The sequence below is a fragment of the Leucobacter chironomi DSM 19883 genome, from assembly GCF_000421845.1.
Classification (GTDB): Bacteria; Actinomycetota; Actinomycetes; order Actinomycetales; family Microbacteriaceae; genus Leucobacter; species Leucobacter chironomi.
In genome coordinates this window covers 346,030-402,758 of sequence record NZ_ATXU01000001.1, presented here as the reverse complement: position 1 = coordinate 402,758, position 56,729 = coordinate 346,030, and the positions used below count along the sequence as shown (strand labels likewise).

Sequence of the window (56,729 nt, the reverse complement as noted above, 5' to 3'; positions counted from 1 at the left end):
CGGCGGCGACGCCGCCCGAAGTGGCGAGCAGGGTGAGGCGCCCGCTGAGGTCCGCGCGCCCCGCCAGCAGCACGCGCAGGGCGCTCGACCCCGTGCCCGTGGCTGCCGCGATCGCGAGGCCCTGCACCGCCCGAGCGGCGCAGAACCACGCCAGCGAGGGGGCGAATGCCAGGGCGAGGGTGGCCGCCGCAGTCGCCGTGACCGCGCAGACCAGCACGGTGCGGCGGTTGAGCACGTCGCTCAGGCGGCGGAACAGGAGGAGCCCCGCGAGCAGACTCAGCACGTAGCTGGAGAATGCGACCGTCACACCGAAGCTGTCGATGCCGAGCCTGCGCTCGATGTGCGGGTAGAGAGGGGTCGCCAGGTTCGCCGCGGCGAGCAGGCTGAAGAGGGTGAGGGCGGTCAGCGTCGCACGCAGCCTCGGCCGGTGCAGTGCGACGCGGGGCGGGGTGGTGCCGGCGGCGCCGGTGGCCGGGGACGCGAGGGCAGGGATGGTGCTCACGGGTGTGTTCGCTTTCGGTTCTGCAGCGGGGGTGGTGCTGCGGTTCGATCCGCGAGCGCGGGGTGCTGCGCTCGCGGGGCCGGGTCGGTGCGCTGACCGCGCCCTGCGAGCCAGTACAGCGGTATTCGGCGAATCGCGCAAGCTGATTTGATGAAGTTGATCAGTATGATCAATACTGAGTGAATAGATCATGCAGAAAGTGGGCAATATGAGCGCAATCGACGCGACCGATCGCCGTATTCTGACGCTCCTCGACGAGGACGCCCGCATGCCGACCGCGATGATCGCCATGCGGCTCGGTCTCGCACGGGGCACCGTGCAGACGCGACTCGAACGCTTGCGCGAGTCCGGGATGCTGCGGCGGCACAGCGCGCGCATCTCGCCCGCCGCGCTCGGGCGGCCCGTGGGGGCGAGCGTGCAGGTCGAGCTCGACCAGCACCAGATCGGCGAGGCCGTCGAGGCGCTCGCGAACATCCCCGAGGTGCTCGAGTGCTTCGCCCCCGCAGGCAGCACCGATCTGCTGCTGCGCGTGGTCGCGAAGGATCCCGACGACCTCTACCGGGTGAGCGAGGAGATCCGCCTCTGCCCCGGCATCAACCGCACCTCGACCAGTCTCTTCCTACGCGAGGTCATCCCGTACCGGGTCACCGCGCTGCTCGCGGCGGGGGAGTGAACGGTGCGCGGATCCGGATCCCGGCTCAGCGCCGGAGCGCGCCGGGCCGGCCGCGAGGCCCCGATCGCGCTCGATAGCATGGCCGGGTGAGCGAGAACGCGACGACGAAGAGCCCGGCCCAGGATCGCGAGGCGCGGCACGCCGAACTGGCCGAGCGCTACCTGCCCGACGAACTGCTGCACCGCTTCCGCGAGCGCGCGGCCGTCACGGATCGCGAGAACGGCTTCTGCCACGACGACCTCGCAGAACTGCGCGAGCTCGGCTACCTCGCACTGTTCGTGCCCGAGGAGCACGGCGGCCCGGGGCTCACGCTGCACGAGGTGTCGCGGCTGCAGCAGCGGCTCGCGACGGCCGCGCCTGCGACCGCGCTCGCGATCAACATGCACCTCATGTGCACGGGAGTGGTGCGCGCCATGTTCGCGCGCGGCGACCGCTCGCTCGCGCACGTCTTCGAGGAGACGATGGCGGGCGAGATCTTCGCCTTCGGCATCAGCGAACCCGGCAACGACTGGGTGCTGCAGGGCTCCGGCACCCGTGCCGAAGCCGACGGCGAGGGCGGCTACCGCGTCACCGGTGTGAAGATCTTCACCTCGCTCTCGCCCGTCTGGACGCGGCTCATCGTGCACGGGCTCGATGACAGCGACCCCGAACAGCCCACCCTCGTCTTTGGCTTCCTCGACCGCGACGGCGGCGGCGTGACCGTCTCCGACCACTGGAACGTGCTCGGCATGCGCGCCTCGCAGAGCCGGGCCACCGTGCTCGACGGAGCGCCGATGCGGGCGGATCGCGTGGCGCGCCGCATTCCAGCAGGCGACCACCCGGATCTCCTCACCTTCGCGATCGCGAGCAATTTCCAACTGCTGGTCGCCTCCGTCTACGCCGGCGTGGCGCGACGCGCCCTCGACGTCGCCGCCGAGGGGCTGCGGCAGCGCCGATCCGCCCGCCGCGGCACGAGCCTCGCCGAAGTGCCCGAGCACCGCACCCGACTCGCCGACGCCCACCTCGGCTACCTCGCGGTGCCGGCTCAGCTCGACGCGATCACGCGGGATCTCGACGACGCCGTCGACCACGGCGCACGCTGGCCGCTGCACCTCGTCAGCACCCGCATCAACGCCGCCGACGCGGCCCGTCGCTGCGCCGAGACCGCGCTCATCTGCTCCGGCGGAGCCGGCTTCGACGGTGAGCACGAGGCGAGCCGGCTCTACCGCGACGCCGCCGCCGGGCTCTTCCACCCGCCCGCGGTCGACGCCGCGCGGCCCATGTTCGCGGCGGCGCTGCTCGACGACTGACGCACCGGCGCGACGCCGCCGAGAGCACGCAGCCGTGCGCGCCGGGAACGGGAGTGTTACGGTGGGCGGGGATCACACTGTCCGAAAAACGGAGTCAGGGGACATGGGGAAGAAGAACGCAGGGGCGATGAGACGCGTCATCGGAGTGCTCGGCAGTTGCGCGCTCGCCGCCGGGTTGCTGGTCGGCGGGCAGGTCGTCGCCGCCCCCGCTCCCGCTCAGGCGCTCGACCTCCCCACCTGGGACGATGTGCAGCGCGCCAAGCAGAACGAGGCGTCCGCGGGCAAGAAGGTCGCCGAGATCGAGGGCCTGCTCTCCCAGAGCCAGCAGGAGCTCGACCGTCTGCGCACCCTCGCGTCCGTCGCCATGGCCGAGCTGAACGCCGCCGAGCAGAACCTCGCGCGTGCCACCGAGAAGCTGCAGAATCTCGAGCGTCAGGCCGAGGAGAGTCGCCAGGAGGCCGAGGCCGCAGCGGATCGCGCAGGCGTCATCGTGGCCCAGATGTACCGCTCAGGCGGCGTCGACCGCAGCATGGAGCTCTTCCTCGACTCCGACGGCAGCACCGCCGATGCCCTCCTCGAGCGCATGGCCTCGATGTCGAAGGCCACCGAGCGCAACACCCAGCTCTCGGAGGAGGCCGAGCAGGCCGCGAACACCGCCGACGCGCTCAGCCAGCAGGCCGAGAGCGCCCGCGCGGAGCGCGAGGTGCTGCGGCAGGAGCAGGCCGTGAAGGAGCAGGCCGCCGCCGAGGCCGCGGCCTCGCAGGAGGACCGCGTCCGTGCCCAGGAGGCCCAGCAGCGCGAGCTGCAGCTGCAGCTCGAAGCGCTCAAGGACGAGACCACCTCCACGGTGGACGGCTACCGCGAGCGCCTCCGCATCGAGGAGGAGCAGCGCATCGCCGCCGAGAAGGAGCGCCAGCGGCAGGCTGCCGAGGCCGCCGAGGCGCTGCGCCGCGCCCAGGAGGAGGCCGCCAAGAACCCCGGTGGCGGCGGTGGCGGTGGCGGTGGCGTGATCTCGCCCCCGCCCCCCGTCTCCAGCAACGGCTGGGTGCGTCCCACCAGCGGTTACTACGTGTCCGAGGGCTTCCGTTCGCCGGGTCGCTGGAACCACACCGGCATCGACCTCGCCACCGCGTGCTGGACGCCCATCGTCGCCGCCCAGTCGGGGACCGTCACCATGTCCTACTGGGATCCCTACGGCGGCGGCAACATGGTGAACATCAACCACCCCAACGGCTGGCAGACGCGCTACGCCCACATGATCCAGTGGGCCAGCGTGAGCGGCGGACAGTGGGTCAACGCCGGACAGGTCGTCGGCTACGTCGGCAGCACCGGCGCCAGCACCGGCTGCCACCTCCACTTCGAGATGCGCCCGAACCAGGACAGCGGCTGGTACGACTTCGTCAACCCCGCGTTCTACATCAACTTCTAGAACGAGGACGCACGCACGAGAGAGGGGCTCGGGATCATGCGATCCCGAGCCCCTCTCTCGTGTGCGCGTGCCGCCTCAGTGCTCGTCGGCGAGGCGCTGCTGCGCCCGGAGCGCTCGTTCCTCGCGCCCCGGGGATGCCTCAGTGCTCGTTGGCGAGGCGCTGCTGCGCCTCGATGATGAGCTGCTCGGCGTCGGCGGCCGAGCCCCAGGCGTCGACCTTCACCCACTTGCCGGGCTCGAGATCCTTGTAGTGCTCGAAGAAGTGCTCGATCTCCTTGCGGGTGTACTCCGGGATGTCGGCGACGTCCTGGATGTGCGACCAGCGCGGATCCTTGTGCTGCACGGCGATGACCTTGTCGTCGCCGCCAGCCTCGTCACCCATCTTCAGCACGCCGACCGGGCGCACCTTCACCCCGACGCCGGGGAAGACCGGGTAGTCGAGCAGCACGAGCACGTCGAGCGGATCGCCGTCCTCGCCGAGGGTCTCCTCGAAGAAGCCGTAATCGGTCGGGTACACGAAGCCGGTGTAGAGCACGCGGTCGAGGTACACGCGACCGGTCTCGTGGTCGACCTCGTACTTGTTGCGGCTCCCCTTGGGGATCTCGATGACTGCGTCGAATGCGGCGGCCATGCGCTCCTCTTTCTGTCGCAGAGACAGCAGCGGGCTGCCTCGGTGTGTGTTGCCGGTCTCAGGGTACCCGATGCGTCGCCGCACGACGGCGGGGCAGCACGATCCACGACGCGACGAAGAAGCAGACCGCGCCGAGGCAAGTGCCCCAGTCCACGGCGGGAGAGGAGAGCGGGTCGCCGTCGGACTCGATGAAGGCGCCGATCGCCGACACCGCGAAGGCCACGCAGCCGGCGAGATTCACCACTGTCGACCACCACTCGCCCCGCCGCGGATCCCACAGCGTCGCGTGCGCGCTGCGATAGGCCGCGCACGCGAAACCGGCGCTCACGAGGAACGCCAGCGAGCCGCCGGCATCGGGGCGCCAGACGAGGTGCCGCTCGGCGAGCAGCGTCGTCGCGGAGAGCGCGGCGGTGGTGCTCACGTTGAAGAGCAGCGTGCCGACGCTCTGCACAGCAGCGGCCGCCCACTCCGATCGCAGCGCGACCCGTCCGTCCGCGGTGCGCCCGCGCGGCGGTCCGCTCATCGCGAGCTGCACGAACCCCGCCGCGGTGAACCACCAGGCCCCGATGAAGAACGCGAGATTGCCGAGCTGCGGCCCGAGCACCGTCGACACCCCCGGCGCCGAGCCGACGGCGAACAGCGCCGAACCGACCATGAAGAGAGCGCTCTGCTTCCGCAGCGTCGGCACCAGCAGGGCGGATGCGCCTCGACCCGGCCCGGCGGGGCTGCTTCGCGGCATGGACGGCTCCGTTCCTGGGGCGGTCGGTCACGGACCGGATCAGTGGGCGAAGCCGCCGTTGCCGCTCCTCGGCAGCGGGCTCTCGAGCGCGTCGAGGAACGCCACCTCCTCCGTGATCGCGTCGAGCAGATCGCCCGCGAGATCCCGGCTCAGACCCACGCGCACCACGATCCGCTGCACCACGAGATCAGAGAGATCGTCGGGCATGGGGTAGGCGGGCACGAGCCAGCCGCGCATCCGAAGACGGTCGGCGAGGTCGAAGAGGGTCCAGTTCTCGGTGTGGTCCGGCACGAGACGCCAGGCGAAGACCGGGATCGTGTCGCCCCGGCTCACGAGCTCGAAGGCCGGCATCTCCCCGATCGCGGCGGAGAGGAACTGCGCCACGTCGAGCGAGTTCTGCTGCACCACCCGGTAGCCGTCGAAGCCGAGCCGCAAGAACTGGTAGTACTGCAGCAGCACCTGCGCTCCGGGGCGGGAGAAATTGAGCGCGAGCGTCGGCATGTCGCCGCCGAGGTAGCTCACGTGGAAGATGAGGCTCTCCGGGCAGGCGGCGCGGTCGCGCCACACCACCCACCCGACGCCCGGGTAGACGAGACCGTACTTGTGGCCGGAGGTGCTGATCGAGTTCACCCGGTCGACTGCGAAGTCCCAGACGAGCTCGGGCTGGCAGAACGGAGCGACCATCGCCCCCGAGGCGCCGTCGACGTGGATCCTCACGTCGATGCCCGTCTCCCGTTCGATCTCGTCGAGCTTCGCCGCGATCTCGCGCACCGGCTCGTAGAGCCCGGTGTAGGTCTGGCCGAGGATCGCGACGACGCCGATGGTGCACTCGTCGACGTACTGCTCCAGCTCGTGCCCGTCGAGCACGAGGTGGTCGGCGGACACCGGCACGTAGCGGGGCTCGACGTCCCAGTAGTTGCAGAACTTCTCCCAGACCACCTGCACCCCGGCCGAGAGCACGAGGTTGGGCCGGTCTGCGGGCTTCCCCTCCGCGCGCCGACGCTCCTGCCAGCGCCGCTTGAGCGCGAGCCCGCCGAGCATGCAGGCCTCCGACGAGCCGATCGTCGAGGTGCCGATCGTGTCGTCGATGTCGGGCACGTGCCAGAGGTTCGCGAGCATCCGCCAGCACCGCTCCTCGATGGCGGCGGTCGCCGGGTACTCGTCCTTGTCGATCATGTTCTTGTCGGCGGCCTCGGCGTAGAGCCGCACCGCCTCGTCATCCATCCAGGTGGAGACGAAGGTCGCCAGGTTGAGCCGCGAATTGCCGTCGAGCATGGCCTCGTCGTGCACGATCTGGTACGCGGTGCTCGGCGACATCGCGTGCGCCGGCAGCTCGAACTTCGGCAGCTGCGTCGCCTCGCCCGGCCTGACGAACACGGGGTTCACATCGAGCTGCGCCCGGGCGTTCGCGCCGCGGTGGTGACGGTGGACATGGGACATCGCTGCTCCTTCGCCGAGACCGGCGCAGGCCACGATGCCCGGCGCACTCGATCTTCGTGCACCATAGCAGTTCCACTGAGGCCCGTGCCGCCCGCGCTAACGTTGACGGCATGGTCCAGCGCGCGCTCCTCGACACCAGGCTCGCGGTGCGGCGCGCGCTCGCCGAGTGGCGAGCGGCGGATCTCGCGGGCGACGGTTCCGCCGGAGCCGCACCGCTCGTGCTCGTCGCGCTCTCGGGCGGCCCCGACTCCCTGGCGCTCGCCGCGGCGACCGCGCACGAGGCCGGGCGTGCAGGTCTGCGTGCCGGCGCGCTGGTGATCGATCACGGCTTGCAGGAGGGGTCGGCCGGCGTCGCCGACCGGGCCGCCCACCAGGCCGAACAGCTCGGCCTCGCGCCGGTGATGGTCGACCGCGTGCGCGTCGAAGACGGCGGCGGCGGTCCGGAGGCGAACGCGCGCAGCGCCCGCTACGAGGCCTTCGCCCGGGCCGCCGAACGCACCGGCGCCGCCGCGATCCTCACCGCCCACACCCGCGACGACCAGGCCGAGCAGGTGCTGCTCGCACTGGCGCGGGGCTCCGGCTCCCGCAGCCTCGCGGGGATCCCGCCCCGGCGCCGACTCGCCGAGACCTCTTCCGGAACCGCGATCCTGCGCCCGTTCCTCGCGTCGCCGCCCGAGATCACGCGCGCCACCACCGAGTCTGCGTGCGCCGAGGCCGGGCTCGACCCGTGGCGAGACCCGCACAACCACGACGCGGCGTTCGCCCGGGTGCGCGTGCGCGAGCGGGTGCTGCCGCTGCTCGTGCGCGAGCTCGGGCCGGGGGTGCCGGCCGCGCTCGCCCGCACCGCCGATCTCGCGCGCGAGGACGCCGACGCGCTCGACGGGATCGCGGAGGGCATCGCCGCAGCGGCGCTCGCGGAGCCCGGCCCCCAGCCTGCCGCATCCGACCGGGCCGCACTGATGGTCGCCGATCTCGCGCCGCTGCCGGCCGCGCTCCTCGCGCGGGTGATCCGCCTCGTCGCCGACCGGCGCTTCGGCGCGCAGCTGAGCCGCGAGCACACGGCCGCCGTCGCCGCGCTCGTCGCCGACTGGCACGGACAGGGGCCGGTCTACGCGCCGGGCGTCCGCGTCTCCCGGGCGGGGTCGCAGCTCGAGTTCGTGCGGCAGACGGGCTCCCCGAGAGCGCCGCGCTGATCCGCCGGCCCATACGGTCTTTCGGAGCTCACCGGAATCTCGGATGAAGAGCTGGCATTTCGACCGAAACATGTGCGCGATCCGAAGTGCCGGCACGGGCCGACGGCTCGGTCACCGCACGCGGGCGCGCGATCCGCATCCGAGCAGTGGAAGAATGGTCGCATGGACGCGAAACACCTGGGGGATGACCTCTCCGTCGTACTGCACACCGAGGCCGAGCTCAACGCCCGTCTCGCCGAGATGGCCCGTGAGATCGAGGCCGACTACCAGGACGGGCCGCCGCTGCTCGTCGGCGTGCTCAAGGGCGCCGTCATGGTGATGGCCGACCTCGCGCGCGAGCTGCGCTTCCACGCGCAGATGGACTGGATGGCGGTCTCCTCCTACGGTGCCGGCACGAAGTCGAGCGGCGTCGTGAAGATCCTCAAGGATCTCGACAGCGACATCACGGGGCGCGACGTGCTCATCGTCGAGGACATCATCGACTCCGGCCTCACTCTCGCCTGGCTCAAGGAGAACCTCGAGAGCCGCGGCGCGAAGTCCGTGCGGATCTGCACCATGCTGCGCAAGCCCGAGGCACTCAAGGTGGAGGTCGACGTGGCCTACGTGGGCTTCGACATCCCCGTCGAGTTCGTGGTGGGCTACGGCCTCGACTACGCCGAGGACTACCGCAACCTGCGCGACGTCGCCGTGCTCGCGCCGCACGTCTACAGCTGAGCGCGCGCCGGGCTGCGCCCCGCCGGGCGCGAGCGCTCCGCCCTGAGCGGACAACCGCTCCGGCGCAGCCCGATGTCAGCGGTATTGGCTACGCTTACGCTTGCACCCGCAGCACCGCCCGTCTTGAAAGGCCCCGACTTGGCAGAGAAACCGACGAAGAGCACCTCGAAGAGCCGCAAGCTCTTCCGCGGCCCGCTGCTGTACCTGATCGTCGCACCGATCATCGTGCTGCTCGGATGGTCGCTGCTCTCGGGCGGCGACACCCGCGAGGTCACCACGGAGCGCGGCCTGGAGATGATCTCGGGCGGCCAGGTGAAGCAGGCCGAGATCATCGACGGCGATCAGCGGGTCAACCTCTCGCTCGAGAAGGTCGACAAGAAGGCCGGCACCGACAAGGTGTACTTCTACTACGTGTCGCAGCGCGGTGAAGCCGTGGTCGAGGCGGTCGACCAGGCCGACCTCAAGGACGGCTTCACCGACAAGGTGCCGCAGCCCAACCCGCTGTGGTCGCTGCTCGGATTCCTGCTGCCGCTGCTGCTCATCGGCCTGCTGATCTGGTGGATGCTCTCGTCCATGCAGGGCGGCGGCCGCGGGGTGATGCAGTTCGGCAAGAACAAGGCCAAGCTCGTGTCGAAGGACATGCCGCAGGTCACCTTCGCCGACGTCGCGGGCGCCGACGAAGCGGTCGAGGAGCTGCACGAGATCAAGGACTTCCTGCAGGACGCGTCACGGTTCCAGGCCGTCGGCGCGCGCATCCCGAAGGGCGTGCTGCTGCACGGCCCGCCCGGCACCGGCAAGACGCTGCTCGCGCGCGCGGTCGCCGGCGAGGCCGGGGTGCCGTTCTACTCGATCTCGGGTTCCGACTTCGTCGAGATGTTCGTGGGCGTCGGTGCGAGCCGCGTGCGCGACCTCTTCAAGGAGGCCAAAGCCAATGCGCCCGCCATCATCTTCGTCGACGAGATCGACGCCGTCGGCCAGCGCCGCGGCCAGGGCATGGGCGGCGGCCACGACGAGCGCGAGCAGACGCTCAACCAGCTGCTCGTCGAGATGGACGGCTTCGACCCCAAGACCAACGTCATCATGATCGCGGCGACCAACCGCCCCGATATGCTCGACCCCGCGCTGCTGCGCCCGGGGCGCTTCGACCGCCAGATCGGCGTCGACGCCCCCGACATGCCCGGCCGGCTCAAGATCCTGCAGGTGCACGCGAAGGGCAAGCCGCTCTCGAAGAACGTCGATCTCGAGGTCGTGGCCCGCAAGACCCCCGGCTTCTCGGGCGCCGACCTCGCGAACGTGCTCAACGAGGCCGCGCTGCTGACGGCGCGCTCGAACGCGCAACTCATCGACAACCGCGCCCTCGACGAGGCCATCGACCGCGTGATCGCGGGCCCGCAGCGCCGCACCCGGGTGATGAAGGATCGCGAGAAGCTCATCACGGCCTACCACGAGGGCGGGCACGCACTCGTCGCCGCTGGCCTCAACCACACCGACCCGGTGACGAAGATCACCATCCTGCCCCGTGGCCGCGCCCTCGGCTACACGATGGTGATCCCGCTCGAAGACAAGTACTCGGTGACGCGCAACGAGCTGCAGGATCAGCTCGCCTACGCGCTCGGCGGGCGCGTGGCCGAAGAGCTCGTGTTCCACGACCCCACGACGGGTGCCGGCAACGACATCGAGAAGGCCACCGGCACGGCTCGCAAGATGGTCACCGACTACGGCATGTCGGCCACGGTCGGCCCGGTGAAGCTGGGTCAGGCGCAGCCCGGCGCCTTCCTCGGCGAGTTCGGCCAGAACCGCGACTACTCGGAGGGCGTGGCCGTGTCGATCGACGCCGAGGTGCGCGCCCTGCTCGAGCAGGCGCACAACGAGGCCTACGAGGTGCTCGTCACCAACCGCGACATCCTCGACGCGCTCGCCCGCGAGCTGCTCGAGAAGGAGACCCTCGACCACGTGCAGATCGCCGAGATCTTCCGCGACGTCAAGAGGCTGCCCGAGCGGCCGACGTGGCTCTCCAACGACGAGCGCCCGGTCTCCGACCGTCCCCCCATCGAGGTGCCCGCCTCGGTGCGCACCGACGACCGTCACCCCGGCGACCACGGCCCGAGCGTCGAGACCCCGGCCGACGAGCCGGCGGAGCCGGTGGAGTCCGGGGACTCGGCGGATGAGTCGGCGCAGACGCCCGGCGCCCCCGCCGGCGCAGACGGCACCGCTTCCGACGCGCCGTCGGCCCCGCGCGCCGGCGACGGGCCGCTCGCCCCGGGCGAGACGAGCCGTCCGCCCCGCAATCTCGGCGTGCGCGACTCCTCGGACGACCGCGACGACTCCCGCTAGCCATGGCCGAGCCGGTGGACCGTGCACGCATCGCCGCGGCGGTGCGCGAGCTGCTGAGCGCGATCGGGTCCGATCCCGACAGCGCCGAGCTCGCGAGCACCCCCGCGCGCGTCGCCGACGCCTACGCGGAGTTCTTCGCCGGGGTGGGCGATGACCCGGTGCGGCACCTCGCCGACGCGGTTCCGGTCGGTGACGACACCGGCGAGCTGGTGATGCTGCGCGACATCGAGCTGCGCTCGGTCTGCGAGCACCACCTGCTCCCGTTCCGCGGGGTCGCGCACATCGCGTACCGACCCGGGCGCCGCATCGTCGGGCTCAGCGCGCTGCCCAAGGTGGTCGACACGCTCGCCGCCCGGCCGCAGGTGCAGGAGCGCCTCGGCCAGCAGATCGTCGACGCGCTCGACGCCGGGCTCGCCCCGGAAGGGGTGCTCGTGGTGCTCGAAGCGAGCCACGGCTGCGTCGCCGACCGCGGCGTGCGCCAGGCCGGGGCCGTCACCGTGACCGTCGCGTCGAGCGGCACGCTTTCCTCGCCGGAGGCGCGGGGCGAGGTCATGGCTTTCATCGGAGGTGCGAGCGCGCGTGCCCTCGCCGACGGGGGAGCCGCGTGATGAGCACTCTCGTGATGGGAGTGCTCAACGTCACCCCCGACTCCTTCAGCGACGGCGGACGCTTCACCGCTGCCGAGGCTGCGATCGCGCGCGGCCGCGAGCTCGTCGCTCAGGGGGCGCGCATCGTCGACGTCGGCGGCGAATCGACCAGGCCCGGCGCGACGCCGGTCCCGGTGGAGGAGGAGCAGCGCCGGGTGCTGCCGGTGATCCGCGCCCTCGCCGCCGAGGGCATCGAGACCTCGATCGACACGATCCACGCCGAGACGGCCAGGGCGGCCGTGGCGGCCGGAGCGCGCAGCATCAACGACGTCTCCGGGGGAACCCACGACCCCGCCATGCTCGACGTCGCGGCCCGGGCCGCATCCGAGCACGGCGCACGCTTCATCATCGGCCACTGGCGCGGCGTCCCCGACCCCGCGCACCAGCGCTCCGACTACGCCGACGTGGTCGCCGAGGTGAGAGATGCCCTCGCCGAGCGCGCACGGGCCGCGATCGCGGCGGGCGTCGACCGTGGGCTCATCGTGCTCGATCCCGGTCTCGGCTTCGACAAGACCGGCGAGCAGTGCTGGCGCCTGCTCGCGCACCTCGACAGGCTGACCGAGCTCGGTTACCCCGTGCTCGTGGGAGCCTCGCGCAAGCGCATGATCGCAGAAGCGCTCGCCGGGGTCGGTATCGAAGCCGATCCGGCCGCCCGCGACCTCGCCACCTCGGTCGTGACGGCACTCGTAGCGGGTTCCGCCTGGGGCGTCCGCGTGCACGACGTGGCGGGCAGTGCGCAGGCCCTTGCGGTGGCCGAGGCCTGGCAGGCGGCCGGGGCCGAAACCCGGCCTGCTCCCGAAACCCGGCCTGCTCCCGAAACCCGGCCTGCCGTAGATATGGGATCTGCCCAAGATATGGCTGATCCGCCGAGAACCGGCATATCGACGGCAGATTCCATGTCTACGGGTGGGGCAGGTTCGGAAGACCGGATCGTGCTGACGGGGCTCGAAGTGTTCGCGCACCACGGAGTGTTCGACTTCGAACGGCAGAACGGCCAGCGCTTCATCATCGACGCCGAGGTCTCGGTCGACCTGCGCGCGGCGGCCTCCGGCGACGCGCTCGAACGCACGGTGCACTACGGCGAGCTCGCCGAGGCTATAGCCGCCGCCGTCGAGCGCGACCCTGTCGATCTGATCGAGACCGTCGCCGAGCGGGTGGCGGGCGTCGCCCTGGGCTTCGCCGGGGTGCGCCGCGCGACCGTGACGGTGCACAAGCCCGACGCGCCGATCGCGGCGGCCTTCGCCGACGTGGCAGTGACGGTGGTGCGGCCGTGATCGCCCAGATCGTTCCCGTGCTCTTCGCCTTCGGCGCCAACCTCGGCGACCGCGGCGAGACGATCCGCGCGGCCCAGCGGCAGCTCGCGCAGGCCCCGGGCATCCGCGAGCTGCGGGCCTCGCCGCTGCGCGAGACCATCGCGCTCACGGTGCACGGACCGGATCCGGACGCCCCGCGCTACCTCAACGGCGTGGCGATCGCCGAGACCGCAGTGCCGCCGCACGAGCTGCTCGACCTCATGCAGCGCATCGAAGCGGCGCACGGCAGGGTGCGCGACGAGCGCTGGGGCGACCGCACCCTCGATATCGACCTCATTCTCTACGGCGGACGCGTGATCTCCGACGAGCGCCTCGCGGTGCCCCACCCGCGCGCCCACGAGCGCGACTTCGTGCTCGCGCCCTGGCTCGACCTCGACCCCGGGGCGGTGCTCATGGGCCACGGCCGGGTCTCCGATCTGCTGGCCCGGATGGGCGACACGACTCGGCCGTTCGTCGAGCCGGACGCCGACGACGATGCTGCGGGTTCCCGTGCCGCGGGGTGAGCGCAGCAGCCCGGCAGCCCTGGCCGCTGCGGCCGCCGTGGGGGCGGCCGCCGGCCTGCTCGCGCAGTTCGTGCTGTCGAACCGCGGTCACGCACCGCTGGTGCCGCCGCTCTCGCTGCCGTTGACCCTGGTGCTGGTGGCCGCGGTGCTGCTCGTGTTCGCGCTCAGGCTGCGTCGCGCGCTGAAGAAGGGCGCCGGTGCGGTGAATCCGTTCCAGGCGGTGCGGCTGCTGGTCGCATCCAGGGCTGCTCAGATCGTGGGGGCTCTGCTCGGCGGGTTCGGGGGCGGCCTGGCGCTCTCGCTGCTCGGGCGCAGCGTGCCGGCGCCGACGGCGACCTGGCTGCCGATGCTGCTCACCCTGATCGCGGGGGCGGTGCTCACCGGCTGCGCCCTGTTCGCGGAGCACTGCTGCCGGGTGCCGCCGAGCGACGACGATGCCGAGGCCGAGGATGCGGATCCCGCTCCGGATGCCGGTCCCGCCGATCAGGCGGCGTTCCGCAGACGCTGACGCGCCGGGTTCGATACGCCCCGTCCGCGTCGGAGGCGGCCTCTACACTGGGGGACGTGAACGACGAACAGCGCATCAGCAGCGAACCGCAGTGGCCGAACGGCGAGGTCGAGTGGCAGCGAGTCTCCCCGAAGTACGCCGTGGCGGACCTGGTGCTCAACCTGCTGTTCGACGCCGTGGTGCTGGTCGTGCTGGTAGTGCTGCTCGCCGTGGTGCGCGATGAGACGCCGCTGCCGGTGATCATCGGGCTGAGCGCGCTGTTCGTGGTGCTGCTCGTCAACTCGCTGCTGGCGTTCCGACGGGTGAAGGCCATCGGCTACATCCTGCGCGAAGACGACCTGCTGTTCCGTCGCGGCATCATGTTCGAGCGGGTCATCGCCGTGCCGTACGGCCGCTTGCAGATGGTCGACGTCACGCGCGGCCCGCTGCTGCGCTCGCTGGGTCTCGCCACTCTGAAGTTCGTCACCGCTTCGGCTGCGACGGGCGTCAACCTGCCCGGCCTGCGTTTCGAAGACGCCGAGGCGCTGCGCGACCGTCTGGTGCAGCTCGCCGAGATCCGGAGGTCCGGCCTGTGACCGAGCAGCACGACGCCGAGACTCCGGCGCCCGGCCCCGGCGACGCCACCGGGTCCGACGACGCGGCGGGGCCTGCCGAGGCCGCGCTGCCCGGCACCGCCGACGCGGCGGGGTGGCGGCGGCTGCACCCGCTCTCGCCGCTGCTGCGCGGCGGGCTGGTGCTCCTCGTGATCGCGGGCATCGTGCTCGCCAACTTCCGCGACCGCTTCGTCGAGCTGTTCTTCGCCGACCGGGTCTGGAACGGGCGCGACGGCGTCGACATCGACCTCTCGACGGAGGGCGACGTGGTCGATCTCTACGAGTACCTGCTCGAGGAGGGCCTGCTGCTGCTCGTGCTCGGCGGCATCCTCGCGGTCATCCTGCTGATCGTGCTGTTCTCGTGGATCGCCTGGCGCTTCCACACCTATCGCATCGACGGTGAGGCGGTCGAGGAGCAGAGCGGCGTGCTCTTCCGCAAGCACCGGCGCGCCCCGCTCGACCGGATCCAGAGCGTCAACCTGCAGCGACCGCTGCCCGCCCGCGTGCTCGGCCTCACGAAGATCGAGGTGCTCACCGGCGGTCAGGGCGGCAAAGTCGACCTCGCCTACCTCAGCCATCGCGACGCGAAGACGGTGCGTGAGCAGATCCTGCGCCTCGCCGCGGCGAAGCGCGGCGGTGCTGCTGGGCGAGCGGCCGGAGTCGCCGCCGCTCCCGCCGCCGCGACTCCGGGCACCATCTCGGCACCCGCTCCGGTCGGTCCCGACGGCTACGTCTACGAAACGTCGAGCAGCGGGCTGACGGCCCGTGCGCAGGATTTCGTCGACCTCGATGTCGACCCCGCAGCGCTCGCAGCGCAGACCCTTGTGCGGGTGCCGGTGGCCCGTCTGGCCGGCAGCATCGCGCTCAGCTGGGAGGCCGTGATCACGGTGGTCATCCTCGTGGGCGTCGTGGTCGGCGGCGCGGTGCTCGAACCCGCGCTGATCCTGGGCGTCATCCCGCTGCTCATCGTGATGGCGGGCATCATGTTCGGGCAGTTCAACAAGGGCTTCAACTTCACCCTCTCGCGCTCCGACGACGCAGTGCGCACCGGGGCCGGCCTCACGTCGACGGTCACCGAGACGGTGCCGTTCGGCCGCATCCACGCCGTGGAGGCACGCCAGCCGCTCCTGTGGCGCGGGTTCGGCTGGTGGAAGGTGCGCATCACCACCGCCGGGCACTCCCTCGCGCAGGGCGGTCAGAACGCCATGCAGAACGTGGTGCTGCCGGTCGGCCGCGAACCCGACGTGCTGCGGGTCATCGAGACGCTGCTGCCCGGCGTGGGCGATGAAGAGCACGAGATCGCCGGGCTGCGGAACGGGCTCTCGGGTGCGGCGCACGGCTACCTCGGCGCGGGGCGGCGCGGCGCGGCAGTGCTGCTGTGGGGTCGCTCGCGGGCGGGCATGCGGATCGCCGACGCCGACCGGCCCGAGGCCACGCTGCGCATCCGACGCGGTGCGCTGACGCGCTCCTTCGCCGTGATGCCGGTGCTGCGCGCCCAGTCGGTGCAGCTGCGCCGACCGCTGCTGCACCGCTTCCTGGGCCTGGCCTCGCTGCAGGCGCACACGGTGCTCGGACCGGTGCGGGTGGAGATGCGCGGCCTCGAACTCGCGGCTGCGCAGCGCACCTTCGACGAGCTCGCCGCAACCGTGCTGCGAGTGCAGAACGCGGAGGCGCAGCAGCGGGCGGGGATCGCTCCCGAGCCCGAGGCTCCCCGGCACCCCCGGGAGCCGCAGGAGTGAGCGCGGGCCAGCAGGCATCCCGGCTCGGCGTCGGGCTGGTCGGCGCCGGGCGGGTGGGGCCCGTGCTGGCCCGCGCTCTCGCGGGGGCTGGCCACGCGATCACCGGCGTCTCCGCGATCAGCGAGCAGAGCCGGGAGCGGGCCGAGGCCATGCTGCCCGGTGTGCCGATCCTCGAGGTGGCCGAGGTGGTGCGCCGCTCCGAACTCGTGCTGTTCGCGATCCCGGGATCCGAACTCCCCGACCTAGTCGGCGGACTCACCGCGACGGGGGCGTGGCAGCCCGGTCAGCTCGCGATCCACACCGCCCCCGAGCACGGCTACGGCGTGTTCGCCCCCGCCCTCGCGGCCGGGGTGATTCCGCTCGCGCTGCACCCCGCCGTCGTCTTCACCGGCACCAGCCTCGATCTCGCGCGGCTCGCCGGGGCCTCGGTCGCGGTCACCGCGCCCGCTCCGGTGCTGCCCATCGGCCAGGCGCTCGCGGTCGAAATGGGGGCCGAACCCCTGATCGTGAGCGAGCGGGACCGGCCCGCGTACGCGGAGGCGCTCGACGCGGCCGCCGAGTTCTCACGCGCGGTCGTGCGGCAGGCCGTCGATGCGCTGCGCGGCCTCGGCATCGAGCAGCCCGACCGCGTGGTCGGGGGCGTCGTGCGGGCCTCGATCGAGGACGAGCTGCGCGACGCCGTGGCTGAGCCCGGTTCGGAACCCGCCCTCTGAGCCTTTCTGCGTCCGCGCCCCGCACCAGGACTGCGCTGAACCGCGTCGCGTCTGAACTCTACTCATACCTGCTCATACCTGCCCGTTCTCGCCCCTACCCGCCTGCACCCGCCCGCCCCGCTCTGCACCGGGCCGGGCGCGCGCAGCGGACGGGTAGGATGGATCGGTGCGCCGGGAACACCCGTGTTCGGCGCGCTTCGAGCCCTGACCACGGAGGATCCGCCACATGAGCGAGCAGCCCGCAGCCCCCGCGCCCGTCGAGACCGAAGAGGATCTCTTCGAACAGAAGCGCGTGCGCCTGGAGAAGCGGGACCGGCTGAACGACGGCGCGGAGCTCGGCGGGGGCGCATACCCGGTCGAGGTGCCGATCACCGCGACGATTCCCGAGGTGCGCGCGAAGTGGGCCCACCTGGAGGAGACCCCCGACAGCGCCTCGGGCGAGACCGTCGGCGTAGCGGGCCGCGTCGTGTTCCAGCGCAACACCGGCAAGCTCTGCTTCGCGTCGCTCCAGGCCGGCGACGGCACCCGTATCCAGGCGATGGTGAGCCTCGCCGAGGTGGGCGAGGAATCGCTCGCCGCCTACAAGGAGCTCGTCGACCTGGGCGATCACCTCTTCGTGAGCGGCGAGGTCGTCTCGAGCCGTCGCGGCGAGCTGTCGATCATGGTGCGCGAGTGGCGGATTGCCGCGAAGGCCCTCGCCCCGCTGCCCAACATGTACGCGGAGCTCAACGAGGAGTCGCGGGTGCGCCAGCGCTACCTCGACCTCATCCAGCGCGAGCAGGCCCGCAGCAACGTGGTCACCCGCGCCCGCACCATGGCGAGCCTGCGCCAGACCTTCGCCGAGCGCGGCTTCATCGAGGTCGAGACCCCGATGCTGCAGACCATGCACGGCGGCGCGTCCGCGCGTCCGTTCGTCACCCACTCGAACGCCTTCGACACCGAGCTCTTCCTGCGCATCGCGCCCGAGCTGTACCTCAAGCGCGCGGTGGTGGGCGGCCTCGACCGGGTGTTCGAGATCAACCGCAACTTCCGCAACGAGGGTGCCGATTCGACGCACAGCCCCGAGTTCGCGATGCTCGAGTCGTACCAGGCCTACACCGACTACCACGGCATCGCCGACCTCACGCAGCAGCTCATCCAGAACGCCGCGCTCGCGGTGAACGAGGGCACGGAGCGCGCGGGCGGTCATGTGGTGCGCTGGGCCGACGGCACGCTCTTCGATCTCGGGGGCGACTGGGATCGCATCTCGATGTACGGCACCCTCTCCGAGGCCGCGGGCCGCGAGATCACCCCCGAGACCTCCGTCGAGGAACTGCAGGCCATCGCCGACGCCGAGGGCGTCGAGGTGCGGCTGCCCAACCACGGCAAGCTCGTCGAGGAGCTGTGGGAGCACTTCGTGAAGGACGGCCTCACCCGCCCCACCTTCGTGATGGACTTCCCGGTCGAGACGAGCCCGCTCACCCGCCACCACCGCTCCATTCCCGGCGTGGTCGAGAAATGGGATCTCTACGTGCGCGGCTTCGAGCTGGCCACGGGCTACTCCGAGCTCGTCGATCCGGTGGTGCAGCGCGAGCGCTTCGTGCAGCAGGCGGCCGAGGCCGCGCGCGGCGACGACGAGGCGATGGGAGTCGATGAGGACTTCCTGCGCGCTCTCGAGCACGGCATGCCGCCGTCGGGCGGGATGGGCATGGGCATGGACCGCCTGCTCATGGCGCTGACGGGGCTCGGGATCCGCGAGACGATCCTCTTCCCGCTCGTCAAGTAGTCGTCGCAGGCCGGGCGCACCGTCCGGTGCGCAGTCGTGGCGGTCCCAGGAATCGCCGGGGGAGGGCCGGTACGCTGGTGGTCATGGATAACTGGTGGATGAACGCGATCTGGTCGCTGATCCCGACCGTGCTCATCGGGCTCTTCTTCTGGATGGTACTGCGTCTCATCCTGCGCGCGGATCGCACGGAGCGCCGGGTCTACCAGCAGATCGAGAACGAGGAGCGAGCAAAGGCGGGCCTGCCGCTGCGCGACGAGTCCTGACGCCCGCGCCTCGATAGAGTGTTCTCACACGCGTGAGACTCGCTCATCGGGGTTCAGGGGAGGCAGTCGGGCATGGATCTGAGCTGGTCCGGATTCAATTGGCCGTACCTGTGGACCCTCACAGCGCTGATCGTCGACATCGTCATCAGGATCGTCGCCCTCTTCGTGGTGCCGCGCAACCGCCGCCCGACCGCCGGCATGGCCTGGCTGCTCGCGATCTTCCTGCTGCCGGTTCCCGGACTGCTGCTCTTCCTCATCATCGGCAGCAAGCGGCTCCCGAAGAAGCGCGAGCGCATGCAGGAGGCGGTCAACGAGTTCGTCGCCGAGATCTCGAGCCGTGAGGACAACGGTCTCGTCACCCCCGAGTCGGATCTGCCGCCCGGGGTCGACAACGCCGTGAAACTGGGCCGCTCGCTCGGCGCCCAGCCGATGCTGCTCGGCAACACGGCCTCGCTCTGCATCGACTACGAGGAGTCGCTCGCCCGCATGGCCGAGGCGATCCGCCAGGCGCGCGACTACGTGCACGTCGAGTTCTACATCCTCGTGCACGACCGCGCCACCGACGACGTCTTCGCCGCGCTGCGGGACGCGGTCGCGCGGGGCGTGAAGGTGCGCGTGCTGCTCGATCACGTGTCGGCGGTGCGCAACCCCGGTGCGAAGCGCACCCGGCGGAGCCTCACCGAGATGGGAGCCGAGTGGGTCTACATGCTGCCGGTGCGGCCCTGGCGGGGTGAGTACCAGCGGCCGGATCTGCGCAACCACCGCAAGCTCCTGGTGGTGGACGGACGGGTGGGATTCATGGGGTCGCAGAACCTCGTCGACTCCAGCTACAACAAGCGCTCGAACCGGCGCCGCGGGCTGCACTGGAAAGACCTGATGGTGCGCGTCGAAGGGCCGATCGTGCTCGGTCTCGAAGCGGTGTTCCAGGGCGATTGGTACATCGAGACCGGGGAGTACCTCACGAACATCGCGGAGGGGCCGATCGAGGTCGAACGGCCTGGCGCGCTCGACTGCCAGATCGTGCCCAGCGGGCCCGGCTACGGGGCCGAGAACAACCTGCAGGTGTTCGTCTCGCTGCTGTACGCGGCTCACCGGCGCATCAGCATCACGAGCCCGTACTTCGTGCCCGAGGGCTCCATCATGAATGCTCTGCGCGCGGCGACTTCGCGGGGCGTGGAGGTCGAGCTCTTCGTCTCCGAGATCGGCGATCAGGCCGTGGTGTACCACGCGCAGCGCTCGTACTACGAGGAGCTGCTGCGTGCGGGGGTGAGGATCTGGATGTTCAGGCCACCCTACATCCTCCACTCGAAGCACTTCACCATCGACGACGACGTGGCCGTGGTGGGCTCGTCGAACATGGATCAGCGCTCATTCGGGCTGAACATGGAGATCTCGATGGTGGTGCACGGCGCGGCCTTCGTGCAGGATCTCGACGGGGTCAACGCCTACTACCGGGAGAACGCGCGCGAGCTGACGCTGGAGGAGTGGCAGCAGCAGTCGCTGCCGTCTCAGCTGCTCGACGGGCTGGCCCGCCTCACCTCGGCTTTGCAGTAGTCGGCCGGGGCTGCGCGGGGCGTGCCGGCCGGGGCCGTCGGCGCCGTTTTGGATTTCCGCCGCGCGTGTGCAACCATTCCTCTACCGCATTCGACGGAAGGAAACGCAATGGCGCGTCAGACTGCTTCCCCCCTACCCGAAAACACCCCCGTGGCGAGCACCGCAGGTGCTGAAGGCGCGGGAGAAGCGGCCGTCGCCGCGGTGAAGAAACCTCGGGCGACGAAGCCCCGGAGTGCGAAATCGGCAGCCAAGACCGCCGTCTCGAAAGCGGTCGCGAAGCCGAAGGCCGCGGCGAAGCCCCGCACCGCCGCGAAGACGGCGGCTGCGGGAGGAGCCGGATCGGCGACCCCCGAAGCTCCTGCCGCCAAGAAGCCCGTCGCACTGCGCAAGCGGCCCCGGAAGGCCCCCGTCACCGGCCCGGTCACGATCGGACGCAGCGGCTTCACGAAGCTCAAGAACATCTCCGAGATCCGCCACTACCTGCGCACGAGCGACACCCCCGTGTTCTTCGTGGGCGCGACGGCCTTCAACCTGCTCGGGCTCGACCGCTGGGTACGAGGGTTCTCGTTCATCCCCTACTACGACAGCTGGGACGGCAACCACCCGCGGGTGTTCACGCCGACCGAGAAGCCGTACGTCGAGTTCGAGAGCGGCGAGCAGATCAACAACTGGCTGCTCCGTCACCACGAGGTGCGCGCCCACATCGAGCGCCGCACGCCTCCCGGCGTGCGCCCGCAGGTGGTGATGGTGTTCTTCGACGAGGAGACCGAGCGCATCTGCGAGGAGCTCGACTACGAGCTGATCCTGCCCAGCAGCGAGCTGCGCGAGCGTCTCGACTCGAAGATCGTCACGACCCAGATCGCCGATTCGGTCGGCGTGCCGAGCGTGCCCAATGTGCTCACCACGGTGCAGGACTGGGACGAACTGGCGACGGTCGCGGAACGGGCCGGGCTAGGCCAGGATCTCGTGATCCAGACCGCCTACGGCGACTCGGGCAAGACCACCTACTTCGTGACGAGCGAGGCCGAGTTCGCGGCCATCGCCGACGAGATCACCGACGTCGAGATCAAGGTGATGAAGCGGATCAACAACCGTCCGATCGCCATCGAGGCGGTGCTGACCCGGCAGGGCACGGTGGTCGGGCCGTGCATGACGGAGATCACGGGGCACGCCGACCTGACGCCGTACCGCGGCGGCTGGGCCGGCAACGAGATGTTCCCGACCGTGCTCGACGACGAGAGCCGCCACGCGGCGATCGCGCTCGTGCGCAAGCTCGGCGACCGCCTCGGCAAGGAGGGGTACCGCGGCTTCTTCGAGGTGGATGTGCTGCTCGACACCGACACGGGCGATGTCTACCTCGGCGAGCTGAACCCCCGCATCAGCGGCGCTTCCGCGATCACCAACGTGACGGCCGGGGCCTACGCCGACGTGCCGCTCTTCGCGTTCCACCTGCTCGAGTACTCGGGCATCGACTTCGAGATCGACGTCGAGGAGATCAACCAGCGCTGGGAAGATCTCGCCTCGGAGGACGAGTGGAGCCACATGGTGATCAAGCACACGAGCAACACCGTCGAGCGCATCGACGCCGCGCCGCGCACCGGGCGCTACTCGCTCGATCACTACGGCAACCTGGTCTACACGCACCACGACTACGACTGGCACCTGCTCGGCAACGAGTCCGACGCGTTCTACCTGCGCATCTATCAGGAGGGCGACTACCGCTGGAAGGGTGCGGACCTGGGCATCCTGGTGACGAAGGCGCACCTCGAGGCGAGCCACGGCGGTCTCACGCTGCACGCGAAGTACCTCATCGACGCGATCCGGGGCATGTACCGCACGACCGTCGTCGAGGGGGAGGAGCCCGCTCCGAAGCCGGCCCCCGCCAAGGGCAAGTGAGCCGCGTGGGATACTGAACGGATGAGTGCTGAGACCGGATACGGCGTGAACGGCCCGAGCACGGGCTTCATCGAGGTCGTCCCGCCGCTCGATCAATGGCAGTTCGCACCCTACCTGCAGTGGTCGATGCAGAACATCCAATCGTTCCTGCCGGTGCATCCGATCCGCCGGGGGGTGCGGGTCACCGAGTTCGCGCTCCGCCCGGCGGATCTCGGCGCCCTCACCGTGCCGCACCCCTGGGAGGATCGCAGCGCCACCTTCACCGAGGTGATGGCGGCGACCCACACCGACGGCTGGATGATCACGCACCGAGGTGCGATCGTGGGCGAGCAGTACCTGGGCACCCTCGGGCCGGCGGTGATGCACCTGCTGATGTCGGTCTCGAAGTCGCTCACCGCGACGACCGCGGGGCTGCTCTCGGCGAGCGGCGAGCTGAACCTCGACGCCCCGGTGACCGACTACGTGCCGCAGCTCGCGGGATCCGGGTACGCGGGGGCGCTCGTGCGCCACCTCGTCGACATGCGCACGGGGGTGCGCTTCTCGGAGGAGTACCTCAACGAGGACGCCGAGGTGCGTCTGCTCGAGGAAGCCATCGGCTGGGCTCCGAAGAAGCACCCGGAGGTGCCCGACTCGCTGCTCGGCTTCCTCGCCACGCTGGGGCAGGATCGCCCGCACGGCGGCGCGTTCGACTACAAGTCGTGCGAGACGGACGCCCTGGGCTTCGTGATCCAGGGCGCGGCCGGCCGGCACGCGGGCGACGTGATGTCGGAGCGGCTGTGGCAGCCGATGGGCGCCGAGTTCGACGCGCACGTGGGCATCGACAGCGTGGGCGGCGGCATGTTCGACGGCGGCGTCTCGGCCGCGATGCGGGATCTCGCGCGCTTCGGCAACCTCTACGTGAACCAGGGCTACGCCCTCGACGGCGCTGCGGTGCTGCCCGAGTGGTGGGTAGAGGACACCTTCGCCGGCGGGCCGGACTCTCGGGAGGCCTTCTCCCGCTCCGACGACGCCACGTACATGCGCGGCGGGATGTACCGCAACGGCTTCTGGTTCCCGGGCGAGAGCGGCGACGTGATGCTGGCTCTCGGCATCCACGGCCAGATGATCTACATGAACCGGGTGACGGGCGTCGTCGCGGTGAAGGTGTCGAGCTGGCCCACGCCGCAGGACGCCGAGAAGCTGTTCTGGACGGTGCGCGCTTTCGAGGTCGCCTCGTGGGCGCTCAACCGCGGAGAGGCGTAGCCGTCTCCGGTGCTCGGGCGACGCGCAGCGCGCGCCCGGCGTGCGCTGCGGCCCCGTGGGCCGAGGCGTCGTCGACCGAGGCGTCGTCGAGCTGATCGCGGCTGAGCAGCCAGATCTCGCCGTTCAGGATGCGCGGCACCGCCGAGTCTCCGAGGCGGGCGAGCCCCGCGCGCAGCAGCGCGCCGTGCGCGACCACGATGGTGCCGGGCGCGCGGTCGAGGATGCCGAGCATGGCGGCAGCGGCCCGTTCGGCGAGCAGTTCGCCGGGCTCGGCGCCGGGGATGTCGAGCCCGGGCCAGCGCGCGTGCGCGTCGCTCACGAGCAGACCCTCGGCCGGGCCGAAGTCGCGTTCCCAGAGCGCCGCGTCGATGCGGGCCTGCGCGAGCCCGAGCGCTGTCGCGATGATCTCGGCCGTCTCGATCGCGCGCCCGAGGGGCGAGCTGAGCAGGCCGCGCCAGGGGGCGCCGCCTCCGTCAGCGAGCTCGGCCAGGCGGGCTGCTGCAGCGGCCGCCTGGGCGCGCCCCGTCGTGTTGAGCGGCACCTCGGTGCGCCCCTGGATGCGGCGCGCCAGGTTCCAGTCGGTTTCGCCGTGTCGCACCAGGGCGATGGCGTTCGCGGTCGACGGGGTCATGCATTCACCATAGGCGGTACCGGCTGAGTCTCTTCGGACGCGGACCCGCGCCGCCCCCGGATCGGCTGTTGCCGAGCCCCAGCCGGCTGCGCGCCCGCCGCTCGATGCCCGGCGGGAGGCGCGGCGTAGGCGATCGCGCGTTCGATCTCGATGCGCACGCGCGTGCCGGCCGCGCAGCGCACCCCGTGTGCGCGGCTGCGCAGCCGCAGCCCGTTCCAGTCGACGACGAGGTCGTCGCCGTCACGGCCGAAGAGCGAGGAGGCCACGACGGCGGGCCCGTCCGCATCCGGGACGACGCGCACGTGCTCGGGCAGCACCGCCAGCTCGACGGGGGTGCCGGGCGCGGCTCCGGATGCGGCCTCGGCGGCGGGCGGCGCGGCTCCGGGACCGGCCGCGATCCGCTCGGCCGAGACGTGGAGGGGTAGTCCGTCGGCGCGGAATCCGCCCGCTTCGAGCCCGCCAGCGATGACGGTCGCGTCGGCGATGAAGCCCGCCACGAACGCCGAGGCGGGGCTCCGCAGCAGCTCGGCCGGGGTGCCCTGCTGCTGGATGCGGCCGCCGTCGAGCACCACGACGCGGTCGGCCAGCGCCAGCGCCTCGCTGCGGTCGTGGGTCACGTGCAGCACGGTGAGCCCCAGCTGTCGGGTCAGCTGCCGCAGCTCCAGCCGCAGCCGGTCGCGCAGCGGCTCGTCGAGCGCCGACAGCGCCTCGTCGAGCAGCAGTACGCGCGGGCGCGCGACGATGGCGCGGGCGATCGCGACGCGCTGCCGCTGACCGCCCGACAGCGTCGCCGGGTTGCGGCGCTCGGCGCCGGCGAGGCCGACGAGCTCGAGCGCTTCCGAGACGCGGCGCGCCCGCTCGGCACGGGCCACCCCGGCGCGCCTGAGCGGGTAGTCGATGTTGCGGCCCACGCTCCAGTGCGGCCAGACCGCGTGCTGCTGGAACACCATGCCGAGGCCGCGGCGCTCGGGCTCCACGCAGCGGTCGGCGTCGGCCACGACGGCGTCGCCGATCCGCACCGATCCCGCCGTGGGCCGCACGAATCCCGCAATGGTGCGCAGCAGTGTCGTCTTGCCCGAGCCCGACGGGCCGATGAGCGCCACGAACTCGCCGTCGCCGACCCGCAGATCGACGTCGGCGAGGCCGAGATGGCCGCCCGGGTAGGCGAGGCTGACCGAGGTGAGGGAGACCGAAGACATGGGGGTTCCTAACGGGAGCTGCGCGCCGTGAGACCGAGACCGGCGAGGCCGACGAGCGCGACGATGAGGGAGAGGGCGGACGAGGCGTTGTAGGCGCCGGCCTGCTGCAGATTGAAGATGACGACGCCCAGGGTCTGCGAGCCCGGGGAGAGCAGCAGCACCGACAGAGTGAGCTCGCGCACCGCGGTGAGCGCGACGAGCACCGACCCCGACAGGGCGGCGGGTACGGCCATGCGGCACGAGATGTCCCACAGCGCCCGCAGGCGTGAGGCGCCGGCCACCCGCGCGACCTCCTCGGCGGTGGCCGGGGTCGCCGCGAGCGGAGCGCTCACCGACTGCACGACGAGTGCGAGGAACGAGGTGAGGTAGGCGCAGAGGATGATCCACGGCGTGTTGTAGAGCCCGATGCTCGGGGCGATCACCAGCCACGCCACCGCGATCACGAGGCCCGGGATCGCCTGCGGCAGCAGTGCGAGCCCCAGCAGCCCGGCGTTGTCGCGGGCGCGCGTGCGGGTGACGAGCGTGCCGATCGCAAGCCCCAGCAGGCCGCAGATCACGGCCGCGGAGACGGCGAGCATCACCGAGTTGCCGATGCCGGCGAGCGTGCCTGACGCCGTCAGCGCGCGCTCGAAGCTCGCGAGCGTGAGGTTCTCGAGGGTGAAGGGCACGCCGGGCGCGGGCAGCAGCGACTGGGCGGTCAGCGTGACGAGGGGCAGCACGGTGATCGCGAGTACGATCGCGGCCGTGACGAGCCCCGCAAGCACGCGCGCCCGGCCGAGCGGCAGCCGGTCCGGCGCCGCGGCCTGCCCGTCGAGCTCGACGCGGGTGCGCGAGCGGAGCAGATCCACCACCGCGCCGAGCAGCGCGATCACCAGCAGCACGAAGCCGATCGCCGCGACCACCGCGAGCGGATCCTCGACCGTGCCCGACTGGAGATAGCGGTAGACGAGCGTCGACAGCGTGACATAGCGCTCGGGCAGGCCGATGATCGAGGGGATGCCGAAATCGGCGAGGTTCGAGACGGCGATGAGCGTGAACGATGACAGCATGGCGGGGCGCAGCAGCGGCAGCGTCACCGCCATCATCGCGCGGCCGGCGGAGGAACCGGCGATCCGCGCGGCCTGCTCGAGGTCGGCCGGCACGCGCCGCAGCGCCGCGGTGACGATCATCATCGCGACGGGGAAGCCGTGCACGGTGAGCAGGAAGACGACGCCGTCGCCGCCGTACAGATTCCAGAGCGGTGCGCCGAAGCGGGCCGACCACCACGTGTTGACGGGCGAGCTCGGCCCGAGCAGACTCAGCCACGCGATCGCGCCCACGAACGGCGGCATGAGCAGCGGGCTCAGAGCGAGCAGGCGCAGCGCACGACGGCCCGGCAGATCGGTGCGCTCGAGCAGCAGCGCGAGGGCGGTGCCGACGACCACGGCGAGCGCCCCCGACAGCGTGGCCGAAACGAGCGAGTTGACCGTCGCCTCGAGCACCGCGGGGTCGGCGAGCTGAGCCCAGCCGCCGCCCGTCGCGGCGATCGCCACAATGGCCGCGATCGGCAGCACCACGAGCGCGCCGACCGCGATCCACAACGCGCCGCGAACGGCGCCGAGGCCGTCGAGGCGCGCGGCGCGCCCGCGGGGCCGGCCGGTGACGACCGGCCCCGCGGGCACGAGCACGTTACTGGAAGAGGCCATTGAAGGTCTCGACCGCGGATGCCTGGGTGGCGCGGATCTTCTCCAGCTCGGGGGTCAGCAGCACGATGTCCGAGATCTCCGGAGCGCCCTTCGGGCTCTGCACGTCCTCGCGGATCGGCAGGTAGGACTGGGTGACGGCGATCTCCTGGCCCTGCTTGCTGATCAGGAAGTCGACCAGCAGCTTTGCGGCCTCCGGCTGCTCGGTGTCGGCGAAGATGCCGACCGGCTGCGAGACGAAGGGCACGCCCTCCTCGGGGTAGACCGCCTCGATCGGCGAACCGGCTGCGGCGAGATCGCGCACGAGCGAGTCGACGACGATGCCGACGGGGCTGCTGCCCTCGGCGACCGCCTGCGACACCGGCCCGTTGCTCTCGGCGATCAGCGGCTGGTTCGCGGCGAGACCCTCGAGCCAGCTCAGCCCGAGCTTCGGCTCGTCGAGCCAGACGGCGGCGTTGTAGGCCGCTGCGCCGGACACATCGGGGTTGGGCATGGCGATCTTGCCGGCGTAGGCGGGGTCGGTGAGATCGTGCCACGAGGTCGGCGCGTCGGTGATCGTGTTCGTGTTGACCGCGATCACCGTCGGCAGCAGGCGCGTGCCCACGTAGAAGTGCTCGGGGTCGATGAGATCCTGCTTGATGCTCGCGGCCTCGGGCGACTCGTACTCGAGCAGCAGATCGCGCTCGGCGTAGTCCTCGAAGGTGGGGGCATCGGCGGCGAGCAGCAGGTCGGCGCCGATGTCGCCGGCCTTCTCCTCGGCGGCGATGCGGGCGGTGAGGTCGCCGGTTCCGGCGCGGAACACCTCGACGTCGATCTCGGGGTGCTGCTCGGTGAAGGCGGCGATGAGTGCGTCGATCTTCTCCTGCGGCTCCGAGGTGTAGAGGGTGAGGCTCGCGGACTCGGCCTGAGGAGCGTCTGCCGCATCGGCGGCCGGTGCCGCGCAGGCGGTGAGCGCGAGGGCCGAGAGGGAGAGCGCCGCGACGGCGCCGAGCGAACGGTTACGGGACATGATCTGCTTTCTCTAGGGGTACTGCGCGGTGCGTGAGGGGTCGGGAGAAGATGGGTGGCGGCGACTGCAGGCCGATCGCGGCGGCGCTCACGCCGAGGGCGGTGAACTGCACGAGCGAGAACATGGGCGCGTCGTGCCCGGCGACGGTGTCGGGGCCCGCGTCCATCACCTGGTGGTAGGCGAGCGAGGGACCGACGAACACGGGGATGCCGCCGAGCGAGGCCGTGAGCGAGTGGTGGAAGTGGCCGGCGAGGATCGCGCGGGTGTCGGAGCCTTCGAGCACGCTCAGCAGTTCGCGCGCGTCCGCGAGGCCCTGCGTGCTGAGCGACGGGAGGGGCGACTCGACGGGGGCGTGGTGCAGCGCGACGATGCTGCCGGACTCCGACGGCTCGCGGAGGGTCTCGGCGAGCCAGGCCAGCTGTTCGGCGCCGAGCGACCCGGTGCTCGAGTCGAGGCGCACGATGCGGTACCCCTCGACGTGCTCGACGCCGATGTGGCCGTGACGGTGGCGGGGCAGCGCGGTCGCGGCCGCCGGATCATCGTGGTTGCCGAGCACGGTGAAGACGGGGGCGCCCACGATCTCGGCCAGTCGGTCGCAGGCGCGCGCGACGGCGGGATACGCTCCCGGGTGGCCCCGCTGCGCGAGGTCGCCCGTGATGACGACGGCCTCGGGCGTCATGCCGACCGAGCGCGCGTACTCGCCCACGCGTTCGAGACGGCCGACGCCGTCGACGGTGCCGTAGAGCAGCCCCTCCTCGGTGGCGTGCACGTCGCTGATGTGCAGTACGGTGAAGCGCCCGGTCGCCGAGCTCATCGGACCGGCTCGGGATCGGCGGCGGGCGGAGCGGGTGCAGCGGCGGGCGGAGCGGGTGCGGCGGCGGGCGCCCGTCGGGCGAGTGCGGAGAGGTGCTCGGTGCGGGCACCGTGCCGCAGCAGGTAGGAGTGCGCGCCGCCCAGCCGATCGACGAGGTCGAGGGCGGCGAGCAGGGCCTCGGCGGGGCTGTCGAGGTGCAGCCGTTCGGCGTCGGCCCGCGCGGTCGCGGCGAGGTCGAGCGCGTCGAGCTGCCGGGCGACGAGTTCGCGGCGGGCCGGGCGCACCGTCGACCCCGAGCGCGCGTAGTCGTCGAGCACGTCGCGGCGCGGCTCGCCCGCGGCCAGCCTGGCGAGTGCGACGACGAGGCCGGTGCGGTCCTTGCCGGCGGTGCAGTGCACGACGGCGGTGCCGGGGTGCTCGGCGATCGCGATCACGGCCGCGGCGAGCTGCGGGCCGCGATCCCGCACGAGGCCGGTGTAGACCGACTCGATCGTGCCGCTCGACGGCGGGCGCTCGCCGTAGAGGGGGAGTGAGCGCACGGCGAGGGAGTGGCGGCGGGCGCCGCGCTCGGAGGGTTCGCGCAGGTCGATCACGAGGTCGACGCCCCGGTCGCGCAGGGCGCGCTCGCCGTCGGCGGTGAGCTCGTCGAGCGCGGCTGCGCGTACGAGCCACGGTGCACGCTCGGCGCCGATGGCGCGGGCGTTGTAGCTGCCGTCGAGCGGGAATTCGAACACGGGACTCCTCGGGTGATGCGGCGGTGATTCCGCTTTGTTCCAGAGTTTCTGGAACGCGTTACATCACCACTATCGAGGGGCCGGGTGGCCGGAGGATGAACGGGGAGGGAACCGCGCGCGAAGAGTCGGGAACGCGCCGGCCGGGACCGCGCTAGGCGTCAGCGTCCGTGAGGGCGTGCGCCACGACCGAGCGCATGTCGAGGGAGTCGACGGCCTCGGCGGACCCGAGGCGGCCCGCGACCGCTGTCACCAGTGCGTGCAGCAGCACGGCGTGGGTGAGGCGCACGAAGAAGGGGTCGATCGTGTGCTGCGATCCCGCTGCGCCGGTGGAGACGACCACGTCGGCGAGCTCCGGGATCGGCGCACGCGGGTAGCTGCACAGTGCGATGACGGTCGCACCGCGCTGCTTCGCGGCCCGGCAGGCGGCGAGGGTGTGCGCGTTCGCCCCGGAGTGGCTGAGTGCCAGGCAGACGTCGCCGGGCCCCAGGGTGTGCGCCGCGAACTGCTGGGCGAGAATGTCGAGCGGCGCCTCCACCGCCCGCCCGATCGTGGCGAAGCGCATGGCCGCGTCCTGCAGCGGCGGCGCCGAGAAGCCGTTGGCCGTGAAGCACACGCGCCCGGCGCCGGCGACGGCCGCGGCCGCCTCGGCGAGCGCGGCGCGGTCGACCGCGTCCCGCCCGAGCAGCAGGGCCTCGCGGGCGCGCTCGAACACCCGGTCGACGCTGTCGCCGGGGGCGGCCTCCGGGGGAGCCTCATCCCGCGCCAGTTCGAGGCGCAGGTGCTGGAAGCCCGTGAAGCCCAGCCGCTGGCAGGCCCGGATCACGGTGGCCGCCGAGGTGCCCGCGGCCGCGGCGAGCTGCTGCGTCGACCACTGCGGCACCTCGGCGGCGTGATCCAGCACCGCTCGCGCGACCGCCCCCTCGCTCGGGCCGAGCGCGGCGGCGTAGACGCGGATGCGCGCGAGGGCCGAGCTCGCGGCGGCCTCGGCGGCCAGCGTTCCGGGGTGCGTGGACATGCGGACAGGGTAGTGCACGCGGGTGTCGGCGAGGTGACGCGGCGAACTGCGGATCCGGAGCTCTGGGCATCCCGCGGCGGATCGCGCAGTCGCCCGATCAGGCCCTCGGGCGCCCGTCGATGACGAGCAGCTCGCCGACTTCGCAGTCGAGCACGCGGCAGATCGCGGTGAGGGTCGAGAAGCGGATCGCGCGAGCCCTGTCGTTCTTGAGCACCGAGAGGTTGACGAGGCTGACCCCCACCCGCTCGCTGAGCTCGGTGAGCGTCAGGCCGCGCGCGACGAGCAGCTCGTCGAGGCGGCAGTGGATCGTGTGGCCCTCCTCGGGCTCGGCGGGGCTCACACCAGCCCCTCGGCGTCGCGCTGCAGGCGCTCGCCCACCACGAAGACCGTGCTCACCAGCGCGATCACGAACGTCGCCAGCACGTAGGGGGCCGGGGCGACGCCGAACACGATGTTGTCGAGCTGCCGGTCGGTGGCCCAGGCCAGCGCGCCGTTCGCGAGCATCGTGCGGCAGAGTTCCGACGCCGCGTAGCCGACCAGGCCGACGAGCCCCGCGACGCTGACGAGCCGCGTGTTGCGCCGGCTGAAGATGCGGCCTCGCAGCACCGAGATGGCGAGCGCGATCAGGCAGGCTGCGATGGTCGCGGTGACGAGGGTCGTGAGCACGGGCGCCGCGACGCCGGCGACGAGCGACGCGACCGGCATGTCGTCGACGTGGATCGTCGCGGCCTCGAGCTGCGCGGGCAGTTCGCCCGTGCCGGTGGGCAGCTCGATCGGCAGCCCGGGGAACCGCACCTCGACCGGGGCGGGGCCCGGGCCGAGCAGCTCGATGATGCGCTGGATCGCCAGCACGGCGGTGATGATCGTGACGACGGCGCCGGCGCCGACGAAGGCCCAGAGGCCCGCTCGGTCTCCGGTGGAGGGGCGGTGCAGGGCGGTGGAAACGGTCACGATCACTCCTTTATCGATATTCGTTATTATCGCTTTTCGATAAGCTACTCGGATCGCGCCGGATCCGTCAAGTCGAAGCCGGCCGCCGGCCGCCCCATTACGCCCAGATCGAACAGGCCCCCGCGATCCGCCATCACCCCGTAGCCTGGATGCATCGGCCGGGAGCGCACCGACGACGCGACCCCGAGCCCAGGAGGTTATTGATGTTCGAGAGATTCACCGATCGCGCCCGCCGGGTGGTTGTGCTCGCCCAGGAAGAGGCGAAGATGCTCAACCACAACTACATCGGCACCGAGCACATCCTGCTCGGCCTGATCCACGAGGGAGAGGGCGTTGCGGCCAAAGCGCTGGAGCAGCTCGAGATCTCGCTCGACGCCGTGCGCGCGCAGGTGACCGACATCATCGGCACCGGCCAGCAGCCGCCCCAGGGGCACATCCCCTTCACGCCGCGCGCCAAGAAAGTGCTCGAACTGAGCCTGCGCGAGGCGCTGCAGCTGGGCCACAACTACATCGGCACCGAGCACATCCTGCTCGGCCTGATCCGTGAGGGTGAGGGCGTCGCCGCCCAGGTGCTCGTGAAGCTGGGCGCCGACCTCAACCGCGTGCGCCAGACCGTGATCCAGCTCCTCTCCGGCTACCAGGCCGGCAAGGAGAGCGCCACGGTCGGCGCCCCCGAGCAGCAGAGCGACGCCAAGGGCTCGCAGGTGCTCGACAACTTCGGCCGCAACCTCACCCAGGCCGCCCGCGAGGGCAAGCTCGACCCCGTGATCGGGCGCGAGAAGGAGGTCGAGCGGGTCATGCAGATCCTCTCGCGCCGCTCGAAGAACAACCCGGTGCTGATCGGCGAGCCCGGCGTCGGCAAGACCGCCGTCGTGGAAGGCCTCGCCCAGGCCATCATCAAGGGCGAAGTGCCCGAGACGCTCAAGGACAAGCAGGTCTACGTGCTCGACCTGGGCTCCATGATCGCCGGCAGCCGCTACCGCGGCGACTTCGAGGAGCGCCTGAAGAAGGTCACCAAGGAGATCCGCAACCGCGGCGACATCATCATCTTCATCGACGAGATCCACACCCTCGTGGGTGCGGGCGCCGCCGAGGGCGCCATCGACGCGGCGAACATCCTGAAGCCGATGCTGGCGCGCGGCGAGCTGCAGACCATCGGCGCCACCACCCTCGACGAGTTCCGCAAGCACTTCGAGAAGGACGCCGCGCTCGAGCGCCGCTTCCAGTCGATCATGGTGAACGAGCCGTCGCTGCCGCACTCGATCAACATCCTCAAGGGGCTGCGCGACCGCTACGAGGCGCACCACAAGGTGTCGATCACCGACGGCGCGATCGTCGCCGCCGTGAACCTCGCCGACCGCTACGTGCAGGACCGCTACCTGCCGGACAAGGCCATCGACCTGATCGACGAGGCCGGCGCCCGCCTGCGCCTCTCGATCCTGTCGAGCCCGCCCGAGCTGCGCGAGTTCGACGAGAAGATCGCTGTCGTGCGCGCCGACAAGGAGCAGGCCATCGAGGCCCAGGACTTCGAAGCCGCCGCGAACAAGCGCGACGAGGAGAAGAAGCTCATCGCCGAGCGGCTGCGGCTCGAGAAGCAGTGGCGCTCGGGCGACGTCGCCACCCAGGCCGAGGTCGACGAGGGCCTGATCGCCGAGGTGCTCGCGCAGGCCACCGGCATCCCCGTGTTCAAGCTCACCGAGGAGGAGACCTCCCGGCTGCGCTTCATGGAGGAGGCCCTGCACCAGCGTGTCATCGGCCAGAACGAGGCCATCGCGGCGCTCGCCAAGACGATCCGCCGCCAGCGGGCCGGCCTCAAGGATCCGAAGCGCCCCTCGGGCTCGTTCATCTTCGCGGGCCCCACCGGCGTCGGCAAGACCGAGCTCGCGAAGGCGCTCGCCGAGTTCCTGTTCGACGACGAGGACGCGCTGATCTCGCTCGACATGTCCGAGTACGGCGAGAAGCACACCGTGTCGCGCCTCTTCGGTGCGCCCCCCGGATTCGTCGGCTTCGAGGAGGGCGGCCAGCTCACCGAGAAGGTGCGCCGCCGTCCGTTCTCGGTCGTGCTCTTCGACGAGATCGAGAAGGCCCACCCGGACATCTTCAACTCGCTGCTGCAGATCCTCGAAGAGGGTCGCCTCACCGATGGTCAGGGCCGCGTCATCGACTTCAAGAACACCGTCATCATCATGACGACCAACCTCGGATCGAGCGCGATCGCCGGCGGCCCCGTGGGCTTCCAGATCGAGGGCGACTCCTCGGTGGGTTACGAGTCGATGAAGGGCAAGGTCAACGAGGAGCTGAAGAAGCACTTCAAGCCCGAGTTCCTGAACCGCGTCGACGACACCATCGTGTTCCCGCAGCTCACCAAGCCCGAGCTGCTGCAGATCGTCGACCTCTTCGTGAAGCAGCTGAAGGACCGCCTGCTCGACCGCGACATGCACCTCGAGATGTCGCAGCCGGCCCGCGAGCGCCTGGCCGAGCTCGGCTACGATCCCTCGCTCGGCGCCCGCCCGCTGCGCCGCGCCATGCAGCGCGAGATCGAGGATCGGCTCTCCGAGCGTATCCTCGGCGCCGAGCTGCTGGCCGGCGACCTCGTGAAGATCGGCTTCGAGGATGGCGAGTTCACCTTCGAGACCGATCGTAACTCCGAGAAGGCGCACGGCGACTCCTCGGCGGCCTCGGCCGCCGCGGTGGCGTCGACGGCCGCCACCCCCGGCACCACCGAGTAGCTCTCGTGCGACGAAGGGCCCGCTGCTTCGGCAGCGGGCCCTTCGTCGTGTCTGCGCGCTGCCCGGCGTCTTCGTTCGGGCCGGCGATCGCAGCTCAGGCGGAGGAATTCGGCGAGTTGCTCCGGTCTGAACTGCGATCCACCGCCTGAGCTGCGGGGACGGGTGAGCTGGGGACAGGGCAGGGGAGTGGAGAGTCGGGGAGAGGGAAACGGCAGGGCGGGGGGGGTGGGGTGGGCCGCAGTAGGCTGGGGGGATGACGGATCCCGCAGAGATCAGCATCCGCAGCGCGCGCACGGATGACGTGCCGCGCATCGTCGCGCTCATGGAGCCGCTCGTGGTGCGACGCATCCTGCTGGGCAAGGACCTCGTCGACCTCTATGCGGCCGTCCCCGAGTTCCTGGTCGCGACCGACGGCGCCGATCGCGTCATCGGCTACGGCGCGGTGCACGTGATGTGGGAGCGGCTCGGCGAGGTGCGCACCCTCGGCGTCTCCGAGGACTGGCTCGGGCGCGGCATCGGTCACCGGCTGCTGGAGGCGCTCGAGGTGCGCGCCCGCGACCTCGGTCTCGCACAGCTGTTCTGCCTCACCTTCGAGACTGGCTTCTTCAGCAGGCACGGCTTCGAAGAGGTGAGCGAGAACACCGCGCTCGTCGCGACCGATGTCTACGCCGAGCTGCTCCGCTCGAGCGATGAGGGCGTGGCGGAGTTCCTCGACCTCGCCCGCGTGAAGCCCAACACACTGGGCAACACGCGCATGCTGAAGCGTCTCTAGGGGGCGTTCGGGGATACGCTGACGCTATGTCGACGCTGCGCAACCCGGTCGGGCCGAAGGATCGGAAGGTCTACCTCAGGCGGCGGATCCTGGTGCTCGCCGGGCTGCTGGCCGTCATCGCCGTGGTGGTTCTGGTCTTCGTGAAGCCCGGCGGGAGCGGCAGTGCGCAGGACGCGCGCGAGGTCGAGGTGCCCAGTGATCTCGCGGCCTCCGAATCGAAGAAGGCCGCGGAGGAAGACGAGGTCCCCGCCTGCAACGCGGCGCAGCTGCAGGTCGCGCCCGTGACCGACAAAACCGACTACGCCGAGGGCGAGCTGCCCCAGTTCGCGCTGACGGTGCAGAACACGGGCCAGGAGGCCTGCTCGGCGGATCTCGGCACTGCGGGCATGGAGTTCACCGTGACGAGCGGCGACGACCAGGTCTGGCGCTCGATCGACTGCCAGCAGAACCCCGAGCACCTCGCCGTGATCCTCGAACCCGGCGCGTCGCTCGAGACCGAGCCGGTGGCGTGGGATCGCACGCGCTCCAGCCCCGAGACCTGCGAGATCACCCGCGACCCGGTCGCTGCGGGCGGCGCCTCGTACCACCTGCGCGTCGCGGCCGCAGGCGTGCAGGGAGCGGGCACCGCGCAGTTCCTGCTCTACTGAGGCGACCTGCTGCCCGCGGTTGGCCGTGGCTGCCGCGCGGGTGGCCCGCCGCTGCCCCTGCGGGTTCTCACGATTCGGCGAATGGTGCTGCGGAATCGGCAGGAATGGGGTTATGGTGAGGCATGGACAAGAAGAAGGTTTCAGAGACCGGTATCCGGGTGGAGATCCTCCAGGGGACCGATGAAGCCGTCGCCGTCGACGAGCTCATCGACGACTTCCTGCACGGCGACATCCGCGGTGCGCTGCACGCGCTCCACGAGCCGCACGAGGCGGCGGGCGGGCCGGAGCCGGCCGCGGGCACCTGAGTGCGGATCAGCGCAGCGAGAGGTCTTCGAGGCGCAGCGCGAGCCACAGCTCGGCCCGGTCGTCGGCGTCCGAGAGCGAGCGCGAGGTGAGACGTTCGATGCGCGCGAGTCGGTCGCGCAGCGTGTTGCGGTGGATGCCGAGCCCGGCTGCCGCGGGCCCGCGCTGACCGTCGGCGTCGAAGACGGCGCGCAAGGTCTCGCGCAGCAGCTCGCGGTCGGCATCGCCGAGGCTCGGATCCCGCAGCGAGAGCGGACCGAGCACCCGCTCGCTGAGGGCGTCCCGGAGGCCGGGTGCGTCTTCGGGGGCGCCGGCCGCGGCGGCGGATCCGGCCGAGCCGGGCCCAGTCGCGGATCCGCCCGGCCTTCCCGACCCGGGATCCGCGCCGCCGAGGGACAGCAGCGCTTCGAGCAGCGGGGTGTCGCGGTCGGCCCACACGGTCTGGGGCACCCGCGGTGCGGTGTAGAGGGGCGCCGTCGTGGAGAGCGCGCGCAGGCGGGCTGCGGCCGAGCGCCGGCTCACGGGGATGTCGCTCAGGCGGCCGGGACGGCCGACCACCGCGTCGAGATCGTGGCTCTTCGCAGCCGCGAGGCACTGCTCGAGCGCGACCTCGGAATCGGCGCTCAGCTGCCAGGCGAGCGCGAGACCGGGCGCCGCGGGGTGCTCGGTCGCCGGCGCGATGAGCCGATCGAGGCCGCTGCGCGGGCGTCGGCGCCAGGCGGCCACGTCTTCCGCGCGGCCCTGCACCGCGATGGCTCGCACCCGCTCGGGCAGTTCGAGGGACGGGGCGAGGATCGCGAGGGATGACGGCGATCCGCTCCCCTCGAGCAGTGTCGAGGCGAGCCGTTCCCAGCGTTCGCGTTCGCGGGTCTCCTCAGCGCTGTCGCCGCGCAGGCTGAGGCTCAGCACCATCGACCCGGCCGCGATGACGGCGTGCCCCTCGGGGGTGAGGGGAGTGCTGCCGGCGACGGCGAGGCGCAGCGACGACTCCCGGTCGAGGGCGATGTGCTCGGTGCCGCCGGCCTCGTTCGCGGCCGCGAAGCCCGCGGTGCCGGCGAGCACGGCGCCGTCGGAGGCGACGAGCGCGAGCTGCCGCCCCGTCGCCTGCGCCACGCTCGCGAGCACCTCGGCGGGGCGCTGGCCGCCCCGGGCGCCGTCGAGCAGCCGCTGCTGCGCCTGCAGCGCTCCGCGCGCGGCTCGCAGTTCATCGGCCCTGATGAGGGCCGCGATGGCCTTGCTCACGGCGATGAAGGGGACGGGCAGCGGGATCTCGAAGAGCGCCACCCGGTACATGCTCGCCGCGGCGATGAGCGGCTGCGGTACGCGGTCGTGGTTGACGCCGATGCCGAAGCCGATCGCCGCGACCCGGGCGCGGCTGAGGCTCGCCACGAAGTCGCGCCAGCGGGCGTCGTCGGGGGCGAGGGCGAGCCCCGTGGTCATGATGATCTCGCCGCCGTCGAGGTAGGCGCTGAGGTCGAGCAACTCGGTCACGGAGCTCCAGCTGATCTCGGGGTCGCCGGATCCGGCCTGGATGAGCCGCAGCCCCAGATCGGGGAGGGAAAGCAGATCGGAGAGCGTGGCCATAGGGTGATTCTTGCACAAGAGCGAAGGCGGAGGCTATGCAAGGTTGCCGCAAGCCTGCACGCCTCCGATCCATAGACTGACGGTGTGAACGACGATACGCGCACCGATCCGACCCCGAGCTCCTCTCGCGCGGGCGAGGCCGCCGCAGAGGAATCCGCTTCCGCCGTCGAACCCCGCGGGGCGCTCGCGGGGATCCGCGTCGCCGATTTCTCCCGCGTGCTCGCGGGCCCGCACGCCACGATGATCCTCGCCGATCTCGGCGCCGACGTCATCAAGATCGAGAGCCCCGAGGGCGACGGCACCCGCCAGTGGCGGCCTCCCGTGAACGCCGTCGGGCAGAGCACCTACTTCGCCGGCGTCAACCGCGGCAAGCGCTCGGTCGTGTGCGACCTGCGCGACCCGGCGGGCCGCGCCCGCGCGGCCGAGCTCGCCCGCACCGCCGATGTCGTCATCGAGAACTTCAAGCCCGGCACCATGGAGAAGTTCGGGCTCGGCTACGATGCGGTGGCGGCTGAGAATCCCGGTGCGGTCTACTGCTCGATCTCGGGCTTCGGCGACACAGCCGGACGCGATCTGCCCGGCTACGACCTGCTGGTGCAGGCCGTCGGCGGCCTCATGAGCATCACCGGCCAGAGCGACCAGGCCGGCGGCGAGCCCACCAAGGTGGGCGTCGCACTCGTCGACATCCTCACGGGCCTCAACTCAGTGATCGGCATCCAGGCCGCGCTGCGCGCCCGCGACGGCGGCGCGGATCAGCCCGGCACCGGCCGCGGCCAGCACGTCAAGGTCACCCTCCTCGGCTCGTTGCTCTCCGCCCTCGCCAACCAGGCCTCGTCGACGCTGGAGACCGGCGACTCGCCGGGACGCATGGGCAACGCCCACCCCTCGATCTCCCCCTACGAGACGCTCGACGCCGCCGACCAGGCGATCGCCCTCGCCGTCGGCACCGACGGGCAGTTCAGCCGGCTCTGCGAGGTGCTCGGCGCGCCCGAGCTCGCCGCCGATCCGCGCTACGCGAGCAACCCCGAGCGCGTCGCGCACCGCGCCGAGCTGCGCGCCGCCCTCGAAGCACCGCTGCGCACCCGGCCCGCCGCCGAGTGGATCGAGGCGTTCACCGCTGCGAACATCCCCGCCGGCCGCGTGAACAACATCGCGCAGGCGATCGAGCTCGCCGACTCGCTCGGCCTCGACCCGGTCGCCGAGACCGTCGCGACCGGCCCCGACGGCGAGCAGCACGTGCTGCGCTCGGTCGCCACGCCGATCCTGCTCTCCGACACCCCCGCCCGCTACGAGACGCCGCCGCCCGCGGTCGGCGAGCACCAGAGCGCCGACTGGCTGCCGCGCTAGTCACGACCCCCGAAACCTCCCGCCGAGCAAAGGACCCACCATGACCACCACCATCGACCAGCTCTTCAACGTCTCCGACTTCGTCACCGAGGAGGAGCGGGAGTGGCAGCTGCGCGCCCGCGAGTTCGCGCAGACGCGCATCCGCCCCATCATCGACCAGGCCTTCGAGGATCGCCGTCTGCCCGTCGAACTGCTGCCCGAGGTGGGCGAGTTCGGCGCCTTCGGCATGTACATGCACGGCTACGGCCTGAAGGGGGCGTCGTCGGTGGCCTACGGGCTCGTGGCGATGGAGTTCGAGGCGGTCGACTCCGGCTTCCGCACCGCGCTCTCGGTGCAGGGCTCGCTCGCGATGGGCGCGATCTACAAGTTCGGCTCGGAGGAGCAGAAGCAGCAGTGGCTCCCCGCGATGGGGCGCGGCGAGGCCATCGGCTTCTTCGGGCTCACCGAGCCGCAGGGCGGATCCGACCCCAACACGATGCTCACCACCGCCCGCCGCGAGGGTGACGAGTGGGTGCTCAACGGCAAGAAGCGGTGGATCGGCCTCGCCACGATCGCCCAGGTCGGCGTGATCTGGGCGAAGGACGAGGAAGGCATCGTGCGCGGTTTCGTCGTGCCGACCGACGCCCCCGGTTTCAAGGCGACCGCCATCGAGAACAAGCTCTCCATGCGGGCCTCGCTGCAGACCGAGATCGAGCTGACCGACGTGCGGCTGCCCGCCGACGCGATCCTGCCCGGCTCGAAGGGTCTCTCCTCGCCGTTCAAGTGCCTCAACGAGGCGCGCTACGGCATCGCGTGGGGTGTCATGGGCGCTGCCCGTTCCTGCCTGGAGGCCGCGGTGACGCGCTCGCAGGATCGCGAGGTGTTCGGCACTCCCATCGGCGGCAAGCAGATCATCCAGGCGAAGCTCGCCGACATGTTCGTGGAGTACGAGAAGGGCCTGCTGCTCGCGCTGCACCTCGGCCGTCTGAAGGATGCCGGCAACCTGACGTACGGGCAGATCTCGGTCGGCAAGCTCAACAACGTCCGCGAGGCGATCAAGATCGCGGGCACCGCGCGCGCGATCCTGGGCGGCGACGGCATCACCAGCGACTTCCCCGTGATGCGCCACATGGCGAACCTCGAGTCGGTGCGCACCTACGAGGGCACCGATGAGGTGCACCAGCTGGTGATCGGTCGCGAGCTGACGGGCATCGCCGCCTTCTGAGGCGCGACCCGCCTGGTCGCGGCGGTGATCGGGTCGCGGCGGTGACCCGTATCTCGAAGGAGGCCCGTGTTTCGGATCGACTTGTGTCGATCGATCCGAAACACGGGCCTCCTCCGATGCAGGTGGGCTGTTGGCTGTCGGCTGTTCGAGCGGGATTCCAGCGGGCCGGCGAGCACCACCATTAATAGTTCTATTTGATATAGAGTTATTGTCATGCTCATTCGGATCAACGAGGCGAGTGATCGCCCCATCTACGCCCAGATCGCCGACTCCGTGCGCGCTGACGTGGCGAGCGGGCGCATCGGCCCCGGCGGCCCCCTGCCGCCCGCGCGCGAGGTTGCGACGGGTCTCGGCATCAACGTGCACACGGTGCTGCGCGCCTACCAGCAGCTGCGCGACGAGGGGCTGATCGATCTCAAGCGGCGGCGCGGCGCGGTGGTGACCTCCGCGGCCGCGGGACTCGTGGAGCTGCGCGGCGAGGTGCGTGCGCTCGTCGATCACGCCGCGCGGCTCGGCGTGGGCCCCGCACTGCTCGCGGCGCTCGTCGCCGAGACGCCGCCCGAGCCGCAGCCGCCCCTCGGTCTCGCATCGAGCGAGGTCGCCGCGTGAGCGGGCGCCGGCACCTTCGCGCCGTGAGCGGCCCCGGGCCGAACCTCGCACTCTCCGCGCGGCAGCGGGCCGATCTGCGGCGCGCGATGCGGGTCGCCCGCGTGCTCGGACTGCTGCTGCCCCTCGCGAGCTTCACGGCCGCGATCATCATGGTGCTGGTGTGGATGCCCAGGATCCCGAACCCCGCGGCGACGCACTGGAGCGGCGGCGGCCCGAACGGCTTCGGCTCTCCCTGGACCTACGTCTGGCTGCCCGTGCTCGCAGGCTACGGCATCGCGACGCTGATGTGGATGATCGTGGCCTACAGCGGTCGCATGCCGGCCGCCTCGCCGAAGCGCGTGCTGCCCGTCTGGTCCGGGTATCATCGATTCCTCACAGCATTCGCCTTCGGCTACGCCGTCTTCTTCACAATCACGATCCTCGCCTCGGTCGGGGCGCAGCTCGATCTCGATGACGCCCACGACGCCCCCGACATCGGCGGGGCGATGCTGCTCGCCTTCGGCGCCTGGGTGCTGGCGACGGGCCTGGCGTGGCTCGTGCAGCCGCGGGTCGAGATCCCCCGGGATCCCGTGCTCGAGAGCGAACCGCTGCCGCTCGCGGAGAGCGAGCGCGCGGTGTGGTTGGGTGAGGTGCGGCCGGCGAAGGGCCTGCTGTGGCTGATCGGCTCGACGGTGCTCGTGCTCGCCGCCGCGACCGTGCTCGTCTTCCTCGCGCCGTTCGAACCCGACGAGCGCGGAGCGGTCGTCGTCACGCGGATCGTCATGCTGTTCGTCCTGCTGCTCGTCGTCGTGCTCTTCTCGACGACCGTCTGGTTCCGGGTGCGCATCGACGAGCACGGGCTCGAAGCCCGATCGGTGCTCGGCTGGCCCGTGATCCGCCTGTCCGCGAGCGAGGTGCAGAGCGTGGAGGCGGCCGAGGTCAATCCGCTCGCCGAGTTCGGCGGATGGGGGCTGCGCTGGGTGCCCGGCCGCTTCGGCATCCTCATGCGCACCGGCGAGGCCCTGATCGCGACGCGCGGCGACGGCCGGATCTTCGCCATCACGCTCGACGACGCCGAGACCGCTGCGGCGGTGCTCGCGGCTGCCGCGCAGCGCGCCGCGGGCGGGAAGGCCGACGACGAGTGCCGAACCGAGAACGACGCAGAGCGAGGACAGGCATGACCGATCACCAGACCTGGCCGGACCGCCTCGAACGGGTGCCGTGGGGGCCGGTCGCCCTCTTCGCGCCGCTGGCCTTCGGGCTGGCCTGGCTCGTGGCGCTGCCGCTCTGGCTCATGGACCTCGAGAGCGCGTCGGCTCAGCTCGTCTTCACCGTCGTCGCCATGGCGATGATGTGCACGCCCGCCATCGCGGCGCTGGTGACGATGCTCGCGACGCGCACGCCCCGCAGCGAACGCCTGCGCTTCCTCGGGATGTGGCCGCTGCGTCCCGCGAAGCGTGTGGTCGGCATGACGCTGCTCGCCCTCTTCGCGCCGCTGGCGTTCTTCGCGCTCACGACCGCGGTGGCCGCGCTGTTCGGGTGGGTGCGGCTCGATCTCGTGCACTTCTCCGGTTTCGTCGAGGCGAGCACCGCGGCGCTGCCCGAGGGGGTGGATCCCGGCATCATGCCGCCCCCGGGCCTGCTCATCGGGGTCAACCTCGCGCTGTTCCCGATTCTCGCGGTGATCCCCAACTCGATCGTCGGCTTCGGCGAGGAACTGGGCTGGCGGGGCTGGCTGCTGCCGGCGCTCCGGCCGCTCGGGCTGTGGCCGTCGCTGCTGCTGAGCGGCGCGATCTGGGGGTTGTGGCACGCGCCGCTCACCCTGCTCGGGCACAACTACGGCCTGTTCGACTGGCGCGGTGTCGCCCTGATGACGCTCAACTGCACGATCCTCGGGGTCGTGTTCGGGTGGCTGCGGCTGCGTTCGGGATCGGTGTGGCCCGCGGTGATCGGGCACGGCGCGCTCAACGGCACGGGCGGCATGATCCTGTGGCTCGTCGCGGCGGGCGAGACCGAGACCTTCAACGCCGCGCTCGCGAGCGTTGCGGGGGTGGCGGGCTGGATCGTGCTCGCGGGCATCATCGCGGTGCTCGCCCTCACGGGGCAGCTGCGGCGCGAACCCGAGCTGGCCGCCGTGCGACCGTCAGCGTGAGCGGATCCAGTGCCTCGCCGCCCCGAGGAGCGCGCGGGGTGCCGGAGCTCGCGGTGAAGCGCTCAGGAGCGCGTGAGCGGGCTCAGGAGCGCTCGGGGAACCACCATACGGGCGCGAGTGCCACGATCGCGCTCAGCACCTCTTCATGGTCGGAGGAGCCGTTCAGCAGCCAGGCCTTGATCGCGCCGACGAGGCCGTGCGCGAAGAAGCGGGCGACGATGGCGCGGTCGACGTCGGGCAGCGGGGGCTGCAACTGAGCGCGACTCTCGAGATACTGCTCGAGAGTCGCGGTGAAGTGGTCGGCCAGCAGGTTGGGGATGGTGCCGTCCTGCTGCGAGTCGATGGAGAGCTCGTAGAGGCTGCGGTGCCTGTCTATGTGGTCGAGCACCTTGCTCACACTGGTGCGGAAGAGCTCGACGGGGTCGCCGCTGGTCGATGCGTAGCCCTCGATGAAGTGGGTGCGGGCCTGGTCGAGATCGAGATCGAGGGCGGCGCCGAGCGCTTCGGCGGGAGTGGTGTAGTGCTTGTAGAAGGTGACCCGGTTGATGCCCGCCTCGGCTGCGAGCTCGGAGACGGTGATGCTCGGGACGGCCTTCTCGGTGGCGAGATCGATAATTGCGCGATTCAGCGCGGCCCGGGTTCGGACGATTCTCGCGTCGGTCATACGACTACCTTAGTGCGCGGATCCGAGGAAGGGCCGGAAACCGGGCGCGTCAGCTCGGCGATGCGATCGGCGGCCTCGGGGTAGCGGTGCTGGAGCTCGGTGCGGTCGCCCAGCTCGAAGCCGTTCCAGGCGAAGGGCGGGGACATCGTCGTGCCGACGAGCGACCAGGAGCCGAGCGGCGACGAGCCCTGCATCACGCCAGGGGGCACCACGAGCTGCGGCAACTGGCCCGAGTCGGGGTCCGGGCCGAGCAGCCGGTGCTCGGCCCGGCCGTCCGGGTGCAGCAGCAGCAGGCTGAGCGGCGCTCCGGCGTACCAGTGGTAGACCTCGACCGAGTCGAGTGCGTGCAGAGCCGAGAAGTCTGGGTCCGCCAGCAGATAGTAGATGGCGCTCGAGTGCTCGTCGAGGTGCATGCGCCGGAAGAGCCCGCCCTCGTGCTCGAGCGGTTCGAGAGCCAGACGGTGCACCCACCTGGCCGCCTCGGGCGGCAGGGCCTCGGAGGCCGATCCGCCGACCGTCGCAGGGCTCACGCGAGCGCCGCCTCGCGGGTCTTGCGGAAGCGCTTGCTCATGAGGATGAGCACGAGCAGGGTCACCACGTAGGGGCCGGCATCGGTGAGCTGTTGCGGCAGGCCGAACGACTGCAGACGGAAGCCGATCGCGTCTGCGAAACCGAACAGCAGCGCCGCGCCGAGCACGCCGACGGGGTGGGCGCGGGCGAGCATGACCGCGACGACCGCGATCCAGCCGCGGCCGGCCGACATGTTCTCGGTGAACTGCACCACGTTGCCGAGCGCGAGCTGCGCCCCGCCGAGCCCGGCGAGCGCGCCGGAGGCGATGACGGCGCCCAGCTGGTAGCGCTGCGGGTTGACGCCCATCGTGGCCGCGGCGAGGGGTCGCTCGCCGACGCCGCGCAGCCGCAGCCCGAGGGGCGTGCGGAACAGCATGATCCAGAGAGCCGGAACGAGCAGCAGTGCGAGGTAGCCGAGCGGGGTGAGCGAGAACAGCGCCCCGAGCACGGGGATGTCGGCGAGCCCGGGGATGCGCCACACGGGGATGCCGTCGATGCCCGGATCCTGGAACACGCCCTGCACGTCGAAGATCGCGACGAGCAGGAAGCTCGTCATGCCCACCGCCAGGATGTTCATCGCGATCGCGAGCACGATGGGGTCGCCCTTGCGGTAGACCGTGCCGTAGCCCAGGATCAGCGAGAACAGTGCGCCGGCGAACATCGCGACGATCACGCCGACGATCCAGTTGTGCGCGAAGAAGGAGGCGGCGACGCCGCAGAAGGCACCGACGAGGATCATGCCCTCGAGGCCGATGTTGAAGATGCCGACGCGCTCCGCGAGCATGCCGCCGAGTGCGGCCAGCAGGATCGGAATGAGGGAGCGCAGCACCGAGGAGACGAGGTCCTGGTCGAACAGGTCGAGGAAGTTCATCGCTCGGACTCCTTCTCGGGTGCGGACTCGGCTGCCTCGGCGACGCCGGCACCGGTGAGGGCCGGTTGCGGCTCGCCCGGGGTGGGCAGCGGCGGGGGTGCGGTCGCGCCGTCGGAGGCGGCCCTCCTGCGCCGGAAGCGCGGCAGCGCCACGCGGAACGCGAGCAGGATGATGACGAGCGCCTGGATCACGGCGGCGATCTGGGGCGACAGCCCGAGCTCACGGCCCATCGCGTCGCTGCCCACCATGATCGCGGCGAAGAAGGTGCCGGCGATGACGATGCCGACCGGGCGGTAGAGGGCGAGCAGGGTGACCAGCAGTGCGGTCCACGCGTAGTTGGTCTGCACGAAGTAGCCCTCGATGAGACGCGTGTTGGGCGCCCCGATCACGAGCATCAGACCGAAGGCGCCCGCGAGGCCGCCGGAGAGTGCCATCGTGCGCAGCACGAGCGGGCCGGGCTGCACGCCTCCGTAGCGCACGAATTCGGCGTTCTGCCCGCTGAGCCCGGACTCGAAGCCGTAGCGCGTGCGGCGGTTCATGAAGATCGTCGCGATGACCACGAGGATCAGCACGATCAGCGACCAGTTGACGCCGGTCAGCACCATCGTGATCGGGTTCGTCGCGCCGAGGCTGCCGCGCAGCGTCTCGGCGAAGCCCGAGTCGCGGGGCACGATCATCGAGAGCTGCACCTCGGGCCGCACCTGGTCGCTGGCCACGAGGTCAGAGCTCGACTCGTCGAGCCGGAACCTGATGAGCCAGGACGAGAAGTAGCGGGCTGGGTAGTTCAGCAGCAGCGTCGAGAGCAGGATCGGCACGCCGAGGAGGTTCTGCAGCACCGCGGCGATGAGCCCCCAGGCCGCGCCCACGACCACGGCGGTCACGAGAGCGAGCAGCAGCACCAGCAGACCGGGGCCCGGCACGTAGATCGCCACGATGCCGCCCGCGAGCGCTCCGAGCCCCGCCTGCCCCTCGGTGCCGAGGTTCAGCACGCCGGCGCGGAAGGCGATGGCGATGGCGATGCCGATGCCGATGATCGGCACGGCGCGCTGCAGCGTGTTCGCGAGGCCCGCGCCGGTGCCGAACGACCCCTGCAGCATGGCGGCGTAGCCGTTCAGCGGATCGACCCCCGCGATCAGCATGAAGCACGCGCCGATCAGGAAGGCCAGCACGATCGAGACCGGGATCGGCCCCGCGAGCCAGCGTCCGACTCTCTGCAGAGCGCTCACAGGGCGGCTCCCTTCTCATCGTGCGCCGAACCCGCCGAACCGGCGAGCGCGGCGGCGAACGCACCCGGGCGATGCCGCTCCTCGGGTTCGTGGCCGGCCATGTAGAGCCCCAGCAGCGCGTCGTTCGCCTCGTGCTTGGGCACCTCGGCGACGATCCGCCCCTCGAACATCACGAGGATGCGCGAGGACAGCGAAATGATCTCGCTCAGCTCGGCCGAGATGAGCAGCAGCGCGCCGCCGTTGTCGCGGTACTCGCAGAGCTCGCGGTGGATGGCCTCGATCGCGCCGATGTCGACGCCGCGCGTGGGCTGCTCGGCGATGAGCAGCGGCGAGCGGTAGTCGAGCTCGCGTGCCACGACCACCTTCTGCAGGTTGCCGCCCGAGAGCGTGCCGACAGGGGTGGTGGGGCTCGCGATCTTCACGCCGAAGCGCCGGATCAGCCGCTGGGCGTGCTCGAGCATGGCCGAGCGGGAGAGCAGGCCCCGCTGCAGGATCGGCGTGCGCCGGTGGTGGCCGAGTGCGAGGTTGTCGATCGCGTCGGCGGTGCCCGCACTGCCGACCGCGTGGCGGTCTTCGGGGATGTAGGCGATGCCGCCGTCGCGGCGCTCGGCGATCGTGGAGCGGCTGAGGTCGGAACCGGACACCGCGACGGTGCCGGAAGTCACCGGGCGCATGCCGATGATCGCCTCGGCGAGCTCGACCTGGCCGTTGCCGGCGACGCCCGCGATGCCGACGATCTCACCGGAGCGCACGAACAGCCCGGCCTCCGAGACGGCGTCGCGCTCGCCGGCGCCGGGCACCGTGAGGCCCCGCACGTCGAGCACGACCTCGCCCGGCGCCAGTGCCGGGGGCGGGGTGGTGAGATCGACGTCGCGGCCGGTCATGTGCCTGGTGATCTCGGCGGGGGAGCTGTCGGCGGTGACGAGCTGGGCCACGTTGCGCCCGTCGCGCAGCACGGTGACGCGGTCGGAGATCGCCATGACCTCGCCCAGTTTGTGGGTGATGATGATGATCGTGCGGCCGTCGGCCTTGAGGGCCCGCAGCACGTCGAAGAGGCGCTCGGTCTCCTGCGGGGTGAGCACGGCGGTGGGCTCGTCGAGGATGAGCACGCGCGCCTCGCGGTACAGGGCCTTCACGATCTCGACGCGCTGCAGCACGCCGACGGGCACGGAGTCGACGCGGGCGTCGGGGTCGATCGAGAGGCCGTAGCGCTCTGCGATCTCGGCCACCTTCCGGCTGGCGGCCCGGCGGTCGATGAGGCCCCGCTTCGTGGGCTCGGCGCGGAACACGACGTTCTCGGCGATGGTGAGCGAGGGGAAGAGCTTGAACGACTGGAAGACCATGCCGATACCGGCATCGATCGCGTCGAGGGGGGAGGAGAGGGTGCGGCGCTCGCCGCGGATGAGGATCTCGCCCTCATCGGGCTGGTACACGCCCGCGAGCATCGACATCAGGATCGACTTGCCCGCGCCGTTCTCGCCCATGAGCGCGTGGATCTCGCCGGCTTCGACCTCGAAGTCGACGTTGTCGTCGGCGAGCACGCCGGGAAAGCGCTTGGTGATGCCGCGCATCGAGACCTCGGCGACCATCATCGCTCCTTCATTCGTGTGCCCTGCGAGTGTTCTGAGTGTATGCGACACCACCGACAACGCCGCCCGGGTCTGCGGAGCCGGGCGGCGTTGTCGGAGAGGTCATCAGGCGGTGGGATCCTTGACCTCGATCTTGCCGCTCACGATGTCATCGCGAACCTGCTTGACCTGGTCGAGCACCTCGGGCTTCTCCATGACGGTGCACTGCGAGTCGGCGGCGTCCTCGGTGAGGCTGACGATGGTCATGCCCTCCTCCTTGAGGCCGAACGAGGTGGTCGCCTCGGTCGAGCTCTTGCCGTCCATGATCTCGCCGACGACGGTCTCGACGACCTTGTCGACGGCCTTGATGGTGCCGTCGACCACGAAGCCGGGAGCCATCGGGCACTGGTTCGCGTCGACGCCGTAGGCCGAGAAGCCCTTCTCGGCGGCGGCCTCCATGATGCCGCCGTTCGCGGCGGCGCCCACTGCGAAGACCTGATCGACGCCGGTGCCGGCGAAGGCGATCGCCTGCTCCTTGGCGCGGGCGGTGTCGGCGAACGGGTTGTCGCCGCCGATGACCTGCGGAGCGACGGTCTCGACTGCCGGGTTGACGCTCTTCGCACCCTCGGCGAAGCCGCCCGAGTACTTCGCGAGCAGCGGGATGTCGAGCGAGATGACCGAACCGACCTTGTCGGCCTCGGTCAGCAGGCCGGCCTCGACGCCGAGCAGGTAGGAAGGCTCCTGCTCGCGGAAGGTCGCCTGGTAGAGGTTCTCGGGCGCGCCCTCGACGAAGGTGTCGATGAGCACGAACTTCTGCTGCGGGTTCTGCTCAGCGAGCTCCAAAGCGACGTCGCCGAACTGGAAGCCGAGCATCACGATGACCTCGGGGGCCTCCGCGATCGCGGCCTCGAGGTTCGAGCGACGCTGCGCGTCGTCCTTCGACTCGAAGGTCTTGGCGCTGCCCTCGAACTCCTCGGCCACGCGGTCGATGCCGACCTTGCCCGACTTGAGGAACTCGTTCTGACCGATGGGGTCGCTTGTGATGTAGATGAACGAGGGGCCCTCGGCACCGGCGTCGCCGCCCTCGGTGTCGGCACCGCCGCTGGAGCACGAGGTGAGCAGGAGAGCCGCGGAAGCGGCGCCCGCGATCAGTGCCGCGCGGGCGCGACGCTTGGTGAAGAACATGGATGATCCTTTCGAGTGGAACGGGAACAGCGGGAGAAGCTTAGACGCGCAGATCGGCGAGCGGAACGCTGGCGAGGGTCTCGCCGCGACCCGGCAGGATCACGCGGCGCTCGGTCACGATCGCGGTGATCAGCTCGTGCGGTGTGACATCGAAGGCCGGGTTGACGGCGCCGATGCCCTCGGGCGCCGTGCGGGTGCCCCCGAAACCGGTGACCTCGGCCGCGCCGCGATCCTCGATCTCGATATCCGCACCGCCCGCCGTCGACATGTCGACCGTCGACTCCGGTGCGACGACGATGAACGGAACCCCCGCGTGCTGCGCGGCGAGGGCGAGCGAGAACGAGCCGATCTTGTTGGCGGTGTCGCCGTTCGCCGCGATGCGGTCGGCGCCGATGAACACCGCGTCTGCGATGCCGCGGGAGAGCAGGAACGGGCCGGCAGAGTCGATGATGAGACGGAACGGTGCCTCCATGCGCTGCAGCTCCCAGGCCGTGAGCCGGGCTCCCTGGAGCAGCGGGCGCGTCTCGAGCGGGAAGGCCTCCTCGAGCGAGCCCTGCTCCAGCAGGGTCTGGATCACGCCGAGCGCGGTGCCGCGCTCGACCGTGGCCAGGCTGCCCGTGTTGCAGATGGTCATCACCCGCACGCGGTCCTTGCCCGTGAGCTCGCGCGTCAGATCGGCGCCGCGCAGGCCCATCGACACGCAGGCCGCGATGTCCTCGTCGCGGATCGCGAGCGCCTCCTCGAGGATCGCCTCAGCGCCGTCCTCGAGGCGGGTGAGGGCCCGATCCACGCCCCAGGAGAGGTTGACCGCGGTGGGCCGCGCCTCGCGCAGCAGCTTCGCCTGACGGCGCACCTCGTCCTGGTCCAGCTCGGTGTCGCCGCCGGACTCTGCGACGCTCGCCGCGATCAGCGCCGTGCCCAGGGCACCCGCGACGCCGAGCGCCGGGGCGCCCCGCACCGCGAGCCGCTGGATGTCGTCGATGAGCTCGGGAAGCTCGGTGACCCGCAGCACCTCGATGCGGTGCGGCAGCAGGGTCTGGTCGATCAGTTCAATGGCTCCGTCGACCCAGTCGATCGTGCGCAAGCGGTGCCCCCTATGGAAATCGCGAATGACTGCAGACCAGAATACCGTTCCCCATCGACTTCCGGGTTCACGAGTCGGTCACGACACGTTCACAGGAGCGAGCGCGTGTCATTTCACCGCCACCCTGCTCGGAGGCGTAGCGTGTGAACTGTCGGGCAGGGTGCCCGACCGAGGGAGGCCCACCGGCACCGCTCGGAGTGCCAACCTCGCTGAAACGGGGCAGCCGCCCCGGAGCAGAGGAGCCATCGTGGCCGAAACCCAGCACCCCGCAACGCCCGCCCCGACGCAGGCGCCCGGCGCCCACGACGATCTCGACGCAGCGCGGCAGGCGCAGCGCACCTACGTGCTCGACACCTCGGTGCTGCTGAGCGATCCCGCCGCGCTGTTCCGCTTCGCCGAGCACTCGGTCGTGCTGCCGGTCGTGGTCGTCATCGAGCTCGAGAAGAAGCGCCACGACCCCGAACTCGGCTACTTCGCCCGCCGTGCCCTGCGCATCCTGGACGAACTGCGCGAGAAGCATCTGCGCCTCGACTTCCCGGTGCCCGTGGGCGACACCGGCGGCACCGTTCGCGTCGAGCTCAACCACTCCAGCGTCGACACGCTGCCGAGCGGGATGCGGCTCGGCGACAACGACACGCGGATCCTCGCCGTTGCGCAGAATCTCGCCGGGGAGGGCCTCGAAGTCACGGTCGTGTCGAAGGATCTGCCGATGCGCCTCAAGGCGGCCGCCATCGGGCTCGGCTCCGAGGAGTACCGGGCCGAGCAAGCCCACGACGACGCCTACAGCGGCACCGCCGCCATCGATCTCGACGAGGAGCAGATGCGGGACCTCTGGGACGAGGACCGCCTCGACGGCGTCGCCGAAGTCGATGGCCTGCCGCGCGGCACCGGTCTGATCCTCACCTCCCCGCGCGGATCCGCCCTCGGCCGCGTGGAGGGACCCGGCTCGCTGCGGCTCGTGCGCGGCGACCGCGAGGTGTTCGGCGTGACGGGCCGCAGCGCGGAGCAGCGCCTCGCCATCGATCTGCTGCTCGACCCGAACTTCGGCATCGTCTCCCTCGGCGGCAGCGCAGGTACCGGCAAGTCGGCGCTCGCGCTCGCCGCCGGGCTCGAAGCGGTGCTCGAACGGCGCCAGCACCGCAAGATCATGGTGTTCCGCCCCCTCTACGCGGTCGGCGGCCAGGAGCTCGGCTACCTGCCCGGCGACCGCGACGAGAAGATGGGGCCGTGGGCGCAGGCCGTGTTCGACACGCTCGGCTCGATCGTCTCCGAGAACGTGCTCGACGAGGTGATCGCGCGAGACCTCATCGAGGTGCTGCCGCTCACGCACATCCGCGGCCGCTCGCTGCACGACGCCTTCGTGATCGTCGACGAAGCGCAGTCGCTCGAACGCGGGGTGCTGCTCACGATGCTCTCGCGCATCGGCCAGAACTCGCGGGTGGTGCTCACGCACGACGTCGCGCAGCGCGACAACCTGCGGGTGGGGCGCTACGACGGGATCGCGGCCGTGATCGAGAAGCTCAAGGGGCACCCGCTGTTCGGGCACGTGACGCTCACCCGCTCCGAGCGCAGCGAGATCGCGGCGCTCGTCACCGAACTGCTCGACACTCCGTAGCCGGCGCCTCCTACGGCTGGGCCCCTCCGCGAGATCCGGGGAGGGGCCCAGCCGCGAGGGGCAGTGCGGGCTCAGTTCGCGCGCTGCTGCGCGAGCGCGTCGATCCGAGCGCGCACGACCGGCCAGAAGGCGTCGGCCCAGATCTCGTAGCCGCGGTCGTTCGGGTGGAAGGCGTCCTCGGCGAACTCGGTGAGAATGCCCCGCACGCCCCGGGCCCGCGTCGCCTCGTAGATCGGCACCACCGCGAGCCCGCGATCCGCTGCGATGGTGCGCAGGATCCGGTTCGCCTCGCGCACCCGGCGGTCGTTCCAGGGCAGGTGGAAGGAGGGCACCTCGCCCACGATGGTGTGGTCGGGCAGCGCGTCGAGGATGGCCGAGAGGTTGCGGTGGAAGGCCCGCGGATCCCACTGCGCGATGTCGTTCGCGCCGATGTCGAGCGTGACGAGGTCGGGGCTGTGCCGTGCGAGCACCTTCGCGGCGCGCGGCAGCTGATCCCGCGCGCACAGATTCGAGGGCGCCCCGGAGACGCCGAGGTTCGTGACCGCGATCGGCTCCCCCAGGTGGGCCTCGATGCGGTCGGCGAGCTGCCCCACGTAGCTGCGTCCGGGGCTGCTCGCCCCGATGCCCTGCGCCGTCGAATCGCCGAGCGCGAGATAGAGGAAATCGCCCGGCTGCTTGCGGCGTTCGCGCCACCAGGCGGCGGTGACGGGCTGCATCTCGGCGAGCCGCATGAGCGGGCGGTTCGCCCACTCGTACAGCCGGTGCCACTTCACCAGTTGCGCGAAGGTCGCCGCCGCCGACAGTGCAAGGGCTTTCGCTCCGTGCGCGGGGGACTGGGCCAGCATCATCCCTCCAGCGTAGCGAGCGTCGCTGACACCGGCCCGCTTGGCGTGCGGTCGCCCGATAACGACGCAGGGGGTTCGGGATCGCGTGATCCCGAACCCCCTGCGCGTGAGCGCCGAGCTACTTGGCGACGCCCGGGTGGGTCATCGACAGCAGGTCGAGCGCCTTGTCGAGGTCGGCCTCCGAAACCTCGCCGCGCTCGACGTAGCCGAGATCGACGACGGCCTCGCGCACCGTGATGCCCTTCTTCACCGAGTGCTTCGCGATCTTCGCCGCGGCCTCGTAGCCGATGAGGCGGTTGAGCGGGGTGACGGTCGAGGGGCTCATGCCGGCCAGGGCCGCCGCGCGCTCGAGGTTCGCCTCGAGCCCCTTGACGGTCTTGTCGGCGAGCACGATCGAGGCGTTCGCGAGCAGGCGGATCGACTCGAGCAGCGCGGTGCCCATGACCGGGATCTGCACGTTGAGCTCGAACGAGCCCGAAGCGCCGGCCCACGCGATCGTCGCATCGTTGCCGATGACGCGCGCGCACACCATGAGCACGGCCTCGGGGACGACCGGGTTGACCTTGCCGGGCATGATCGAGGAGCCGGGCTGCAGATCGGGAATGTGCAGCTCGGCGAGGCCCGTGTTGGGGCCCGAACCCATCCAGCGGATGTCGTTGTTGATCTTGGTCAGCGACACGGCGATGGTGCGCAGCGCGCCCGAGGCCTCGACGAGGCCGTCGCGGTTGGCCTGCGCCTCGAAGTGGTTGCGGGCCTCGGTGATCGGCAGGCCGCTCGACGCCGCGATCTCCGAGATGACCTTCTCGGGGAAGCCGAGGGGGGTGTTGATGCCGGTGCCGACGGCGGTGCCGCCCTGGGGCACCTCGGCGACGCGGGGGAGTGCCGCCTCGACGCGCTCGATGCCGTAGCGGATCTGCGCGGCGAAGCCGCCGAACTCCTGGCCGAGAGTGACGGGGGTGGCGTCCATGAGGTGGGTGCGGCCCGACTTCACGGCGGTCTTCCACAGCTCGGCCTTCTCCTCGAAGGCCTCGGCGAGGTGCTCCAGCGCGGGCTTGAGCTGCTCGATGAGCGCGCCCGTGACGGCGATGTGCACCGAGGTCGGGAAGACGTCGTTCGACGACTGCGAAGCGTTGACGTGGTCGTTCGGGTGCACGGGGGCGCCGAGATGCTTCGTGGCGAGCGTCGCGAGCACCTCGTTCATGTTCATGTTCGAGGAGGTGCCCGAACCGGTCTGGTAGGTGTCGACCGGGAACTGGTCGTGGTGCGCGCCGCCGATGATCTCGTCGGCGGCGGCAACGATCGCGTCCGCGATGCCGGCCTCGAGGATGCCGAGCTCCTTGTTGGCGATCGCCGCGGCGCGCTTGATGCGGGCCAGCGCCACGATCTGGGCCGGCTCGAGGCCCTTGCCCGAGATGGGGAAGTTCTCGACGGCGCGCTGCGTCTGCGCGGCGTAGAGGGCGTTCTTGGGAACGCGCACCTCGCCCATGGTGTCGTGCTCGATGCGGTACTCGATTTCGGTCACTGCATTCCTTTTCTCTTCGTCATCCCGCGCTGAATCGTGGGATCTCGGTGGCTGAAAGCGGATCAGATGGGAGGGGGAGTCGTCAGTCGATCGGCGCGAGCTCGACATCGACGGGGCCGACCACGCTGTAGGGCACGGCACGCCCCTCGGTGAGCCGGTACTGGCAGCCGACGATCGCGAGCCTGCCGGAGTCGACCGCGTCGCTGATCGCGCGCGAGGAGCGCAGCAGCGCGTTCACGGTGGCGGTCAGGTGGATGCGCCCCACGGCGTTGGCGTCGATCCGCGCTGCGTCCGCGTAGGGGGTGTCGGTGTGCTCGCGCAGCCAGAGCCGCTGCACGGAGGGCTGGATCGGGGCGAGCGTGTTGCGCACCGACTCCGTCACCGCGGACGGCTCGCGGCCGGTCTGGTCGATCGCGGCTGCGACCGCGCCGCACGAGTCGTGCGCGAGCACCACGATCAGCGCCGAGCCGAGCGCGGTGACCGCGTACTCCATCGACGCCGTGATCGACTCGGCGACGACGTGACCCATGTTGCGCGCGATGAAGAGATCACCGAGGCCGCGATCGAAGATGATCTCGGCGGCCATGCGCGAGTCGGCGCAGCCGAAGAGCGCGACGTCAGGGGTCTGAGTGTTGGCGAGCTCGCTGCGGCGCTCGACGTCCTGATTGGGGTGCGCCGATGCGCCGGCGACGAACCGCTCGTTGCCGGCGATGAGTTCGTCCCAGGCCTGCTGAGGGGTCACTCGAGGTGAGGTCATCACTGCTCCTTCGATGCCGTGAGCGAGCCGGCGACCTCGGCCGCCAGCGTACGAATAGTGGCCGGGCTGTCGGTGCCGTAGACGAGGATCGTGTCGCCCTCCCAGTCGCCCTGCAGGCCGAACAGCATGTTGCTCGCGTCGGGGCTGCGGTCGGGGTGCTCGTACACGACCCAGTCGATGCCGCCGATCTGCTCCGCGCCCGTCGGGGCCTGCTGCTCGAGCGCCTGCGAGATCCACCGCTCGTTGACGGCGGAGCCGTCCGCGGTGAAGGCCTGCACGACGGCGGCGTACGCCTGATGGCCCGTGGCCTCGTCGACGGTGGTGTAGTCGATCTGCCAGGAGGTGACGCCGTCGCGCTGGCGCAGGCCCGCGTTCTTGGCCTTCCAGCTCTCGGGCACCTCGGGGGCGGCGAGCGTGCGGCCCGCGCTCGGCGAAGCCTCGACCGCGAGGGAGGCGACGTCGACCGAGTGGTCTTCGAAGCCGCTCTTGCCGCCGACGAGACCGGGCGCCATGAGCACGATCACCAGCATCAGTCCGACGCTCACGATCAGCGAGAAGACCAGGTTGTTGACGGTCTTGCGCTGGCGGTACATGCGGCTGTCGTGGGCTTTGCGCGCGGCGGTCTCGGACGGGGTCTCCGGGCGGCCGAGCTCGGCCACCACCACCGGGGGCTTCTGCTTCTTCGCCATGCCCTACGCGTCCGCTCCGGACGCGGCCTCGACGGAGCCGCCCTGACGGGCCGCCTCCAAGCGCTGGCGCGCACCGAGCAGCCACTCCTCGCAGCGAGCCGCCAGCGCCTCACCGCGCTCCCACAGCTGCAGCGACTCCTCAAGGGTGATGCCGCCCTGCTCGAGCCTGCTCACCACCTGGACGAGTTCGTCGCGCGCCTGCTCGTAACTGAGCGCGGCGGGATCCTGGCTTGCCGTTTCTGCCATGCCGCCCAGCTTACCGCCCGCCGCTGACAACCGACGATCCGGCGGCCCGGCTCAGGCGCCGGCAGGCCCGTCCGAGGTCGCGTCGAGGCGGCCCCCCGCGAGGGAGAGGCGGATCCGGGCGCCCTCCGGGGCATCGGCCGGATCGCGCAGCACGGCGCCGGCCGCGCCGTCCGCCGCCGTGAGCTGCGCGATCGCATAGCCGCGCTCGAGCGTCGCACGCGGGGAGAGCGCTCCCAGGCGGGCTCGCGCCTCGCCGAGCGCGAGCCCGCGATCCTCGACCGCCCGATCCGCGAGCTCCGTGCCCCGCGCCACCCAGCGCACCAGCTCCTCGGCCCGCTCGTCGACGATGCGCTCGGGCTGCGCCAGCACCGGCCGCCCCCGCAGCTGCAGCACCCGATCCGTCTCGTGCGCGAGCAGCTGACCCAGGCGCGCGCTCATGCGAGCCCGCGCCTGATCGAGGCCCGCGAGTTCCTCGCCCACGTCCGGCACCACGCGCTTCGCCGCGTCGGTCGGGGTGGAAGCGCGCAGATCCGCCACCTCGTCGAGCAGCGGGCGATCCGCCTCATGCCCGATCGCGCTCACGAGCGGCGTGCTCGCGCCCGCCGCCGCCCGCACCACGCGCTCATCGCTGAACGGCAGCAGGTTCTGGAAGTCGCCGCCGCCGCGCGCGACGACGATCACCTCGACCTCGGGATCGCGATCCAGCGCCTCGATACCGGCAGCCACCTCGGCCGCCGCGCGATCCCCCTGCACCGCCGCGTAGTGGATCTTGAACCGCACGCCCGGCCAGCGCAGCGTCGCATTGCGGATCACATCCTTCTCGGCGTCCGAATCGCGCCCCGTCAC

54 protein-coding genes and 1 pseudogene (2 of these 55 only partly in view) are annotated in these 56,729 nt (G+C 71.2%); 28 read left to right on the top strand and 27 right to left on the bottom strand.

Annotated elements, in window-relative coordinates; genetic code table 11:
* Positions 1–502: the 5' portion of an MFS transporter gene (locus H629_RS0101695; RefSeq protein ID WP_024355631.1), read on the bottom strand. 782 nt of this gene lie to the left of the window's left edge; only the first 502 of its 1,284 coding nucleotides appear in the window; its start codon is at positions 500–502; its stop codon lies off the left edge, out of view.
* 208 nt (positions 503–710) lie between these two features.
* On the opposite strand from H629_RS0101695, the gene H629_RS0101690 reads away from it, so the two are divergent.
* The 3 genes from H629_RS0101690 to H629_RS0101680 all read left to right on the top strand — a co-directional run bounded on the left by H629_RS0101690 (position 711) and on the right by H629_RS0101680 (position 3,893).
* The gene (locus H629_RS0101690; RefSeq protein ID WP_024355630.1) at positions 711–1,175 is read left to right on the top strand and encodes an Lrp/AsnC family transcriptional regulator; all 465 of its coding nucleotides are present in this window, start codon (positions 711–713) and stop codon (positions 1,173–1,175) included.
* A gap of 86 nt (positions 1,176–1,261) precedes the next feature.
* Complete coding sequence (locus tag H629_RS0101685) at positions 1,262–2,464, top strand: acyl-CoA dehydrogenase family protein (RefSeq protein ID WP_024355629.1); 1,203 nt, start codon at positions 1,262–1,264, stop codon at positions 2,462–2,464.
* A 103-nt stretch (positions 2,465–2,567) separates the two neighbouring features.
* Entirely contained in the window at positions 2,568–3,893 is a 1,326-nt protein-coding gene (locus H629_RS0101680) for a M23 family metallopeptidase (RefSeq protein WP_024355628.1), read from the top strand.
* Between the two features lie 139 nt (positions 3,894–4,032).
* Here the strand turns inward: H629_RS0101680 and ppa are convergent, their stop codons facing one another.
* From ppa to gad, 3 genes are read right to left on the bottom strand one after another with little or no spacing between them, the layout of a single operon-like run.
* Entirely contained in the window at positions 4,033–4,524 is a 492-nt protein-coding gene (ppa, locus tag H629_RS0101675) for an inorganic diphosphatase (RefSeq protein WP_024355627.1), read from the bottom strand.
* A gap of 58 nt (positions 4,525–4,582) precedes the next feature.
* Complete coding sequence (locus tag H629_RS0101670) at positions 4,583–5,263, bottom strand: hypothetical protein (protein WP_024355626.1); 681 nt, start codon at positions 5,261–5,263, stop codon at positions 4,583–4,585.
* 39 nt (positions 5,264–5,302) lie between these two features.
* Entirely contained in the window at positions 5,303–6,703 is a 1,401-nt protein-coding gene (gene gad, locus H629_RS0101665) for a glutamate decarboxylase (RefSeq protein ID WP_024355625.1), read from the bottom strand.
* A gap of 110 nt (positions 6,704–6,813) precedes the next feature.
* Here gad and tilS point away from each other — a divergent pair, with 110 nt between their 5' ends.
* From tilS to H629_RS0101590, 15 genes are all read left to right on the top strand, one after another.
* Entirely contained in the window at positions 6,814–7,896 is a 1,083-nt protein-coding gene (gene tilS, locus H629_RS0101660; RefSeq protein WP_024355624.1) for a tRNA lysidine(34) synthetase TilS, read from the top strand.
* A 162-nt stretch (positions 7,897–8,058) separates the two neighbouring features.
* Entirely contained in the window at positions 8,059–8,610 is a 552-nt protein-coding gene (hpt, locus tag H629_RS0101655; protein WP_024355623.1) for a hypoxanthine phosphoribosyltransferase, read from the top strand.
* A gap of 138 nt (positions 8,611–8,748) precedes the next feature.
* Complete coding sequence (gene ftsH, locus H629_RS0101650; protein ID WP_024355622.1) at positions 8,749–10,944, top strand: ATP-dependent zinc metalloprotease FtsH; 2,196 nt, start codon at positions 8,749–8,751, stop codon at positions 10,942–10,944.
* Between the two features lie 2 nt (positions 10,945–10,946).
* Complete coding sequence (gene folE, locus H629_RS0101645; RefSeq protein WP_029746445.1) at positions 10,947–11,552, top strand: GTP cyclohydrolase I; 606 nt, start codon at positions 10,947–10,949, stop codon at positions 11,550–11,552.
* Positions 11,552–12,865, top strand: a complete 1,314-nt coding sequence (gene folP, locus H629_RS15520) for a dihydropteroate synthase (RefSeq protein WP_024355620.1) — start codon at positions 11,552–11,554, stop codon at positions 12,863–12,865. Before folE ends, folP begins: the two co-directional genes overlap by 1 nt.
* Complete coding sequence (gene folK / locus H629_RS0101635) at positions 12,862–13,407, top strand: 2-amino-4-hydroxy-6-hydroxymethyldihydropteridine diphosphokinase (protein WP_024355619.1); 546 nt, start codon at positions 12,862–12,864, stop codon at positions 13,405–13,407. The genes folP and folK overlap by 4 nt, the downstream gene beginning before the upstream one ends.
* Positions 13,379–13,915 (top strand): DUF3180 family protein, encoded by a 537-nt coding sequence (locus H629_RS0101630; RefSeq protein ID WP_076623850.1) that lies wholly within the window; start codon positions 13,379–13,381, stop codon positions 13,913–13,915. Before folK ends, H629_RS0101630 begins: the two co-directional genes overlap by 29 nt.
* Before the next feature lie 56 nt (positions 13,916–13,971).
* A complete protein-coding gene (locus H629_RS0101625; protein ID WP_024355617.1) occupies positions 13,972–14,490 on the top strand; it encodes a PH domain-containing protein in 519 nt (172 codons plus the stop codon).
* The gene (locus H629_RS0101620) at positions 14,487–16,247 is read left to right on the top strand and encodes a PH domain-containing protein (protein WP_024355616.1); all 1,761 of its coding nucleotides are present in this window, start codon (positions 14,487–14,489) and stop codon (positions 16,245–16,247) included. Before H629_RS0101625 ends, H629_RS0101620 begins: the two co-directional genes overlap by 4 nt.
* Positions 16,244–16,960, top strand: a complete 717-nt coding sequence (locus H629_RS0101615; RefSeq protein ID WP_024355615.1) for a DUF2520 domain-containing protein — start codon at positions 16,244–16,246, stop codon at positions 16,958–16,960. Before H629_RS0101620 ends, H629_RS0101615 begins: the two co-directional genes overlap by 4 nt.
* Positions 16,961–17,186: 226 nt before the next feature.
* The gene (gene lysS / locus H629_RS0101610; protein ID WP_024355614.1) at positions 17,187–18,725 is read left to right on the top strand and encodes a lysine--tRNA ligase; all 1,539 of its coding nucleotides are present in this window, start codon (positions 17,187–17,189) and stop codon (positions 18,723–18,725) included.
* A gap of 83 nt (positions 18,726–18,808) precedes the next feature.
* Positions 18,809–18,988, top strand: a complete 180-nt coding sequence (locus H629_RS0101605) for a hypothetical protein (protein WP_024355613.1) — start codon at positions 18,809–18,811, stop codon at positions 18,986–18,988.
* A 72-nt stretch (positions 18,989–19,060) separates the two neighbouring features.
* Entirely contained in the window at positions 19,061–20,542 is a 1,482-nt protein-coding gene (cls, locus tag H629_RS0101600; protein ID WP_024355612.1) for a cardiolipin synthase, read from the top strand.
* Positions 20,543–20,692: 150 nt separating this feature from the next.
* The gene (locus tag H629_RS0101595) at positions 20,693–22,438 is read left to right on the top strand and encodes a biotin carboxylase (protein WP_024355611.1); all 1,746 of its coding nucleotides are present in this window, start codon (positions 20,693–20,695) and stop codon (positions 22,436–22,438) included.
* Between the two features lie 21 nt (positions 22,439–22,459).
* Positions 22,460–23,680 (top strand): serine hydrolase domain-containing protein, encoded by a 1,221-nt coding sequence (locus H629_RS0101590; RefSeq protein ID WP_024355610.1) that lies wholly within the window; start codon positions 22,460–22,462, stop codon positions 23,678–23,680.
* Here H629_RS0101590 and H629_RS0101585 read toward each other — a convergent pair.
* The 9 genes and pseudogenes from H629_RS0101585 to H629_RS0101545 form a co-directional block, all read right to left on the bottom strand.
* A complete protein-coding gene (locus H629_RS0101585; protein WP_024355609.1) occupies positions 23,661–24,311 on the bottom strand; it encodes a histidine phosphatase family protein in 651 nt (216 codons plus the stop codon). The two genes, H629_RS0101590 and H629_RS0101585, sit on opposite strands and share 20 nt — an antisense overlap.
* Positions 24,308–25,423: pseudogene (locus H629_RS0101580) on the bottom strand (ABC transporter ATP-binding protein); the annotation flags it as partial. The gene H629_RS0101585 and the pseudogene H629_RS0101580, both read right to left, overlap by 4 nt.
* Positions 25,424–25,518: 95 nt before the next feature.
* Positions 25,519–27,195 carry an ABC transporter permease gene (locus H629_RS0101575; protein WP_024355607.1) on the bottom strand — a complete coding sequence of 559 codons (1,677 nt, stop codon included), beginning with the start codon at positions 27,193–27,195 and terminating at the stop codon, positions 25,519–25,521.
* Positions 27,179–28,201, bottom strand: coding sequence for an ABC transporter substrate-binding protein (locus H629_RS0101570; RefSeq protein WP_024355606.1), 1,023 nt, complete (start codon positions 28,199–28,201; stop codon positions 27,179–27,181). The genes H629_RS0101575 and H629_RS0101570 overlap by 17 nt, the downstream gene beginning before the upstream one ends.
* A complete protein-coding gene (locus tag H629_RS0101565) occupies positions 28,191–29,015 on the bottom strand; it encodes a metallophosphoesterase (RefSeq protein ID WP_024355605.1) in 825 nt (274 codons plus the stop codon). Before H629_RS0101565 ends, H629_RS0101570 begins: the two co-directional genes overlap by 11 nt.
* Positions 29,012–29,749: a tyrosine-protein phosphatase gene (locus tag H629_RS0101560; protein WP_024355604.1), complete on the bottom strand. Its 738-nt coding sequence runs from the start codon at positions 29,747–29,749 to the stop codon at positions 29,012–29,014. The genes H629_RS0101565 and H629_RS0101560 overlap by 4 nt, the downstream gene beginning before the upstream one ends.
* A gap of 151 nt (positions 29,750–29,900) precedes the next feature.
* Complete coding sequence (locus tag H629_RS0101555; protein WP_029746438.1) at positions 29,901–30,764, bottom strand: MurR/RpiR family transcriptional regulator; 864 nt, start codon at positions 30,762–30,764, stop codon at positions 29,901–29,903.
* Between the two features lie 97 nt (positions 30,765–30,861).
* Entirely contained in the window at positions 30,862–31,104 is a 243-nt protein-coding gene (locus tag H629_RS0101550) for a helix-turn-helix domain-containing protein (protein ID WP_024355602.1), read from the bottom strand.
* On the bottom strand, positions 31,101–31,715 hold the full coding sequence (locus tag H629_RS0101545) for a DUF2975 domain-containing protein (protein WP_084705320.1): 615 nt from the start codon (positions 31,713–31,715) through the stop codon (positions 31,101–31,103). The genes H629_RS0101550 and H629_RS0101545 overlap by 4 nt, the downstream gene beginning before the upstream one ends.
* Before the next feature lie 203 nt (positions 31,716–31,918).
* Between H629_RS0101545 and H629_RS0101540 the strand changes: the two genes are divergently transcribed.
* The 4 genes from H629_RS0101540 (at position 31,919) to H629_RS0101520 (ending at position 36,168) form a co-directional block, all read left to right on the top strand.
* A complete protein-coding gene (locus H629_RS0101540) occupies positions 31,919–34,444 on the top strand; it encodes an ATP-dependent Clp protease ATP-binding subunit (RefSeq protein ID WP_024355600.1) in 2,526 nt (841 codons plus the stop codon).
* A gap of 253 nt (positions 34,445–34,697) precedes the next feature.
* Positions 34,698–35,216 carry an amino-acid N-acetyltransferase gene (locus tag H629_RS0101530; RefSeq protein ID WP_024355599.1) on the top strand — a complete coding sequence of 173 codons (519 nt, stop codon included), beginning with the start codon at positions 34,698–34,700 and terminating at the stop codon, positions 35,214–35,216.
* Between the two features lie 26 nt (positions 35,217–35,242).
* The gene (locus H629_RS0101525) at positions 35,243–35,863 is read left to right on the top strand and encodes a hypothetical protein (RefSeq protein WP_024355598.1); all 621 of its coding nucleotides are present in this window, start codon (positions 35,243–35,245) and stop codon (positions 35,861–35,863) included.
* A gap of 122 nt (positions 35,864–35,985) precedes the next feature.
* Positions 35,986–36,168 carry a hypothetical protein gene (locus tag H629_RS0101520; RefSeq protein WP_024355597.1) on the top strand — a complete coding sequence of 61 codons (183 nt, stop codon included), beginning with the start codon at positions 35,986–35,988 and terminating at the stop codon, positions 36,166–36,168.
* 7 nt (positions 36,169–36,175) lie between these two features.
* Here the strand turns inward: H629_RS0101520 and H629_RS0101515 are convergent, their stop codons facing one another.
* Positions 36,176–37,750, bottom strand: a complete 1,575-nt coding sequence (locus H629_RS0101515) for a PucR family transcriptional regulator (protein ID WP_024355596.1) — start codon at positions 37,748–37,750, stop codon at positions 36,176–36,178.
* Positions 37,751–37,834: 84 nt separating this feature from the next.
* On the opposite strand from H629_RS0101515, the gene H629_RS0101510 reads away from it, so the two are divergent.
* From H629_RS0101510 to H629_RS0101490, 5 genes are all read left to right on the top strand, one after another.
* Positions 37,835–39,097, top strand: coding sequence for a CaiB/BaiF CoA transferase family protein (locus H629_RS0101510; RefSeq protein WP_024355595.1), 1,263 nt, complete (start codon positions 37,835–37,837; stop codon positions 39,095–39,097).
* A gap of 40 nt (positions 39,098–39,137) precedes the next feature.
* Positions 39,138–40,301: an acyl-CoA dehydrogenase family protein gene (locus H629_RS0101505; protein WP_024355594.1), complete on the top strand. Its 1,164-nt coding sequence runs from the start codon at positions 39,138–39,140 to the stop codon at positions 40,299–40,301.
* A 213-nt stretch (positions 40,302–40,514) separates the two neighbouring features.
* Complete coding sequence (locus H629_RS0101500) at positions 40,515–40,910, top strand: GntR family transcriptional regulator (RefSeq protein ID WP_024355593.1); 396 nt, start codon at positions 40,515–40,517, stop codon at positions 40,908–40,910.
* Positions 40,911–40,933: 23 nt separating this feature from the next.
* Complete coding sequence (locus H629_RS0101495; protein WP_152485615.1) at positions 40,934–42,070, top strand: DUF1648 domain-containing protein; 1,137 nt, start codon at positions 40,934–40,936, stop codon at positions 42,068–42,070.
* Positions 42,067–43,041 carry a CPBP family intramembrane glutamic endopeptidase gene (locus tag H629_RS0101490; protein WP_024355591.1) on the top strand — a complete coding sequence of 325 codons (975 nt, stop codon included), beginning with the start codon at positions 42,067–42,069 and terminating at the stop codon, positions 43,039–43,041. The genes H629_RS0101495 and H629_RS0101490 overlap by 4 nt, the downstream gene beginning before the upstream one ends.
* Positions 43,042–43,123: 82 nt before the next feature.
* Here the strand turns inward: H629_RS0101490 and H629_RS0101485 are convergent, their stop codons facing one another.
* The 7 genes from H629_RS0101485 to mtnA all read right to left on the bottom strand — a co-directional run bounded on the left by H629_RS0101485 (position 43,124) and on the right by mtnA (position 50,209).
* Complete coding sequence (locus tag H629_RS0101485) at positions 43,124–43,705, bottom strand: TetR/AcrR family transcriptional regulator (RefSeq protein WP_024355590.1); 582 nt, start codon at positions 43,703–43,705, stop codon at positions 43,124–43,126.
* Positions 43,702–44,235, bottom strand: a complete 534-nt coding sequence (locus H629_RS0101480; protein WP_051137761.1) for a cupin domain-containing protein — start codon at positions 44,233–44,235, stop codon at positions 43,702–43,704. The genes H629_RS0101485 and H629_RS0101480 overlap by 4 nt, the downstream gene beginning before the upstream one ends.
* Positions 44,232–45,146, bottom strand: a complete 915-nt coding sequence (locus H629_RS0101475; protein ID WP_029746435.1) for an ABC transporter permease — start codon at positions 45,144–45,146, stop codon at positions 44,232–44,234. The genes H629_RS0101480 and H629_RS0101475 overlap by 4 nt, the downstream gene beginning before the upstream one ends.
* The gene (locus H629_RS0101470; protein WP_024355587.1) at positions 45,143–46,372 is read right to left on the bottom strand and encodes an ABC transporter permease; all 1,230 of its coding nucleotides are present in this window, start codon (positions 46,370–46,372) and stop codon (positions 45,143–45,145) included. The genes H629_RS0101475 and H629_RS0101470 overlap by 4 nt, the downstream gene beginning before the upstream one ends.
* Positions 46,369–47,961, bottom strand: a complete 1,593-nt coding sequence (locus H629_RS0101465) for an ABC transporter ATP-binding protein (RefSeq protein WP_024355586.1) — start codon at positions 47,959–47,961, stop codon at positions 46,369–46,371. Before H629_RS0101465 ends, H629_RS0101470 begins: the two co-directional genes overlap by 4 nt.
* Before the next feature lie 105 nt (positions 47,962–48,066).
* Positions 48,067–49,125: a BMP family ABC transporter substrate-binding protein gene (locus H629_RS0101460; protein WP_024355585.1), complete on the bottom strand. Its 1,059-nt coding sequence runs from the start codon at positions 49,123–49,125 to the stop codon at positions 48,067–48,069.
* Between the two features lie 40 nt (positions 49,126–49,165).
* Positions 49,166–50,209, bottom strand: coding sequence for an S-methyl-5-thioribose-1-phosphate isomerase (gene mtnA, locus H629_RS0101455; protein ID WP_024355584.1), 1,044 nt, complete (start codon positions 50,207–50,209; stop codon positions 49,166–49,168).
* Positions 50,210–50,456: 247 nt separating this feature from the next.
* Here mtnA and H629_RS0101450 point away from each other — a divergent pair, with 247 nt between their 5' ends.
* Positions 50,457–51,824 carry a PhoH family protein gene (locus H629_RS0101450; protein WP_024355583.1) on the top strand — a complete coding sequence of 456 codons (1,368 nt, stop codon included), beginning with the start codon at positions 50,457–50,459 and terminating at the stop codon, positions 51,822–51,824.
* Between the two features lie 71 nt (positions 51,825–51,895).
* On the opposite strand, the gene H629_RS0101445 is transcribed toward H629_RS0101450, so the two are convergent.
* The 6 genes from H629_RS0101445 to xseA form a co-directional block, all read right to left on the bottom strand.
* Entirely contained in the window at positions 51,896–52,672 is a 777-nt protein-coding gene (locus tag H629_RS0101445; RefSeq protein ID WP_024355582.1) for an SGNH/GDSL hydrolase family protein, read from the bottom strand.
* Positions 52,673–52,787: 115 nt separating this feature from the next.
* On the bottom strand, positions 52,788–54,191 hold the full coding sequence (locus H629_RS0101440) for a class II fumarate hydratase (protein ID WP_024355581.1): 1,404 nt from the start codon (positions 54,189–54,191) through the stop codon (positions 52,788–52,790).
* Between the two features lie 82 nt (positions 54,192–54,273).
* Positions 54,274–54,948, bottom strand: coding sequence for a carbonic anhydrase (locus tag H629_RS0101435; RefSeq protein WP_024355580.1), 675 nt, complete (start codon positions 54,946–54,948; stop codon positions 54,274–54,276).
* Positions 54,948–55,637, bottom strand: coding sequence for a DUF4245 family protein (locus tag H629_RS0101430; RefSeq protein ID WP_024355579.1), 690 nt, complete (start codon positions 55,635–55,637; stop codon positions 54,948–54,950). Before H629_RS0101430 ends, H629_RS0101435 begins: the two co-directional genes overlap by 1 nt.
* Before the next feature lie 3 nt (positions 55,638–55,640).
* Positions 55,641–55,883, bottom strand: a complete 243-nt coding sequence (locus H629_RS0101425) for an exodeoxyribonuclease VII small subunit (protein WP_024355578.1) — start codon at positions 55,881–55,883, stop codon at positions 55,641–55,643.
* A gap of 51 nt (positions 55,884–55,934) precedes the next feature.
* Positions 55,935–56,729 carry the 3' portion of an exodeoxyribonuclease VII large subunit gene (gene xseA, locus H629_RS0101420; protein WP_024355577.1) on the bottom strand. 450 nt of this gene lie beyond the right edge of the window, so 795 of the gene's 1,245 nt are visible here — the last part of the coding sequence; its start codon lies off the right edge, out of view; its stop codon occupies positions 55,935–55,937.

Coding starts and splice junctions, on each gene's coding strand:
- H629_RS0101690 (WP_024355630.1), top strand. CDS start 711: ATGAGCGCAATCGACGCGACCGATCGCCGTATTCTGACGCTCCTCGAC.
- H629_RS0101680 (WP_024355628.1), top strand. CDS start 2,568: ATGGGGAAGAAGAACGCAGGGGCGATGAGACGCGTCATCGGAGTGCTC.
- ppa (WP_024355627.1), bottom strand. CDS start 4,524: ATGGCCGCCGCATTCGACGCAGTCATCGAGATCCCCAAGGGGAGCCGC.
- H629_RS0101670 (WP_024355626.1), bottom strand. CDS start 5,263: ATGCCGCGAAGCAGCCCCGCCGGGCCGGGTCGAGGCGCATCCGCCCTG.
- gad (WP_024355625.1), bottom strand. CDS start 6,703: ATGTCCCATGTCCACCGTCACCACCGCGGCGCGAACGCCCGGGCGCAG.
- tilS (WP_024355624.1), top strand. CDS start 6,814: ATGGTCCAGCGCGCGCTCCTCGACACCAGGCTCGCGGTGCGGCGCGCG.
- hpt (WP_024355623.1), top strand. CDS start 8,059: ATGGACGCGAAACACCTGGGGGATGACCTCTCCGTCGTACTGCACACC.
- folE (WP_029746445.1), top strand. CDS start 10,947: ATGGCCGAGCCGGTGGACCGTGCACGCATCGCCGCGGCGGTGCGCGAG.
- folP (WP_024355620.1), top strand. CDS start 11,552: ATGAGCACTCTCGTGATGGGAGTGCTCAACGTCACCCCCGACTCCTTC.
- H629_RS0101630 (WP_076623850.1), top strand. CDS start 13,379: ATGCTGCGGGTTCCCGTGCCGCGGGGTGAGCGCAGCAGCCCGGCAGCC.
- lysS (WP_024355614.1), top strand. CDS start 17,187: ATGAGCGAGCAGCCCGCAGCCCCCGCGCCCGTCGAGACCGAAGAGGAT.
- H629_RS0101605 (WP_024355613.1), top strand. CDS start 18,809: ATGGATAACTGGTGGATGAACGCGATCTGGTCGCTGATCCCGACCGTG.
- cls (WP_024355612.1), top strand. CDS start 19,061: ATGGATCTGAGCTGGTCCGGATTCAATTGGCCGTACCTGTGGACCCTC.
- H629_RS0101590 (WP_024355610.1), top strand. CDS start 22,460: ATGAGTGCTGAGACCGGATACGGCGTGAACGGCCCGAGCACGGGCTTC.
- H629_RS0101585 (WP_024355609.1), bottom strand. CDS start 24,311: ATGACCCCGTCGACCGCGAACGCCATCGCCCTGGTGCGACACGGCGAA.
- H629_RS0101575 (WP_024355607.1), bottom strand. CDS start 27,195: ATGGCCTCTTCCAGTAACGTGCTCGTGCCCGCGGGGCCGGTCGTCACC.
- H629_RS0101570 (WP_024355606.1), bottom strand. CDS start 28,201: ATGTCCCGTAACCGTTCGCTCGGCGCCGTCGCGGCGCTCTCCCTCTCG.
- H629_RS0101565 (WP_024355605.1), bottom strand. CDS start 29,015: ATGAGCTCGGCGACCGGGCGCTTCACCGTACTGCACATCAGCGACGTG.
- H629_RS0101555 (WP_029746438.1), bottom strand. CDS start 30,764: ATGTCCACGCACCCCGGAACGCTGGCCGCCGAGGCCGCCGCGAGCTCG.
- H629_RS0101540 (WP_024355600.1), top strand. CDS start 31,919: ATGTTCGAGAGATTCACCGATCGCGCCCGCCGGGTGGTTGTGCTCGCC.
- H629_RS0101530 (WP_024355599.1), top strand. CDS start 34,698: ATGACGGATCCCGCAGAGATCAGCATCCGCAGCGCGCGCACGGATGAC.
- H629_RS0101525 (WP_024355598.1), top strand. CDS start 35,243: ATGTCGACGCTGCGCAACCCGGTCGGGCCGAAGGATCGGAAGGTCTAC.
- H629_RS0101520 (WP_024355597.1), top strand. CDS start 35,986: ATGGACAAGAAGAAGGTTTCAGAGACCGGTATCCGGGTGGAGATCCTC.
- H629_RS0101515 (WP_024355596.1), bottom strand. CDS start 37,750: ATGGCCACGCTCTCCGATCTGCTTTCCCTCCCCGATCTGGGGCTGCGG.
- H629_RS0101505 (WP_024355594.1), top strand. CDS start 39,138: ATGACCACCACCATCGACCAGCTCTTCAACGTCTCCGACTTCGTCACC.
- H629_RS0101500 (WP_024355593.1), top strand. CDS start 40,515: ATGCTCATTCGGATCAACGAGGCGAGTGATCGCCCCATCTACGCCCAG.
- H629_RS0101490 (WP_024355591.1), top strand. CDS start 42,067: ATGACCGATCACCAGACCTGGCCGGACCGCCTCGAACGGGTGCCGTGG.
- H629_RS0101485 (WP_024355590.1), bottom strand. CDS start 43,705: ATGACCGACGCGAGAATCGTCCGAACCCGGGCCGCGCTGAATCGCGCA.
- H629_RS0101475 (WP_029746435.1), bottom strand. CDS start 45,146: ATGAACTTCCTCGACCTGTTCGACCAGGACCTCGTCTCCTCGGTGCTG.
- H629_RS0101465 (WP_024355586.1), bottom strand. CDS start 47,961: ATGGTCGCCGAGGTCTCGATGCGCGGCATCACCAAGCGCTTTCCCGGC.
- H629_RS0101460 (WP_024355585.1), bottom strand. CDS start 49,125: ATGTTCTTCACCAAGCGTCGCGCCCGCGCGGCACTGATCGCGGGCGCC.
- H629_RS0101445 (WP_024355582.1), bottom strand. CDS start 52,672: ATGATGCTGGCCCAGTCCCCCGCGCACGGAGCGAAAGCCCTTGCACTG.
- H629_RS0101435 (WP_024355580.1), bottom strand. CDS start 54,948: ATGACCTCACCTCGAGTGACCCCTCAGCAGGCCTGGGACGAACTCATC.
- H629_RS0101430 (WP_024355579.1), bottom strand. CDS start 55,637: ATGGCGAAGAAGCAGAAGCCCCCGGTGGTGGTGGCCGAGCTCGGCCGC.
- H629_RS0101425 (WP_024355578.1), bottom strand. CDS start 55,883: ATGGCAGAAACGGCAAGCCAGGATCCCGCCGCGCTCAGTTACGAGCAG.